At 71.1% G+C, this 54,589-nt stretch carries 54 protein-coding genes and 3 tRNA genes (2 of these 57 cut by a window edge); 31 read left to right on the forward strand and 26 right to left on the reverse strand.

Annotated features, from left to right (window positions below; genetic code table 11):
* The 4 genes from ACLBYG_RS05815 to ACLBYG_RS05830 form a co-directional block, all read left to right on the forward strand.
* Window positions 1-126 carry the end of an acetyl-CoA C-acetyltransferase gene (locus ACLBYG_RS05815; protein WP_447680858.1) on the forward strand. Its footprint begins 1,059 nt before the window's first position, so 126 of the gene's 1,185 nt are visible here — the last part of the coding sequence; its start codon lies off the left edge, out of view; the stop codon is at window positions 124-126.
* Between the two features lie 114 nt (window positions 127-240).
* The gene (phbB, locus tag ACLBYG_RS05820; protein WP_020090774.1) at window positions 241-969 is read left to right on the forward strand and encodes an acetoacetyl-CoA reductase; all 729 of its coding nucleotides are present in this window, start codon (window positions 241-243) and stop codon (window positions 967-969) included.
* Window positions 970-1,475: 506 nt separating this feature from the next.
* Window positions 1,476-1,874: a hypothetical protein gene (locus ACLBYG_RS05825; protein WP_447680859.1), complete on the forward strand. Its 399-nt coding sequence runs from the start codon at window positions 1,476-1,478 to the stop codon at window positions 1,872-1,874.
* 21 nt (window positions 1,875-1,895) lie between these two features.
* Complete coding sequence (locus ACLBYG_RS05830) at window positions 1,896-2,135, forward strand: hypothetical protein (RefSeq protein WP_447680860.1); 240 nt, start codon at window positions 1,896-1,898, stop codon at window positions 2,133-2,135.
* Window positions 2,136-2,355: 220 nt separating this feature from the next.
* Here the strand turns inward: ACLBYG_RS05830 and ACLBYG_RS05835 are convergent, their stop codons facing one another.
* The gene (locus ACLBYG_RS05835) at window positions 2,356-3,582 is read right to left on the reverse strand and encodes a glycerophosphodiester phosphodiesterase family protein (RefSeq protein ID WP_447680861.1); all 1,227 of its coding nucleotides are present in this window, start codon (window positions 3,580-3,582) and stop codon (window positions 2,356-2,358) included.
* A gap of 95 nt (window positions 3,583-3,677) precedes the next feature.
* The gene (locus tag ACLBYG_RS05840; protein ID WP_056531529.1) at window positions 3,678-4,106 is read right to left on the reverse strand and encodes a cupin domain-containing protein; all 429 of its coding nucleotides are present in this window, start codon (window positions 4,104-4,106) and stop codon (window positions 3,678-3,680) included.
* A gap of 99 nt (window positions 4,107-4,205) precedes the next feature.
* On the opposite strand from ACLBYG_RS05840, the gene ACLBYG_RS05845 reads away from it, so the two are divergent.
* Window positions 4,206-4,829: a ribonuclease D gene (locus ACLBYG_RS05845; RefSeq protein WP_447680862.1), complete on the forward strand. Its 624-nt coding sequence runs from the start codon at window positions 4,206-4,208 to the stop codon at window positions 4,827-4,829.
* 164 nt (window positions 4,830-4,993) lie between these two features.
* Here ACLBYG_RS05845 and ACLBYG_RS05850 read toward each other — a convergent pair whose 3' ends face one another.
* Together ACLBYG_RS05850 and glnA are read right to left on the reverse strand one after the other, a co-directional pair.
* The gene (locus ACLBYG_RS05850) at window positions 4,994-5,632 is read right to left on the reverse strand and encodes a VOC family protein (RefSeq protein ID WP_132368130.1); all 639 of its coding nucleotides are present in this window, start codon (window positions 5,630-5,632) and stop codon (window positions 4,994-4,996) included.
* A gap of 218 nt (window positions 5,633-5,850) precedes the next feature.
* Entirely contained in the window at window positions 5,851-7,260 is a 1,410-nt protein-coding gene (glnA, locus tag ACLBYG_RS05855) for a type I glutamate--ammonia ligase (protein WP_012322030.1), read from the reverse strand.
* Between the two features lie 334 nt (window positions 7,261-7,594).
* Between glnA and ACLBYG_RS05860 the strand changes: the two genes are divergently transcribed.
* A complete protein-coding gene (locus tag ACLBYG_RS05860) occupies window positions 7,595-8,629 on the forward strand; it encodes a glutamine synthetase beta-grasp domain-containing protein (RefSeq protein WP_012322031.1) in 1,035 nt (344 codons plus the stop codon).
* Between the two features lie 267 nt (window positions 8,630-8,896).
* On the opposite strand, the gene ACLBYG_RS05865 is transcribed toward ACLBYG_RS05860, so the two are convergent.
* Window positions 8,897-9,076 (reverse strand): DUF2735 domain-containing protein, encoded by a 180-nt coding sequence (locus ACLBYG_RS05865; RefSeq protein ID WP_091926542.1) that lies wholly within the window; start codon window positions 9,074-9,076, stop codon window positions 8,897-8,899.
* Window positions 9,077-9,260: 184 nt separating this feature from the next.
* Window positions 9,261-9,599: a P-II family nitrogen regulator gene (locus tag ACLBYG_RS05870; RefSeq protein ID WP_003600526.1), complete on the reverse strand. Its 339-nt coding sequence runs from the start codon at window positions 9,597-9,599 to the stop codon at window positions 9,261-9,263.
* Window positions 9,600-9,793: 194 nt separating this feature from the next.
* Between ACLBYG_RS05870 and ACLBYG_RS05875 the strand changes: the two genes are divergently transcribed.
* Window positions 9,794-11,296, forward strand: coding sequence for an NAD(P)H-hydrate dehydratase (locus ACLBYG_RS05875; RefSeq protein ID WP_447680863.1), 1,503 nt, complete (start codon window positions 9,794-9,796; stop codon window positions 11,294-11,296).
* 16 nt (window positions 11,297-11,312) lie between these two features.
* On the opposite strand, the gene ACLBYG_RS05880 is transcribed toward ACLBYG_RS05875, so the two are convergent.
* The gene (locus ACLBYG_RS05880) at window positions 11,313-12,821 is read right to left on the reverse strand and encodes a multicopper oxidase family protein (RefSeq protein WP_447680864.1); all 1,509 of its coding nucleotides are present in this window, start codon (window positions 12,819-12,821) and stop codon (window positions 11,313-11,315) included.
* Between the two features lie 148 nt (window positions 12,822-12,969).
* Between ACLBYG_RS05880 and ACLBYG_RS05885 the strand changes: the two genes are divergently transcribed.
* From ACLBYG_RS05885 to ACLBYG_RS05915, 7 genes are all read left to right on the forward strand, one after another.
* Window positions 12,970-13,054, forward strand: a tRNA-Leu gene (locus tag ACLBYG_RS05885).
* A gap of 131 nt (window positions 13,055-13,185) precedes the next feature.
* Window positions 13,186-14,619, forward strand: coding sequence for a trigger factor (gene tig, locus ACLBYG_RS05890; RefSeq protein ID WP_447680865.1), 1,434 nt, complete (start codon window positions 13,186-13,188; stop codon window positions 14,617-14,619).
* Between the two features lie 126 nt (window positions 14,620-14,745).
* Window positions 14,746-15,372, forward strand: coding sequence for an ATP-dependent Clp protease proteolytic subunit (locus ACLBYG_RS05895; protein ID WP_012322036.1), 627 nt, complete (start codon window positions 14,746-14,748; stop codon window positions 15,370-15,372).
* A gap of 184 nt (window positions 15,373-15,556) precedes the next feature.
* The gene (gene clpX / locus ACLBYG_RS05900) at window positions 15,557-16,828 is read left to right on the forward strand and encodes an ATP-dependent Clp protease ATP-binding subunit ClpX (RefSeq protein WP_020090762.1); all 1,272 of its coding nucleotides are present in this window, start codon (window positions 15,557-15,559) and stop codon (window positions 16,826-16,828) included.
* Between the two features lie 246 nt (window positions 16,829-17,074).
* Window positions 17,075-19,501: an endopeptidase La gene (gene lon / locus ACLBYG_RS05905; protein ID WP_447680866.1), complete on the forward strand. Its 2,427-nt coding sequence runs from the start codon at window positions 17,075-17,077 to the stop codon at window positions 19,499-19,501.
* Between the two features lie 83 nt (window positions 19,502-19,584).
* Window positions 19,585-20,304: an aspartate/glutamate racemase family protein gene (locus ACLBYG_RS05910; protein WP_447680867.1), complete on the forward strand. Its 720-nt coding sequence runs from the start codon at window positions 19,585-19,587 to the stop codon at window positions 20,302-20,304.
* Between the two features lie 61 nt (window positions 20,305-20,365).
* Window positions 20,366-20,441: transfer RNA gene (locus ACLBYG_RS05915), tRNA-Val, on the forward strand.
* A 77-nt stretch (window positions 20,442-20,518) separates the two neighbouring features.
* Here ACLBYG_RS05915 and ACLBYG_RS05920 read toward each other — a convergent pair.
* Window positions 20,519-20,644, reverse strand: coding sequence for a hypothetical protein (locus ACLBYG_RS05920; protein WP_447680868.1), 126 nt, complete (start codon window positions 20,642-20,644; stop codon window positions 20,519-20,521).
* A 159-nt stretch (window positions 20,645-20,803) separates the two neighbouring features.
* Here ACLBYG_RS05920 and ACLBYG_RS05925 point away from each other — a divergent pair, with 159 nt between their 5' ends.
* The 4 genes from ACLBYG_RS05925 to ACLBYG_RS05940 all read left to right on the forward strand — a co-directional run bounded on the left by ACLBYG_RS05925 (window position 20,804) and on the right by ACLBYG_RS05940 (window position 22,030).
* On the forward strand, window positions 20,804-21,025 hold the full coding sequence (locus tag ACLBYG_RS05925) for a hypothetical protein (RefSeq protein ID WP_331299404.1): 222 nt from the start codon (window positions 20,804-20,806) through the stop codon (window positions 21,023-21,025).
* Window positions 21,026-21,102: 77 nt separating this feature from the next.
* Entirely contained in the window at window positions 21,103-21,411 is a 309-nt protein-coding gene (locus tag ACLBYG_RS05930; RefSeq protein WP_447680869.1) for a hypothetical protein, read from the forward strand.
* 148 nt (window positions 21,412-21,559) lie between these two features.
* Window positions 21,560-21,805, forward strand: a complete 246-nt coding sequence (locus ACLBYG_RS05935; protein ID WP_157862057.1) for a hypothetical protein — start codon at window positions 21,560-21,562, stop codon at window positions 21,803-21,805.
* A gap of 96 nt (window positions 21,806-21,901) precedes the next feature.
* Window positions 21,902-22,030 carry a hypothetical protein gene (locus tag ACLBYG_RS05940; protein WP_447680870.1) on the forward strand — a complete coding sequence of 43 codons (129 nt, stop codon included), beginning with the start codon at window positions 21,902-21,904 and terminating at the stop codon, window positions 22,028-22,030.
* Between the two features lie 222 nt (window positions 22,031-22,252).
* Here the strand turns inward: ACLBYG_RS05940 and ACLBYG_RS05945 are convergent, their stop codons facing one another.
* A complete protein-coding gene (locus ACLBYG_RS05945; RefSeq protein ID WP_170855074.1) occupies window positions 22,253-22,570 on the reverse strand; it encodes a GCG_CRPN prefix-to-repeats domain-containing protein in 318 nt (105 codons plus the stop codon).
* 364 nt (window positions 22,571-22,934) lie between these two features.
* Between ACLBYG_RS05945 and ACLBYG_RS05950 the strand changes: the two genes are divergently transcribed.
* Window positions 22,935-23,897, forward strand: a complete 963-nt coding sequence (locus tag ACLBYG_RS05950) for a phytanoyl-CoA dioxygenase family protein (protein WP_447680871.1) — start codon at window positions 22,935-22,937, stop codon at window positions 23,895-23,897.
* Between the two features lie 36 nt (window positions 23,898-23,933).
* Here ACLBYG_RS05950 and ACLBYG_RS05955 read toward each other — a convergent pair whose 3' ends face one another.
* The 3 genes from ACLBYG_RS05955 to ACLBYG_RS05965 all read right to left on the reverse strand — a co-directional run bounded on the left by ACLBYG_RS05955 (window position 23,934) and on the right by ACLBYG_RS05965 (window position 27,427).
* Complete coding sequence (locus tag ACLBYG_RS05955; protein WP_447680872.1) at window positions 23,934-24,857, reverse strand: alpha/beta fold hydrolase; 924 nt, start codon at window positions 24,855-24,857, stop codon at window positions 23,934-23,936.
* Window positions 24,858-25,871 (reverse strand): SDR family oxidoreductase, encoded by a 1,014-nt coding sequence (locus ACLBYG_RS05960; protein WP_447680873.1) that lies wholly within the window; start codon window positions 25,869-25,871, stop codon window positions 24,858-24,860.
* A gap of 125 nt (window positions 25,872-25,996) precedes the next feature.
* Window positions 25,997-27,427, reverse strand: coding sequence for a mannose-1-phosphate guanylyltransferase/mannose-6-phosphate isomerase (locus tag ACLBYG_RS05965; RefSeq protein ID WP_026604556.1), 1,431 nt, complete (start codon window positions 27,425-27,427; stop codon window positions 25,997-25,999).
* A gap of 190 nt (window positions 27,428-27,617) precedes the next feature.
* On the opposite strand from ACLBYG_RS05965, the gene selA reads away from it, so the two are divergent.
* Entirely contained in the window at window positions 27,618-29,072 is a 1,455-nt protein-coding gene (gene selA / locus ACLBYG_RS05970) for an L-seryl-tRNA(Sec) selenium transferase (protein ID WP_447680874.1), read from the forward strand.
* A 123-nt stretch (window positions 29,073-29,195) separates the two neighbouring features.
* Complete coding sequence (locus tag ACLBYG_RS05975; RefSeq protein WP_020090750.1) at window positions 29,196-29,666, forward strand: MarR family winged helix-turn-helix transcriptional regulator; 471 nt, start codon at window positions 29,196-29,198, stop codon at window positions 29,664-29,666.
* A 21-nt stretch (window positions 29,667-29,687) separates the two neighbouring features.
* Here the strand turns inward: ACLBYG_RS05975 and ACLBYG_RS05980 are convergent, their stop codons facing one another.
* Window positions 29,688-31,058, reverse strand: a complete 1,371-nt coding sequence (locus tag ACLBYG_RS05980) for a pentapeptide repeat-containing protein (RefSeq protein ID WP_447680875.1) — start codon at window positions 31,056-31,058, stop codon at window positions 29,688-29,690.
* Window positions 31,059-31,103: 45 nt separating this feature from the next.
* The gene (locus tag ACLBYG_RS05985; protein ID WP_447680876.1) at window positions 31,104-33,422 is read right to left on the reverse strand and encodes an FdhF/YdeP family oxidoreductase; all 2,319 of its coding nucleotides are present in this window, start codon (window positions 33,420-33,422) and stop codon (window positions 31,104-31,106) included.
* A gap of 156 nt (window positions 33,423-33,578) precedes the next feature.
* Here ACLBYG_RS05985 and ACLBYG_RS05990 point away from each other — a divergent pair, with 156 nt between their 5' ends.
* Window positions 33,579-33,752 carry a metallothionein gene (locus ACLBYG_RS05990; protein WP_020090747.1) on the forward strand — a complete coding sequence of 58 codons (174 nt, stop codon included), beginning with the start codon at window positions 33,579-33,581 and terminating at the stop codon, window positions 33,750-33,752.
* A 153-nt stretch (window positions 33,753-33,905) separates the two neighbouring features.
* Here the strand turns inward: ACLBYG_RS05990 and ACLBYG_RS05995 are convergent, their stop codons facing one another.
* Entirely contained in the window at window positions 33,906-34,193 is a 288-nt protein-coding gene (locus ACLBYG_RS05995) for an MTH1187 family thiamine-binding protein (protein WP_020090746.1), read from the reverse strand.
* 110 nt (window positions 34,194-34,303) lie between these two features.
* Window positions 34,304-35,206, reverse strand: coding sequence for a LysR family transcriptional regulator (locus ACLBYG_RS06000; RefSeq protein ID WP_091926555.1), 903 nt, complete (start codon window positions 35,204-35,206; stop codon window positions 34,304-34,306).
* A gap of 107 nt (window positions 35,207-35,313) precedes the next feature.
* Between ACLBYG_RS06000 and kdgD the strand changes: the two genes are divergently transcribed.
* From kdgD to gudD, 3 genes are all read left to right on the forward strand, one after another.
* A complete protein-coding gene (gene kdgD, locus ACLBYG_RS06005; protein ID WP_447680877.1) occupies window positions 35,314-36,228 on the forward strand; it encodes a 5-dehydro-4-deoxyglucarate dehydratase in 915 nt (304 codons plus the stop codon).
* Between the two features lie 98 nt (window positions 36,229-36,326).
* Window positions 36,327-37,682 (forward strand): MFS transporter, encoded by a 1,356-nt coding sequence (locus ACLBYG_RS06010; protein WP_091926556.1) that lies wholly within the window; start codon window positions 36,327-36,329, stop codon window positions 37,680-37,682.
* Between the two features lie 94 nt (window positions 37,683-37,776).
* Window positions 37,777-39,126: a glucarate dehydratase gene (gene gudD, locus ACLBYG_RS06015; protein WP_447680878.1), complete on the forward strand. Its 1,350-nt coding sequence runs from the start codon at window positions 37,777-37,779 to the stop codon at window positions 39,124-39,126.
* Window positions 39,127-39,148: 22 nt separating this feature from the next.
* Here gudD and ACLBYG_RS06020 read toward each other — a convergent pair whose 3' ends face one another.
* The 7 genes from ACLBYG_RS06020 to ACLBYG_RS06050 form a co-directional block, all read right to left on the reverse strand.
* On the reverse strand, window positions 39,149-40,690 hold the full coding sequence (locus ACLBYG_RS06020) for an amidohydrolase family protein (protein WP_447680879.1): 1,542 nt from the start codon (window positions 40,688-40,690) through the stop codon (window positions 39,149-39,151).
* 26 nt (window positions 40,691-40,716) lie between these two features.
* Window positions 40,717-41,523, reverse strand: a complete 807-nt coding sequence (locus ACLBYG_RS06025) for an ABC transporter ATP-binding protein (RefSeq protein WP_447680880.1) — start codon at window positions 41,521-41,523, stop codon at window positions 40,717-40,719.
* On the reverse strand, window positions 41,513-42,439 hold the full coding sequence (locus ACLBYG_RS06030) for an ABC transporter permease (RefSeq protein WP_447680881.1): 927 nt from the start codon (window positions 42,437-42,439) through the stop codon (window positions 41,513-41,515). The genes ACLBYG_RS06025 and ACLBYG_RS06030 overlap by 11 nt, the downstream gene beginning before the upstream one ends.
* 4 nt (window positions 42,440-42,443) lie before the next feature.
* Window positions 42,444-43,496, reverse strand: a complete 1,053-nt coding sequence (locus tag ACLBYG_RS06035; protein ID WP_234081987.1) for an ABC transporter substrate-binding protein — start codon at window positions 43,494-43,496, stop codon at window positions 42,444-42,446.
* A gap of 538 nt (window positions 43,497-44,034) precedes the next feature.
* Complete coding sequence (locus ACLBYG_RS06040) at window positions 44,035-44,928, reverse strand: NAD(+)/NADH kinase (RefSeq protein ID WP_043386741.1); 894 nt, start codon at window positions 44,926-44,928, stop codon at window positions 44,035-44,037.
* Window positions 44,929-44,939: 11 nt separating this feature from the next.
* Complete coding sequence (locus ACLBYG_RS06045) at window positions 44,940-45,926, reverse strand: SPFH domain-containing protein (RefSeq protein WP_447680882.1); 987 nt, start codon at window positions 45,924-45,926, stop codon at window positions 44,940-44,942.
* A 73-nt stretch (window positions 45,927-45,999) separates the two neighbouring features.
* A complete protein-coding gene (locus tag ACLBYG_RS06050; protein WP_447680883.1) occupies window positions 46,000-46,731 on the reverse strand; it encodes an NUDIX hydrolase in 732 nt (243 codons plus the stop codon).
* A 250-nt stretch (window positions 46,732-46,981) separates the two neighbouring features.
* Between ACLBYG_RS06050 and ACLBYG_RS06055 the strand changes: the two genes are divergently transcribed.
* From ACLBYG_RS06055 to ACLBYG_RS06065, 3 genes are all read left to right on the forward strand, one after another.
* Window positions 46,982-49,171, forward strand: coding sequence for a marine proteobacterial sortase target protein (locus tag ACLBYG_RS06055; protein ID WP_447680884.1), 2,190 nt, complete (start codon window positions 46,982-46,984; stop codon window positions 49,169-49,171).
* Window positions 49,168-49,758: a class GN sortase gene (locus tag ACLBYG_RS06060; protein WP_447680885.1), complete on the forward strand. Its 591-nt coding sequence runs from the start codon at window positions 49,168-49,170 to the stop codon at window positions 49,756-49,758. The genes ACLBYG_RS06055 and ACLBYG_RS06060 overlap by 4 nt, the downstream gene beginning before the upstream one ends.
* A gap of 92 nt (window positions 49,759-49,850) precedes the next feature.
* The gene (locus ACLBYG_RS06065) at window positions 49,851-50,603 is read left to right on the forward strand and encodes a helix-turn-helix domain-containing protein (RefSeq protein WP_091679297.1); all 753 of its coding nucleotides are present in this window, start codon (window positions 49,851-49,853) and stop codon (window positions 50,601-50,603) included.
* A 44-nt stretch (window positions 50,604-50,647) separates the two neighbouring features.
* On the opposite strand, the gene ACLBYG_RS06070 is transcribed toward ACLBYG_RS06065, so the two are convergent.
* The 3 genes from ACLBYG_RS06070 to ACLBYG_RS06080 all read right to left on the reverse strand — a co-directional run bounded on the left by ACLBYG_RS06070 (window position 50,648) and on the right by ACLBYG_RS06080 (window position 52,233).
* Window positions 50,648-50,721, reverse strand: a tRNA-Gly gene (locus ACLBYG_RS06070).
* 98 nt (window positions 50,722-50,819) lie between these two features.
* Complete coding sequence (locus ACLBYG_RS06075; RefSeq protein ID WP_447680886.1) at window positions 50,820-51,341, reverse strand: hypothetical protein; 522 nt, start codon at window positions 51,339-51,341, stop codon at window positions 50,820-50,822.
* 49 nt (window positions 51,342-51,390) lie between these two features.
* Window positions 51,391-52,233: a BKACE family enzyme gene (locus ACLBYG_RS06080; RefSeq protein WP_331299386.1), complete on the reverse strand. Its 843-nt coding sequence runs from the start codon at window positions 52,231-52,233 to the stop codon at window positions 51,391-51,393.
* Between the two features lie 175 nt (window positions 52,234-52,408).
* On the opposite strand from ACLBYG_RS06080, the gene aroQ reads away from it, so the two are divergent.
* From aroQ to pyrC, 3 genes are all read left to right on the forward strand, one after another.
* Complete coding sequence (aroQ, locus tag ACLBYG_RS06085) at window positions 52,409-52,858, forward strand: type II 3-dehydroquinate dehydratase (RefSeq protein WP_447680887.1); 450 nt, start codon at window positions 52,409-52,411, stop codon at window positions 52,856-52,858.
* 143 nt (window positions 52,859-53,001) lie between these two features.
* On the forward strand, window positions 53,002-53,703 hold the full coding sequence (locus tag ACLBYG_RS06090; protein WP_447680888.1) for an orotate phosphoribosyltransferase: 702 nt from the start codon (window positions 53,002-53,004) through the stop codon (window positions 53,701-53,703).
* Between the two features lie 13 nt (window positions 53,704-53,716).
* Window positions 53,717-54,589 carry the 5' portion of a dihydroorotase gene (gene pyrC, locus ACLBYG_RS06095; protein WP_447680889.1) on the forward strand. Its footprint extends 207 nt past the window's final position, so the window shows 873 of its 1,080 coding nt (coding positions 1-873); it begins with the start codon at window positions 53,717-53,719; its stop codon lies beyond the right edge, outside the window.

The following is a 54,589-nucleotide window of genomic DNA, read 5'->3' on the forward strand; positions in this document are numbered from 1 at the left end:
GCCTCGGGCGCCCGCGTCCTCGTCACCCTGCTCCACGAGATGAAGCGCCGCGACGCCAAGAAGGGCCTCGCTACGCTCTGCATCGGCGGCGGGATGGGCGTGGCGATGTGCGTCGAGCGGACCTGATCGGTCTGTCACGACAGTATCGGCCCACAACATAGACTTAAGGCCGAAGTCAGAAAAAATCGCGTGCGGACGCCATCCGCACGCGGCATCAAGTGATGCGAACAGGAGGAAACAATGGCTCAAGGACGCGTCGCCCTCGTGACGGGCGGCACCCGCGGCATCGGCGCGGCGATCTCGAAGCGGCTCAAGGACAAGGGCTACAAGGTCGCCGCCAACTACGCCGGCAACGACGAGGCGGCCAACGCCTTCAAGGCCGAGACCGGAATCCCCGTCTTCAAGTTCGACGTGGGCGATCTCGCGAGCTGCGAGGCCGGCATCAAGGCGATCGAGGCCGAACTCGGCCCGGTGGACATCCTGGTGAACAACGCCGGCATCACCCGGGACGGTGCCTTCCACAAGATGACGTTCGAGAAGTGGCAGGCGGTCATCAAGACCAACCTCGACTCGATGTTCACCTGCACCCGTCCGCTGATCGAGGGCATGCGCAGCCGCAACTTCGGCCGCATCATCATCATCTCGTCGATCAACGGCCAGAAGGGCCAGGCCGGGCAGACCAACTACTCGGCCGCCAAGGCCGGCGTGATCGGCTTCGCCAAGGCGCTGGCCCAGGAGAGCGCGTCGAAGGGCATCACGGTGAACGTGGTGGCGCCGGGCTACATCGCCACCGAGATGGTGATGGCGGTGGCGGAGGATATCCGCAACAAGATCATCTCCACGATCCCGACCGGCCGCCTCGGCGAGGCCGACGAGATCGCCCACGCGGTCGAGTATCTGGCGAGCGACGAGGCCGGCTTCGTGAACGGCTCGACGCTGACCATCAACGGCGGCCAGCACTTCGTCTGATCGCCGCGGGCGCGCCGGATCGACCCGGCGCGCCCGCCCTGTGGGCGAGCCGCCCCACCGCGCCGGACGCGCAACTCTCCGTCCGGTGAGCGTTCCTTCCGACACTCCGCGCGGCCGAGCCCGACGACGGCGCTCCCCGCGCCGGCCCCACCTGCCGGCGACCGTCCCGGGCAGCACCGGTTCGGCCCACGCGCCGCGCGCGCCGCCGGCCGTTGTCGCGAGCCCGGACCATCCGACCCATCAAGCGTGACGAAAGTCCTTCCCCGCGTGCGGAATCGCGCGTCGGGCGGGATAACGGGCATTGCGGGCAGCGATCGAGCCGCCGGCCCGCGTGTTCTGAGACACGAACAATTCGAACGGCCTCGTATAGACCTCCTTCCATCGGCTCACGGATGGTCCTGCCGATAGAAATCGAGGTCCTGAGGATCATGAACAACTGGTTTCACGGTAAATTCGGCGTTCAGTTTATCGGCGCGAGCCAGAATTGTTCTTCCCGCACGACCGCGATGCGTGACGACCGCTCCGGGCTGCCCGCAATCGCGAAGCTCGGGCTCGCGGCGGCCTGTGCCCTGGGGCTGGCGGCCTGCGTCACCCCGCAGGAGCGCCACGCGCTGGATCAGAACCAGTGCTACGCTTTCGGCTTCGAGCCCGGCACCGACGGCTTCGCCGAGTGCATGATGGGGCTCCACCAGCAGCGCGCCGTCGCCCAGTCCAACAGCAACCTGTACTGGCAGGCGCAGCTCGCCGAGCAGAACCGCCGCCGCGAGGCCCAGCAGGACCTCTACAAGGTCATGAGCCTGCAGCGCACCGGCGACACGCGGTTCCCCGTCTGCGGCGCCTCCTCGGACGGCGGCATGGATCGCCGGACCATGACTTGGTACGGCCCGAACTGCCGCGCCCGCTGATCCGGATCGAGGGAGGTCCCCATGTCCGACATGACGACGCGCGGCCCGCGCAACCCGAGCCGGATCATCTTCGTGACGGTGGCCCTGTTCGGCAGCGCCGTCGGGTTCGCGACCGCCAGCCTCGCTTGGTTCACGCTGGCCGTTCTCGGCTCCGCCGCGCTGACCTGCGCGGGGTACGGCCTGATCCGGCGGCGGCTCGGCTGGAAGCCGCTGAACGGCGAGTACCTGTCCAACCTCCTCTACGTGCTGAGCCCGTACTAGGCGGACACCACGCATGCCCCCGCGGACGCGCCGCGGGGCTCATCGGCGGGCGGCGCAGGTCCACGAAGACTTGGCCGCGCCGCGCCCCCATCCCCCAGACCGCTCCGCCTCCGAGGCCACCATGACGCTCGCCCTCATCATCACCGGCTTCCTGATCGTGAACTTCGTGATGGCCGGCCTCTTCTCCCTCGTGGCCTTCTGGGCCGACTGAGCGGCGGCGCTAAGGAGCGCCGACGCAGTTGGCGTAGAAGGTCGTGGTCGCGGGCCAGTCGGAGAAGACCCCCAGCACGCCCACCTGACCGTGCAGGACGTCGAGCAGCCGCAGGATGTCGCCGTCGCCGGTGACCACCGGCTTGATCGACTGGTAATAGTACCCGCCGCCGCCCTTCAGGGGGCCCGAGCGCTCCAGCGACCACGCGATCAGCCCCAGTCCGGCCGCCTTGGCCTCCCGGGCGTAGGTCGAGGGCTCGATCGTCCCGTCCGGGCCCGGCCGGACCAGCATCCACAGCGGCGGCGCCAGGATCTTCACGCCCTTCCGGGCGAGCTCGGCCATGCCGGGCTGCCACGTGGCGGGCTTCTCCGGATCGAAGCCCTTCGCGGTCTCGTCCCGGTCGTCGAGGAAGATCGCCTGGCGGCCGAATTCCGGATCCTTCTCCAACCAGTAGAGGATGTCGCGGAGCTGGAAGCTCTGCGGGTAGACGTCGGAGGCCGGGATCCCGGCCTCCCGGTACTCGTCGACCAGCTGCTGGGCGTACATGTCCTGCGTGTAGCTGCCCTGGAACGGCATCGGCACCTGGGGCGCCTTCAGCTCGGGGGTGAATTTCCGCCCCATCCCCTTCACCAGCGCGATGTACTCCTTATGCGACATCAGCGTGCCGGTGCCGGCGTAGAGGTCGGTGCGCCAGCGCGGCGTCGCGTTCATGTAGGCCGCCACCGTGGTGGCGTCCGGGTCGGACGCGTCCATCTTCCCGTTCAGCGACTTGAATTCGTCCAGCGTCAGGTCGCTTGTGCAGCACTTGGCCGAGGCCTTCCGCCCGGTGGCCGGGTCGGCCGGCGTGAAGCCCTGCGTGCACTTCGCCGCGAGCTCGGGCCGGGCGAGGATGTCGGTGGTCGTGTGCAGGTCGCACTGGCTGTGGCGGCAGACGAGCTGGCGGTCCTTGGTGAAGGCCACGTCGCACTCGATGATCCCGGCGCCCATCCGGTACGCGGCGAGCAGGCCCTCCCGGGTGTGTTCGGGGAACATCAGCGGCGCGCCGCGGTGCGAGATCGAGAAGGTCCGGGGCGTGTAGGTCCGGTCGACGCCGCAGGCGGCGAGCCTGTCCTTGAGCGGGCCGGGCTTCAGCTGGTCGACGAGATAGAAGGGCCGGGGACCGAGCTGGGCGGCCTCGCCGGCGAGCGCGGGGCCCGCTCCCAGAAGCAGCCCCAGCCCCAACATGATCGCACGCATCGCGAACCTCCCGTTTCAGGCCGCCGGTAGAGGGGGACGGCGACAGGGGCGTGACCCCGCACGCCCCGGCGCGCCGCCGCCATGATAGCGGCGGATCATCCGCGCGGCGTCGGCCGCCAGTCGGGCGGCGCCATCTCGAAGCCGGCGAAGTCGAAGCCCGGCGAGACCGTGCAGCCGACGAGCGTCCAGGCGCCCAGGCTGGTGGCGGTCTGCCAGTGGCCGGCCGGCACGACGCATTGCGGGCGCTGCCCGGCGCCGAGGTCCGGCCCGAGATGCCGGGCCTCGGCGTCGTGCCCGTTGGGGCTCGTGGTGATCACCAGCGGCGCGCCGGCGTGCCAGTGCCAGATCTCGGTGGCGTCGACCCGGTGCCACGCCGAGACCTCGCCGAGGTCGAGCAGGAAGTAGATCGCGGTGCCGACCGAACGGCCGTCGACGGTCCGTGGATCGCGGAACGTCTCGCGGTAATGGCCGCCCTCCGGATGGGGCTTCAACCCCAGGGTCGCGATCACCTCGGCTGCCGTCATGTCCAGCTCCCTGTCGATCCCGGCCGCGCGGATCGTCCGCGGCTTGCCGGCACTTGGCACCGATGCTACCGGCCGAAAACCCCGCAAGGTCCGAGAACGATGCCGAGCCCGACCGTACGTCTCCACCGCGGCGACCTGCCCGCCACCTACGACGCGGGGCGGGCGGTGGCCATCGACACCGAGACGCTCGGTCTCAACCCGCATCGGGACCGCCTCTGCGTTGTGCAGCTCTCCACCGGCGACGGCACGGCCGACGTGGTGCAGATCCCGCAGGACGGGCCGGAGCCGGTCGTGCTCAAGCGGGTCCTAGCCGATCCCGGCATCCTGAAGATCTTCCACTTCGCGCGGTTCGACGTGGCGGTCCTGTACAGGGCCCTCGGCGTGATGCCGAGCCCGGTCTACTGCACCAAGATCGCCTCGAAGCTCGCGCGCACCTACACGGATCGCCACGGGCTGAAGGACGTGGTCCGCGAGCTGGTCGGCGTCGACCTGTCGAAGCAGCAGCAATCCTCGGACTGGGGCGCCGAGACCCTGTCGCAGGCCCAGCTCGACTACGCGGCCTCGGACGTCCTCCACCTCCACGCGGCCCGGGAGCGGCTCGACGCGATGCTGGCCCGGGAGGGTCGCACCGACCTCGCGGCCGCCTGCTTCGGCTTCCTGCCGACGCGGGCGCGCCTCGACCTCGACGGCTGGCCCGAGACCGACATCTTCGCGCACACCTGATCGTCAGGCGGGGCCTGCACACTTCCTGTGCGGAGTGAGACTTTCCTGTCACCGCACCGCGATAAGTCGCTGGTAGGTTGTGGCTGCCTGGGCTTCCGAGTCCCGGCCAGGCCCTCCTCGCCGGTCGCCCACCCGATCAGGCCGGCGAGGAGGGTCCGTCGCCCTCAGGTCAGGGTCCGCGGGCCCGACGGCGTGCTGATCCGGGCGGTCCAGCGCGGGCCCCGGCCGGCCACAACCTGCGGTGGAGCGACGAGGCCCAGCGCCGCGTGAAGCCCCGCGACGGCGGCGGGATCCGGATCCGTTAGGACGAGCGCCTCCAGACCGGCGCCGAGATCCGGCATCGTCGCGGCGGGATTGCCGCGCGGTCCCCACGCCATCGCGCAGGGCGCGGCACCGTCCGCCGGCCACGCCCCGCCCGGGGGCACCGCGAAGCGCCAGGACAGGTCGCCCCGGGTCATCGTCGCCGCCGCGCCGAGGAGCGCGCCGTGCGCGGCGAGGAGGCCGTCGAGATCGTCCGCGCGGGCGACGAAGCCGCGCAGCCGCCGGCCCGAATCCCAGTCGGCCCGCACCCGCGCCGCGTCGCCGAGGCCGAACCAGCGGGCGCCCGACGGCGGCGGCGCCTCCGGATCGACGGCGATCACCTCCAGGAACAGGGCGTCGCCGAGGCGCAGCAGGTGGTTGCGCGTGCCCATCTCGCGGTGGCGACCGCCCTCGGGCATGGCGAGGCCGAGGCAGTCCCGCACATGGGCCACGCCCTCCGCGAGGTCGGGCGCGACGACGACGAGGTGGTCGAGGGTGAGCATCGTTCGGGCTCCGTGCGCGCGGGCACCTATGCAGCCGGCCGCCGGGCAGGCCCGGGACCGCACCGGTCCCGACCCGGTCTCGGCGCTCACGGGCTGCCTCGGGTGAGGCGGCGAGGGGTAACGTCTGAGCGTCCCCAAGAAAAAGGCCGGGGCCCCGCGAGAGGCCCCGGCCCGGGAGTGCGTGCCGGGCCGGGCCTCGTGCCCGGCCGGCTCTCACATCACAGCGAGTAGTACTGCACGAACTCGATCGGGTGCGGGGTCATCTCGTAGCGCAGCACCTCGGTCATCTTCAGCTCGATGAACGAGTCGATCTGGTCGTCCGAGAACACGCCGCCCTCCTTGAGGAAGGCCCGGTCCTTGTCGAGGCTGTTCAGGGCCTCCCGGAGCGAGCCGCACACGGTCGGGATCTTCTTCAGCTCCCGCGGCGGCAGTTCGTACAGGTCCTTGTCCATGGCCGGACCCGGGTCGATCTTGTTGCGGATGCCGTCGAGGCCGGCCATCAGCAGCGCCGAGAAGGCGAGGTAGGGGTTCGCCATCGGGTCGGGGAAGCGGACCTCGACGCGCTTGGCCTTCGGGCTCTTGGTCCACGGGATGCGGCAGGAGGCCGAGCGGTTGCGCGCCGAGTAGGCGAGCAGCACCGGCGCCTCGTAGCCCGGCACCAGGCGCTTGTACGAGTTGGTCGACGGGTTGGTGAAGGCGTTCAGCGCCTTGGCGTGCTTGATGATGCCGCCGATGTACCAGAGGCACTCCTGGGACAGGCCGGCATACTTGTCGCCCGCGAAGACCGGCTTGCCGTCCTTCCAGATCGACTGGTGGACGTGCATCCCTGAGCCGTTGTCGCCGTAGACGGGCTTGGGCATGAAGGTCGCGGACTTGCCGTAGCTCTGCGCGACGTTGTGGATGCAGTACTTGTAGATCTGCATGTGGTCGGCGAGCAGGGTCAGCGTGTCGAACTTCATGCCGAGCTCGTGCTGGGCCGAGGCCACCTCGTGGTGGTGCTTCTCGACCTTCACGCCCATGGACTGCATGGCCGCGAGCATCTCGCCGCGCATGTCCTGCGCCGAGTCCTGCGGCGGCACCGGGAAGTAGCCGCCCTTGGTCTGGACCCGGTGGCCGAGGTTGCCGCCCTCGTAATCGGTGAAGCCGTTGGTCGGCAATTCGGTGGAGTCGAGCTCGAAGCCCGTGCGGTACGGGTCGGCGCCGAACTTCACGTCGTCGAACACGAAGAACTCGGCCTCGGGGCCGACGTAGATCGTGTCGCCGATGCCGGTCTGCTGCAGGTAGGCCTCGGCGCGCTTGGCGGTGCCGCGCGGGTCACGGCCGTAGGGCTCGCCGGTGGCCGGCTCCAGCACGTCGCAGACGATCGACATGGTCGCGGCCGAGAAGAACGGGTCCAGCGTGGCGGTGACGGGATCCGGCATCAGCAGCATGTCGGACTCGTTGATCGCCTTCCAGCCGGCGATCGAGGAGCCGTCGAACATGGTGCCCTCGTCGAAGATCTCCTCGTCGATGAGCGACACGTCGAACGTGACGTGCTGCCACTTGCCGCGCGGGTCGGTGAACCGGAAGTCCACGTAACGCACGTCGTTGTCCCGGATCGTCTTCAGCACCTCGGCCGCAGTCGTCATCGTGGGCATCCTCCAGGGATCTCTGAATCGGCTCTCGTGGCGCACCCGCACGCGGTCGCGCGCACCGGCAAGCGGCGCTTGATATCCGGCGCGGGCGTACCTTGCCACCCGCCGGGCAGCGGAATCGGCCGACGGATGAAACGATCGGCCCGTTCACGCACCCGATCTCGTAACCGTGATCGGCAGCTCCGTTTCTAGGGCACCGTTGTTCTCCGGCAATGGCCTTCCTGGCACGATCCATGCAATTGCGGCCGCAGCCGTCGACGAGGCGGCAAGCCGTTCGCGTCTTCCCGGGTTGCCCAGGTCGCGCATCGATACGGACGAGAGAACCGGAATGACCAAATACAAGCTCGAGTACATATGGCTCGACGGGTACACGCCGACCCCGAACCTCCGCGGTAAGACGCAGATCAAGGAATTCGACAGCTTCCCGACCCTCGAGCAGCTCCCGATGTGGGGCTTCGACGGCTCGTCCACCAAGCAGGCCGAGGGCGGCAGCTCCGACTGCATGCTGAAGCCCGTGCGCCACTTCCCCGACCCGGCCCGCAAGAACGGCGTGCTGGTGATGTGCGAAGTGATGATGCCGGACGGCGTGACCCCGCACGAGTCCAACAAGCGCGCCACCATCCTGGACGATGCCGGCGCCTGGTTCGGCTTCGAGCAGGAGTACTTCCTGTACAAGGACGGCCGCCCGCTCGGCTTCCCGGCCTCCGGCTACCCGGCGCCGCAGGGCCCGTACTACACCGGCGTCGGCTATTCGAACGTCGGCGACGTCGCCCGCAAGATCGTCGAGGAGCACCTCGACCTCTGCCTCGATGCCGGCATCAACCACGAGGGCATCAACGCCGAGGTGGCCAAGGGCCAGTGGGAGTTCCAGATCTTCGGCAAGGGCTCCAAGAAGGCCGCCGACGAGATGTGGATGGCCCGCTACCTCCTGCAGCGCCTCTGCGAGAAGTACGGCATCGACGTCGAGTACCACTGCAAGCCGCTCGGCGACACCGACTGGAACGGGTCGGGCATGCACTGCAACTTCTCGACCGCGTTCATGCGCGAGCACGGCGGCAAGGCCTACTTCGAGAAGCTCATGGAGGCGTTCAAGAACGCCCGCGAGGAGCACATCGCCGTCTACGGTCCGGACAACCACATGCGCCTGACCGGCAAGCACGAGACCGCCTCGATCCACGAGTTCTCGTACGGCGTGGCCGACCGCGGCGCCTCGATCCGCGTGCCGCACTCCTTCGTGAACAACGGCTACAAGGGCTACCTGGAGGACCGCCGTCCGAACTCGCAGGGCGACCCCTACCAGATCGCCTCGCAGGTGCTGAAGACGATCGCTTCCGTGCCGACCGAGGCCGCTGCAGCCGCGTAAGACGCGGAGCTTCGACAGACGATGCGAAGCCGGGCCCTCGGGTCCGGCTTCGCCGTTTCCGGGGTAACGGGCTTCCGATCTACCCCGTCCTCGGGGTTGGAGCGCGGCGCAGGCCTCGACGGAGGTCTCCGGGGATCGCGCGGACCGCCGGGCGCCCTCTCGAGGCCGGCTGGCGCGGGCACGTCAGGATCAGTGGGTCGGGTGAGGGAGCCCGTCCGGCCTGCTCGACGGCCGCAGGGGCGCCACCGCTCCCGAATTACCTCCGCCTCAGGACCGCCGCGGGCGCTCGTCCTCGCGGATGGCGGCCTCGTGGTACCACGCGCCCCCGCCGAAGCTCGGCACGGGCGCGGGCTTCGCCTCCGGAGCCGCCCGGGCGGTCTCGCGCGCGCGTCGGAACGCGGACAGATCGTAGATCTTGGCGGTCTCGCGCGGGTCCGTGGCGGCCATCGCACTTCCTCCTGCACCGGTTCGAGCGGCCGATCGGGCCGGCCGTTCCCGATGATGTGGGGTGCGGGAAGCGGCGCTCCAGGGCCGGAGGCGCCGATGCCGGACATTCGCGCAGTGCGAAATCTTAGGCAGGTGTCGCGCGGTGCGCGGCCGCCGGCGGTCCTGGACCGCGGGCGGGCTCGGGTCAGATCGCGTCCGTGCCGGTCTCGCCGGTGCGGATGCGGATCGCCTCCTCGATCGTCGAGACGAAGATCTTGCCGTCACCGATGCGCCCGGTCTGGGCCGACTTGCGGATCGCCTCCACGGCGCCCTCGACTAGGGCGTCGGACAGGACGATCTCGAGCTTCACCTTGGGCAGGAAGTCGACCACGTACTCGGCGCCCCGGTAGAGCTCCGTGTGGCCCTTCTGACGGCCGAAACCCTTCGCCTCGATGACGGTGATGCCCTGGAGGCCGACCTCCTGGAGCGCCTCCTTCACCTCGTCGAGCTTGAAAGGCTTGATGATCGCTTCGATCTTCTTCATGCCGCTCGGGCCTGCGCTGCGGTGCCTGGCATTTCTAACATCCTCGTGACGCCTTCGCCACGCCGTTTTCGCGGCGCGTCCGACCATAGTGCCTATTTGCTGTGCGATGCACGCACATCCTTAGAGCGCTTCACCGGAATCTGGCGCGATTTTAGTCAGGGCTGATCGGTGCACGGGCAGAGGCGGAGACGGATATGCGGTTGCTGACGGTCGCGGCGATGAGGCGGGTCGATGCCGCGGCAATCGAGGGCGGCGTGCCGGGCCTGACGCTGATGGAGGCGGCCGGGGCCGCCGTGGCCGGGCGCGCCCGGGCCCGGCTCCCGGCGGGTGGCCGCGTCGTCGTCCTGTGCGGGCCGGGCAACAACGGCGGCGACGGCTTCGTGGCCGCGCGCCTGCTGGCCGAAGCCGGCTACGCGGTCGAGCTCCTCTGCCTCGGCGCGGTGTCGGCGCTGACGGGGGACGCCGCGCTCGCGGCCGCGGCCTGGACGGGGCCGGTGCGCCCGGCCGCGGGCGGCGCGCTGCCGTCCGGCGACCTCGTGATCGACGCCCTGTTCGGGGCCGGCCTGTCGCGCGACCTCGACGGCGCCGCCCGCGCGCTCGTGGAGGCGGTGAACGAGGCCGGGATGCCGGTGCTCGCCGTCGACGTGCCGAGCGGGGTCGACGGCGATAGCGGGGCGGTGCGCGGCGCCGCCATCCGAGCGGTCGAGACCGTGACCTTCGTGACCCTCAAGCCCGGGCACCTGCTCCAGCCCGGGCGGGGCCTGTGCGGCCAGCTCAGCCTCGCCGATATCGGGACCGGCCCGGCGGCGCTGGAGGCGGGCCTGGCCGCCGGCGCGCCCCTCGACCGAAACGGGCCCGACCTGTGGGGCCGGGACTTCCCGCACCTCACCGGCGCGAGCCACAAGTACACCCGCGGCCACGCCCTGGTCCTGTCCGGGCCGGCCACCAAGACCGGCGCCGCCCGGCTCGCCGCCCGCGGCGCCCTGCGGGTCGGGGCCGGGCTCGTCACCGTCGCGTCCCCGACCGCCGCGCTGCCCGAGAACGCCGCCCACCTCACGGCGATCATGCTGCGGCCCTGCGAGAGCGCCGACGATCTCGACGACCTGCTCACCGACGAGCGGCTGAACGTGATCCTGGCCGGACCCGGGCTCGGCACCGGCGAGCCGACCCGGGAGCGCGTGGCCGTGGCGGCCGCGGCCGGGCGCGGCCTCGTCCTCGACGCCGACGCGCTGACGAGCTTCGCCGGCAAGGCGCCGCTGCTCGCCGCCCATCTCGCCGACGGGGACGCGCGGGCCGTGCTGACCCCGCATGCCGGCGAGTTCGCGCGGCTCTTCGACGGGACGGACGCGATGGCCGAGGGCGCCGACAAGGTCGCCCGGGCCCGCGCGGCGGCCGCGCTCACCGGCGCCGTGGTGGTCTTCAAGGGGGCCGACACGGTGATCGCGGCCCCCGACGGCCGTGCGGCCATCAACGACCACGGCAGTCCCTATCTCGGGACGGCCGGGTCCGGGGACGTGCTCGGCGGCCTGATCGCCGGCCTGCTCGCGCAGGGCATGGAGCCCTTCGCGGCCGCCGCGGCCGGCGTCTGGCTCCACGGGGATGCGGGCCTGCGCCACGGGCCGGGCCTGATCGCCGAGGACATCCCCGAGCTGATGCCGGCGGTCCTGCGCGACCTCGTCGCGTCGACCGGGGGCTGACCCGGCGGCTGACCGCTCAGGTGACCTCGAACATCGTCCAGAGGCCGGTGTCGAACCGCTCCAGCACCGTGGCGCTGATCAGCCAGCGCCCCGGATTGTCCGCCAGGAAGCCGATCCGGGCCGTCCGCCCCTCCAGGAGCTGGAACGTGTCGAGCCAGTAGGGCTCCCAGCCGTCGTCCAGGGGGTGGAGCAGGCGGAAGCAGTGGCCGTGCAGGTGCAGGGCCTGCGGGAAGGCGGTCTCGTTGCGCAGGGCCAGCACCACCACCTGCCCGCGCTTCACCGAGAAGATCGGCGCGAGGCCGGCGGTGCCGCTCGCGCCGTTCACCGACCAGATCTTCTGCGGGTCGCCCGTGTAGACCGGATCGGGCGCGGGGCCGTCCTTGGCGGCGTCCTTCACTCCGTCCTTCACACCGTCCTTGCCCTTCGGCACGAAGGCGCCGCCGGTGATCACCACGTCGCGGCGCAGGGCGTTCTGGAGCTTGATCTCGGCCGGCAGGCGCTTGTTCTCGCCGATCGGCCCGATCGGGGGCCGCTTCTCGGTGATCCGGGCGCCCTTGGTGACGACGCTCGCCAGGACCAGGCCCTTGCCGATCAGCGCGTGGATCTCGCAGGTGGCGCCTTCCTCCTCCGGCAGGTCGACGAGCAGGTCGTAGCGGGTGCCCGGCGGGAAGGGCAGGGTCGCCCGCAGGGGCTCGAACGTGTCGGTGGGCTGGCCGTCGACCGCCGCCACGTAGACCTTCACGCCCTCGAACTTGATGCGCGTTGCCCGGGCGTTGCAGGCATTGCCGAGGCGCAGGCGGATTCGGGAGCCGGGCCTCGCCTCGAAGGCGCCCGGCACCGGCTTGCCGTTGACGGTCACGAGGTTGCCGAGGCGCCCGTGCGCGGCCGCGAGTGCCGTCTGCCCGAACGGCATGAGGGTGCCGTCGTCCTGGAGCCGCCAGTCCTGCAGCACGACGCTCACGTCGGCGTCGACCGCGGGCGGGTTCGTCTCCTCGACGACCAGCATGCCCGCGAGGCCCCGGCCTGACGGCTCGCTCGCCCCGCCGACGACCAGGGGCCGGATCAGGTAGGAGCCGGCATCCGGCGGCGTGAAAGTGTAGAGGAAGTCGCCGCCCGGCGGGATCGGCGCCTGGGTCACGCCGCCGACGCCGTCCATGGCGTTGACGTTGCGCACCCCGTGCCAGTGGAGCGACAGCGGCTTGTCGGTCCGGTTCTCGACCTTGAGGCGCAACGCCTGCCCGAGCTTCACCCGGACCACGGGCGGCAGGGCCTTGCCGTCGAAGCACCAGACCGCCGTCTCGGGTGCGGGGTCCGGCCTGAACCGGGCCTTGCCGGGCGCCGCCGGCAGGGCCGCCGGCGCGGGCTCCGGCTGGACGGGCGCGGATGTCCCAGGCGCGGCGGCCGGCGCCTGGGCCCGCGCGGCCTCCGGCGCGAGCCCGAAGGCCGCCGCGGCGGCGAGCAGGGTTCGTCGCGACGGCGTGCCGGCGCGCGAATCGGTCGGCGGCACGGTGCGGGATGGCGGCATGGGATCTCGGCTGCGGCTCGCGACGGACCCGCTCCTTAGCGGCGCGCGGGCTCCCGCGCCACAGGGGCAAGTTTTTTGCTGCGGGCCCGCCGGCCCATGCTATAGGGCGCGCTTCCGGCGGCCGGCGATGCGCCGGATGTCGGCGCGCGCGGGCGTGGCGGAACTGGTAGACGCGCTGGATTTAGGTTCCAGTGTCGCAAGACGTGGGGGTTCGAGCCCCTCCGCCCGCACCAGGACCTCTGCTGAGGTTGCGGTCCCCTCGGGCCCCTCCGCCCCGTACCCGACATCTCGGCATCCCGGTCCGCGCGAGCACGACGCCGGCCCGGCCGGCGAACCCAGGTTTCTTTGAAGAGCGACGACGACGATGCAGGTGACCGAGATCAACGCCCAGGGGCTGAAGCGCGAGTTTCAGGTTCTGCTGGCCGCCCAGGAACTCGAGGAGCGCCTGACCAACGAGCTGTCCGGCATGAAGGACAAGGTGCAGCTCAAGGGCTTCCGTCCCGGCAAGGTGCCGGTCGCGCACCTGCGCAAGGTCTACGGCCGCTCCGTGATGGCCGAGGTGGTGCAGAACGCCGTCAACGAGGCGAACCGCCAGATCGTCACCGATAACGGCCTCAAGCTCGCCCTGGAGCCGCAGGTCGAGTTCCCGACCGATCAGGCGGAGGTCGAGAAGGCGCTCGACGCCAAGGGCGACCTCGCCTTCAAGGTCGCCCTCGAGGTGATGCCGAGCTTCGAGCTCGCCGACCTCTCCGACGTCAGCCTGACCAAGCTCGTCGCCAAGCCCGCCGACGCCGAGGTCGACGAGGCCCTGGAGCGCATGGCCGGCCAGAGCCGTCCGTTCACCGAGCGCGAGGAAGGCGCCGAGGCCCAGAGCGGCGACCGCGTCACCATCGACTTCGTCGGCCGCATCGACGGCGAGGAGTTCCAGGGCGGCAAGGGCGAGGGCATCGACCTGGAGCTCGGCTCCGGCTCGTTCATCCCGGGCTTCGAGGAGCAGCTCGTCGGCGCCAAGGTCGGCGACAAGCGCCTCGTGAAGGTCACCTTCCCGGCCGAGTACGGGGCCGAGCACCTCGCCGGCAAGGACGCCGAGTTCGACGTGACCGTCACGAAGATCCAGGCGGCGGGCGAGGCCAAGATCGACGACGAGCTCGCCAAGTCTATGGGCATGGAGTCGCTGGAGAAGCTCCGCGAGGCCGTGTCCGAGGCGATCGGCCGGGATTTCGAAGCCGCCTCGCGCCGCCGGCTCAAGAAGGAGCTCCTCGACGCGCTGGACGGCAAGTACGCCTTCGAGCTGCCCCCGTCGCTGGTGGCCCAGGAATTCGCCGCCGTCTGGGCCCAGGTCGAGCAGGACCTCAAGACCCGCGGCAAGACCTTCGAGGACGAGGACACCACCGAGGAGAAGGCCCAGGCCGAGTACCGGAAGATCGCGGAACGGCGCGTCCGTCTCGGTCTCGTGCTTGCGCAGGTCGGCGAGAGCGCCGATATCAAGGTCTCGGACGAGGAGGTGAACCAGGCCCTCATCGCCCGGGTCCGGCAGTTCCCGGGCCAGGAGCAGCAGGTCTGGGACTTCTACCGGAAGAATGCGCAGGCGCTCGCGGAACTCCGCGCGCCCCTGTTCGAGGAGAAGGTCGTCGACCACGTCCTCGGGCAGGTCAAGCTCGTCGAGGAGCCCGTCTCGAAAGAGGCGCTTTTCGCGGACGAAGATGACGACGACACGACCGGCGGCAAGCCGGCAGACAAGGCCGAGGCCAAGGGCGAGTCCAAGACCGACGCCAAGTCCGAAGCCAAGGCCGACTGAGTCCCGCTCTGTCCCAGGACGGCGGGCAAGGGTTAGGCGATGGTTAAGCATCGCCGGTGTTCGCTGACATGCCCGGGGCTGCCCTGATTCGCGGCAGCCCCGGGCCTCACTCCGGGGCAGGATGAGATGAGAGATCCGATCGACGTCTACAACAACGCGCTCGTGCCGATGGTCGTCGAGCAGTCGAGCCGCGGCGAGCGCGCCTTCGACATCTACTCCCGCCTGCTCCGCGAGCGCATCATCTTCCTCACCGGCCCCGTGGAGGATTACGGCGCGTCGCTGATCGTGGCGCAGCTGCTCTTCCTCGAGGCGGAGAACCCGAAGAAGGAAATCTCCTTCTACATCAACTCCCCCGGCGGCGTGGTCACCTCGGGCCTGTCGATCTACGACACGATGCAGTTCATCCGCTGCCCGGTGACGACCCTCTGCGTCGGCCAGGCCGCCTCGATGGGCTCCCTGCTGCTCACCGCCGGCGAGCCGGGCCACCGCTTCGCCCTGCCGAACGCCCGGATCATGGTCCACCAGCCGTCCGGCGGCTTCCAGGGGCAGGCGACCGACATCCTGATCCACGCCCGCGAGATCGAGGCGCTGAAGCGGCGCCTGAACGAGATCTACGTGAAGCACACCGGCCGCGACTACGACACGATCCACACGGCGCTGGAGCGCGACAACTTCATGACCGCCGACGCGGCCAAGGAGTTCGGGCTCATCGACGAGGTGATCGAGAAGCGTCCCGAGCCGGCGGCCGCCTGACCGGCCCGCGTCGCCTGACCGCCGCGGCGCGGCCTTGATCCCGCCGCGGCAGCGTGTTTGCATCGAGGTTCGGGCCCTTCGGTCAAAGGCGCGCAGCACACTGTTTCTTTAAACGGGCCCCCTACATTCATGCGATGCGCGTCCGCCCCTTGCCGGCGGCGGACGCGAGGAATCGGAGACCGATATGAGCAAGACTGGCGGCAACGACTCGAAGAGCACGCTGTATTGCTCGTTCTGCGGCAAGAGCCAGCACGAGGTCCGCAAGCTGATCGCCGGCCCCACGGTGTTCATCTGCGACGAGTGCGTCGAGCTGTGCATGGACATCATCCGCGAGGAGTCGAAATCCTCGCTGGTGAAGAGCCGCGACGGCGTGCCGACGCCCAAGGAGATCCGCCGCGTCCTCGACGACTACGTCATCGGCCAGGACTTCGCCAAGAAGGTCCTCTCGGTCGCGGTGCACAACCACTACAAGCGGCTCGCCCACGCGACGAAGCACAACGACGTCGAGCTGGCCAAGTCCAACATCATGCTGATCGGGCCGACCGGCTCGGGCAAGACCCTGCTCGCGCAGACGCTGGCCCGGATCCTCGACGTGCCGTTCACCATGGCGGACGCCACGACGCTGACCGAGGCCGGCTACGTCGGTGAGGACGTCGAGAACATCATCCTCAAGCTGCTCCAGGCCTCGGACTACAACGTCGAGCGGGCCCAGCGCGGCATCGTCTACATCGACGAGATCGACAAGATCTCCCGGAAGTCCGACAACCCGTCGATCACCCGTGACGTGTCGGGCGAGGGCGTGCAGCAGGCGCTCCTGAAGATCATGGAGGGCACGGTCGCCTCCGTCCCGCCCCAGGGCGGAAGGAAGCACCCGCAGCAGGAATTCCTGCAGGTCGACACCACCAACATCCTGTTCATCTGCGGCGGCGCCTTCGCGGGGCTGGAGCGGATCATCTCCCAGCGCGGCAAGGGCACCTCGATCGGCTTCGGCGCGACCGTGCAGGCCCCGGACGACCGCCGCACCGGCGAGATCTTCCGCTCGGTCGAGCCGGAGGACCTGCTGAAGTTCGGCCTCATCCCCGAGTTCGTCGGCCGTCTGCCGGTCCTGGCGACGCTGGAGGACCTCGACGAGGCCGCGCTGAAGAAGATCCTGCAGGAGCCGAAGAACGCCCTGGTCAAGCAGTACCAGCGGCTGTTCGAGATGGAGAACGTCGACCTGACGTTCCAGGACGAGGCGCTGTCGCTCGTCGCCCGCAAGGCGATCGAGCGCAAGACCGGCGCCCGCGGCCTGCGCTCCATCTTGGAGACGATCCTGCTCGACACGATGTACGACTTGCCGGGCCTCGAGTCCGTGGAGCAGGTGGTCATCGGTCCGGAGGTGGTGGAGGGCAAGTCGCGCCCCCTCTACATCCACGGCGACCGCAACAAGGACACGCCCGCGAGCGTCAGCGCGTAGGCACTCGGCAGGGTTGCATCAGGCGCCCGGCCCAGGCCGGGCGCGCTGCGAGGATCGCCTTGAAAACGCGCTTCCTCGCAGCCACCTCAGGCTCAGCGCGGTGGCCGCACGCTCCTTCGAGGTCCGGTCCGCGTCGCCAGCCGCAAAGTTAGCGAAATCCGACCCTCGCGGCCCGGTCGGCACCCGGCTGTAGGCGCGCTCCGTGCATGGGGGCGTCGAACCTGGGCGTCCCTGAGAGGAAGTCACATGTCACAGTCGAAATCGCGCCAGCCGGTGGTCCCGGGTTCGACGGGCACCTATGCCGTCCTCCCCCTGCGCGACATCGTCGTCTTCCCGCACATGATCGTGCCCCTGTTCGTGGGCCGCGAGAAGTCGATCCGCGCCCTCGAGGAGGCCGTCCGCACCGACCGCCACATCCTGCTCGCCACCCAGATCAACGCGGGCGACGACGACCCGGCGACCGACGCCATCTACAAGATCGGCACGCTCGCCTCGGTGCTCCAGTTGCTGAAGCTGCCCGACGGCACCGTGAAGGTGCTGGTCGAGGGTGTCGGCCGCGCCAAGGTCGTCGACTTCACCCGCTCGGATGAGTTCTACGAGGCGACCGCCGAGGCGCTCCACGACGAGCTCGGCGACCGCGTCGAGGCCGAGGCGCTCGCGCGCTCCGTGCTCTCGGAGTTCGAGAACTACGTCAAGCTGAACAAGAAGATCTCTCCCGAGGTCGTCTCCGCCGTGACCCAGATCGACGAGCCGTCGAAGCTCGCCGACACGATCGGCTCGCACCTGCTCGTCAAGATCTCCGACAAGCAGGGCATCCTGGAGACCCCCACGGTGGCGCAGCGCCTCGAGCGCGTGCTGTCGCTGATGGAGAGCGAGATCTCCGTGCTCCAGGTGGAGAAGCGCATCCGGACCCGCGTCAAGCGGCAGATGGAGAAGACCCAGCGCGAGTACTACCTGAACGAGCAGATGAAGGCGATCCAGAAGGAGCTGGGCGACTCCGAGGATGGCCGCGACGAGCTGGCCGAGCTGGAAGAGAAGATCGAGAAGACCAAGCTCTCCAAGGAGGCCCGCGACAAGGCGACGGCCGAGCTGAAGAAGCTGCGCCAGATGTCGCCGATGTCGGCCGAGGCGACCGTCGTGCGCAACTACCTCGACTGGATGCTCGGCATCCCGTGGGGCAAGCGCTCGAAGATCAAGAAGGACCTGCTCGGCGCCCAGGCGCTGCTCGACGAGGATCATTTCGGCCTCGACAAGGTCAAGGAGCGGATCGTCGAGTACCTCGCGGTGCAGCAGCGCGCGAACAAGCTCACCGGCCCGATCCTGTGCCTCGTCGGTCCTCCCGGCGTCGGCAAGACCTCGCTCGGCAAGTCCATCGCCAAGGCGACGGGTCGCGAGTTCGTCCGGATGTCGCTCGGCGGCGTGCGCGACGAGGCCGAGATCCGCGGTCACCGCCGGACCTATATCGGCTCGATGCCCGGCAAGATCGTGCAGTCGATGCGCAAGGCCAAGACCTCGAACCCGCTCATCCTGCTCGACGAGATCGACAAGATGGGCATGGACTTCCGCGGCGATCCGTCGGCGGCGCTCCTCGAGGTTCTCGACCCTGAGCAGAACAGCACCTTCAACGACCACTACCTGGAGGTGGATTACGACCTCTCGAACGTGATGTTCGTGACCACGGCCAACACCCTCAACATCCCGGGCCCGCTCATGGACCGGATGGAGGTGATCCGCATCGCCGGGTACACCGAGGAGGAGAAGGTCGAGATCGCGCGCAAGCACCTGATCCCGAACGCCCTGAAGAAGCACGGCCTCGGCACGCACGAGTGGTCGATCGACGACGATGGCTTGATGATGCTGGTCCGCCGCTACACGCGGGAGGCCGGCGTCCGCAACCTGGAGCGCGAGCTGTCCAACCTGATCCGCAAGGCGGTGAAGGAGATCCTGATCACCAAGACCAAGTCGGTCGCGGTGACCCCGGACACCCTTCCGGTCTTCCTCGGCCCGCCGAAGTTCCGCTACGGCGAGATCGACGCGGACGATCAGGTCGGCGTGGTGACGGGTCTGGCCTGGACCGAAGTCGGCGGCGAGTTGCTGACGATCGAGGGCGTCATGATGCCCGGCAAGGGCAAGATGACGGTCACCGGCAACCTGAAGGACGTGATGAAGGAGTCGATCTCGGCGGCGGCGAGCTACGTCCGCTCCCGGGCAATCGACTTCGGGATCGAGCCGCCGCTGTTCGACCGCCGCGACATCCACGTCCACGTTCCGGAGGGGGCGACCCCGAAGGACGGTCCGTCGGCCGGCATCGCCATGGCCACCGCGATCATCTCGACGCTCACCGGGATCCCGGTCCGTCGCGACGTCGCGATGACCGGCGAGGTGACGCTCCGCGGCCGCGTCCTGCCGATTGGCGGCCTGAAGGAGAAGCTGCTCGCCGCGCTGCGCGGCGGCATCAAGACGGTGCTGATCCCCGAGGAGAACGCCAAGGACATCGCCGAGGTACCCGACAGCGTGAAGAGCGGGCTGGAGATCGTGCCCGTGTCGCGGATGGATCAGGTGCTGGAGAAGGCGCTGGTCCGTCAGCCCGAGGCGATCGAGTGGGAGGAGCCGCTCCCGGTGGCTAAGCCCGCCCGGACCGAAGAGGACGGCGCCGCCTTCGTGGCGCACTGAGCCGCCCGATCGATTGAGATTAGCCCCCGGTGCCCCGAGCCCCGGGGGCTTTTTCATGCGCGGGCGCGAGCGCGGAGGCCCGGATGCGCATCCTGCTGATCAACCCGAACACGAGTGCGCACGTCACCGATCTCGTCGCCGGCCATGTCCGCACTCAGCTCGGCGGCCGTGCGGAGCTGCGCGCCGTCACCGGCCGGTTCGGAGCCCGCTACATCGCGAGCCGGGCGGCGGGGGCGATCGCCGGCCACGCGGCCCTCGACGCTCTCGCGGAGCACGGCGCCGGCTGCGATGCGGTCTACCTGGCCTGCTTCGGTGATCCCGGCCTCCTCGCCCTGCGTGAGCTGTCGCGGGTACCGGTCATCGGCATGGCGGAGGCGGCCTGCCGCGAGGCCGCTGCGTCCGGTCGCTTCGGGATCGTCACCGGGGGCGCGGCCTGGGAGCCGATGCTGCGGGAGTTCGTGGCGGCCCTCAACCTCGCCGACGCCCTCGCGGCCCTCCGCACGGTGGCTCCGAGCGGCGGCAACATCGCCCGTGACCCGGACGCGGCCCTGGAGATCCTCGCCGAAGCCTGCCGCGCCTGCGCGGGGGCCGGCGCCGAGTCGGTCATCCTGGGCGGTGCCGGTCTGGCCGGGCTCGCCGCGCGGATCGCCCCGCAGGTTCCCGTTCCGGTGATCTGCTCGGTCGAGGCGGGGACCCGCGCGGTTTTGGCGGCGGGCGCATTCGGGCAGGCCCCGTCGAGGCCCGACCCTGTCGAGAGCATCGGCCTGACACCCGCGCTGGCGACGCGGCTCATCGACCCCTGATAAGGATCCGGGGTGCGGACCCTTGCACCGGACCGGGACCATGCCGTAACGGTCGCCAGCCGGGCGGTTAGCTCAGTTGGTAGAGCGTCTCCTTTACACGGAGAGGGTCGGGGGTTCGAGTCCCTCACCGCCCACCAAGATTGTTTCTCGTTTTCCGTTGTTTGCTGATGTGAGGCCGGCAAATTCCGGCCTCAACAGCCGTTCTGACGGCACCTTACGGCACCGTGGTTCCGGCTAGGCCGCGGCCCACAGGAGAGGACGTGAAGCCGCCGCCGGCGGTCGACGCCTCGAGCGCCTCGGTCATCTTCTGGCCGTCGCGCTTGCGCTGCTGCGCCTCCACGGCCCGGTCCTAGGACACGCCGAGCCGAACCGAGCTGGTGCGCCTCAAGGGCGAGATGAAGGCGCTGGAAAAGGTCCCCGTCCAGAAGACATGCGGGATCCAGTTCGAGCGGCAGGCTGCCCGCTGACCGGCTTGGCGGAGCGTGCTAACCTAAGCCGCATGCCCCGCTGGCTTCAATTCGCCCTCGGCCTCGTCACGCTGATCGCGCTCGCCGCGGGCATCGTGCGTACGCTCGTGCGTCACATGCCGGACGCGGTCGCATCGTGGCTCGGGCCGTGGGCTTACGAGGCGTTGATCCTGCTGCTGGCCGTCAGCGTCGTGGCGATCATCGTGCGGGCCGCCCAGGGTTATCGCTCTCCTCGATCTGATAAGGTGCGGTAATGCTCCCCCGGCTCGCGATCCTCCTCCCTTTGCTCGTCTCCACGGTCGCGCACGCTGCGGGCCCCGGAGCCAGGGCGGTGGGCACCTTCGAGCACCAGGAGGACGGCTACGAGCAGGGCGTCGAGGTGAAGGCAGCGGGCGCAGCCAGCTTCACGGCCCGGTTCTCAACGGGAACCAAGGGCTGCGGCGGTGAGGTGACGATGAAAGGGCGGCCGACCGGACCCGACACGGTCGTCTTCAGCAAAACCGAAGGTGGGCAATCCTGCCGGATCACCGCCCGCTACGCTTCGGATTTCCGGTCCGTCGTCCTGGAAGAACAGGGCTGCACGATGTGGCACGGCGCCTCGTGTGAGTTCCAAGGGACGTTGAAGCGAACGGGACGCTAGCTGCCCCGCTACGATGCGGCGCGCCTGTGGAGGCACCGATAAATCTGGCGAGGGCGAATATCAGTACTAGGACACAATTAGAGAGTGAGCCTGTTGCAAAAGCAGGAGGATCTTCGGATGCTTCGCCCTGATTCGAGGGCGGGCTCGCGTGTCGATGGCGTTCAATCAGATTTTATTTTCGATTTTTGTGTATCTAGGTGCCGCTATTTGCGGGGCGGTGGTGGGTGGAATACTGGGTTTTCTCGTCGGTGCTTGGTATGTTGACATCATGAAGGTAACTCAGCGCGAAGGCACGGCCGGCTATATGGTCGTTTTGCTTTTCACGCCAATCGGGGCGTCCTTGGGAGCCGTTGCTGCCCTCGTCGCGCTGGTCATTCGTCGTCACTATTATTAATGAGTTCAATCAGACATTGGCGGGCGCCAACTCGACCTGGCTGAACTGCCGCGCGCACTGCGCCACACCTTCGCGACGGGGGGCATGAGGGCGGGCGTGCCGTTCGGCAAGGTTGCTCGAGCGCTCGGCACCAACGAGCAGGTCGTGGAGCAGGTTTATGGCCACCACCTCTCGGAGCATCTGCGCGGCGTTGTGGAGACCGTGTCGCGCGACGCTCGGTTGTAAGGCACGGGAGGTATCCGACGAACCGGCCCGGAACAGGTCTCCGGATATCCTTCGGAGACGGAGGTCCGACAGGGCCTCGCGAGGCCCGCTTCGTCTTTCCCCTGTGCCGTCGCTCTACGGCCTGGGAACGCCAATCCTTCCACGGAGAGGGTCAGGAGTTCGAGTCCCTCACCGCCCGCCGGCGCTCCGGCGCCGGCCTCCGTCGACGGTGAGGGCGGGCGGCTACCGGTAGCCGCCGTTCGGCAGCCGTCCGTGATACGGCGTGTTGCGGCAATGGCCCCACGGTCCGCGCCAGTAGCCGGGCGGGCAGCCGTTCCCCGCTCGCACCTGATACCAGCCGCCGGGCAGCGGACCGACATAGGGCGTGCTGCGGCAGTGGCCCCAGGGGCCGCGCCAGGCGCCAGGCCCACATCCCCCCGCCACGAGCGTGATCGGCGCCGCGAGGCCCGGATCGGCCACGACCGGCATCGCCTGCGCGGCCGAGACCGGCAGCGCCGCCAGGGCTACGGCCGCGGCAGCTTTCGTTAAGATATTCATCATCACTCTCCGGGAAATCGGTCCGTATTGATCGCCCCGATCTTTCACAGAACTCATCAATACCCCCCGCAGATGCATTAAATATCGGCCATGAAAGAAAATGGTTCCGGAAATGCGAGCAATCCGATGCATTGGCGCGGCGCTTCCGCGCCGGCATCGCCCGTCAGCGGGAGCGCCGCTGGCGGCCGGCAGCCGCGTCCGGCCCCGGAAAGAGCTGCAACCGGAAATCTCAACCGGAGGTGGTTCATGATGAAGCTGAAGGCAAATGCCTGAGGCTGTGACGCTCAGTCATACCTAAGAATCGGTACTGTAAGCCTCGGAATAGACGTGGGCATCCTCGCGGAATCACTTCGAAGCGGAGGGTGCGATGCCAGTCACGATTCCGGATCGCCTGGGGCTCGGCGTCGCCGATGCCGGGAACGGCCTCTCCGCCCGCGCGGCCGAGGCACGGTCGCGGCTCGTCCGCTGGATCGTGGGTAATCGTGCGCAGGCGCGCGTCCCGACGCGGATCTTGACCGACGACGAGATCGCCGCGTTCCGGCGCGACGGGTTCGTCACCGTCCCGGCGATCACCACCGCCGAGGAGCTCGACACCCTGCGCGGCGCCTATGACCGTCTGTTCGAGGAGGCGCGGGGCTGGAAGGACGGGAGCCTATTCGACCTCGTCGACGTCGACCGCGGCGCCAGCGAGGCGCGCTCGCCCCAGCTCCTCAACCCGTCCCGCTTCGAGCCGCTCCTCCGGGACATCCTGTTCCGGGCCAACGCCCTGGCCATGTCGCGCCAGCTCCTGGGGAATCGCGCGGCGCTCGTCTTCGAGCACGCGATCCGCAAGCCGCCGAAGATCGGCGCCGCCACCGCGTGGCACCAGGACGAGGCGTTCTACGCCGCCTACACGAATTACCGGGCGATCACGGTCTGGATGCCCCTGCAGGACGTCTCGCCGGAGAACGGCTGCATGCTCTACGTCCCGGGCAGCCACCGGGAGCCGCTCCTCCCCCATCGCAGCATCGGCGGCGACCCGCGGATCCACGGGCTCGAGGCCCTCGGCGTTCCGGTGGAGCGCGCGGTCCCGTGTCCGCTCCCGGCGGGCGGCGCCACCTTCCACGATTGCCGGACCCTGCACTGCGCCGGGCCGAATCTCAGCGCCGGACCGCGGCGCGCCTACGCCCTCGGCTTCGGGGTCCGCGCGCCGGAGCACACGCTCCGCCACGAGCATCCCTGGAACGCCGAGAAGCGCACGCTGCGGCAGGAGCGCGAGCGGCAGGCTCGCGGCGGGCTGGCCCGGTTGAAGGCGGGCGCCAAGCAGCAGATCAAGGCGCTCATCCGCTGAGGGAGGCCCCGCCCGCGGGGCTCGTGACCGGGTCCGTCAGGCCTCCGACCGCACCGCCAGGGCCGCGCGCACGACCGCGTCGGTCTGCAGGTGGTGCAGCATGTGGCCGGCCCCCGGAAGGGACTCGAACCGCGCCCCCGGGATCAGGCCGGCCGCGCGCCGGGCGTGCAACTCGGTGTTCACCACCAGGTCGGCGCTGCCGCCCAGGATACGGGTGGGCCGGCGCAGGGACGGGTAGCCGAGGACGCTGCGCGCGAGCCCCGGCCAGAGCCAGCCCGCATCCTCGCCCTCGGCGGTGATCTGTGCCGGGCGACCCGCGAGGGCGAAGGGGAAGTCCCGCGCGAAGCGCGCCGGCATCGCCTCGGGGAAGAACATCGCGTTCCACAGGAGCGGGAGTAGCGCCCGGTCGCCGCTGGCGCCCAGGAACGCCGACAGCGCGTCGCCGCCGAAGGGCAGCGCCCGCGGCCCGAACAGCACCTGCTCCAGCCGCGGCTCGGGGAAGCAGATCGGCGCGAGGGCGACGATGCCGGCCACCTCGTCCGGATGGAGCATGCCGTAGGCGAGGGCGACGGCGCCCCCGAACGAGTGGCCCAGGATGACCGGGCGCTCCAGGCCGAGGTGTTGCACCGCCTCCCGGATGGACGCCGCCTGATCCCAGATGTCGGCGCCGCCGCCGCGCGGCCGGCGGCTGAAGCCGTGGCCCGGGCGGTCGACGGCGACCACGCGGAAATGCTCGGCCAGAGCCGGCACGGGCCCGAGCCAGACGTCCTCCAGGCACATCAGCGTGCCGTGGATCGCCACGAGGTCCGGCCCGGCGCCGGTCTCCGCGTAGGCGATCGTCCGGTCGTCGGCCAGGGACACGATCCGGCGCGGCACGATCCGGGGATCGGCCTCGGTGCCGGTCCCGGCCTCCCGCGTCGGTCGGGCGGGGCCGGGCAGGGTCTCCGTCGCGACAGCCATTTACAGGCGCCGCCGGCGCCCGGACGAGGTGCCGAGCACCGCGAAGGCCGTGGCCGCGCCGACGCCGAGGAGGCCGGCCGCCGCCGCGAGGGGGTGCAGGGTCGCGCGGGTATAGGCGCTGGTCCGCATGACCGGGACGGGCGGGTCGCCCCGCGTCTCGCCCGCCGAGACCGGCGCGTGCAGCGCGCCGTCCGGGTTGCGGGGCGCGCTCCGGCGCTTCTGGAGCGCGATGATGGCCGGGCCGAGATAGTCGTAGGCGCCGGGCGCGAATTCCTTGCCGGCCACGAAGGCCTTGCCGGCCCCGCCCACGAAGATGTCGCGCTGCGGGTGGACGGCCGCGTGCAGGATGGCGTTCGCCACCTCCTCCGGCGGATAGATCGGCGGCGGCAGGCTCGGCTCGCGGTCCATGTAGTTGCGCGCCCGCTGGGGCAGGGGGGTGTCGATCGAGGCCGGCTTGATCAGCGTCACCGAGATCGGCGCGTTCTCGTCCATCAGCTCCATGCGCAGGGCGTCGGTGAAGCCCTTCACGGCGTGTTTCGAGGCCGCGTACATGCCCTGGAACGGGAAGGCGAGGTCGGAGGCGATGCTGCCGACGTTGATGAGGGTGCCGCCGTGTTGGCGCAGGTGCTCGGTCGCCACGAGGGAGCCGTAGACGGTCCCCCAGAAATTCGTCTGGATCAGGCGCTCGTGGTCGGCGTCGCTGATCTCGCGCAACCGGCCGTAGATCGAGCCGCCGGCCACGTTCACCCAGGTGTCGAAGCCGCCGAAGGTCGCCTCGGCCCGGTCGGCGACGGCCTGCACGTCGGCCCGCCGGCCGACATCGGCGACGACGTCGATCGCCTTGCCGCCGACACCCTCGATCTCGGCGCGGACGCGCGCCAGGGCGTCGCCGCTGCGTGCCGCCAGCACCACCCGGGCGCCGCGCTCGGCCGCCATCCGCGCCGTGGCGAGGCCGATGCCCGACGAGGCGCCGGTGATCACGATGACCTGCTCGCGGAGCGGCTTGTGCTTCATGCGGTGTCCCCGACGCTGCGGCGCGGCCGCACGGGAGCGGCCACACGCTAGGCTATCGATCGGGGCGGCCGCATGTTCCGGGCGCGGCTGCGGGTGATCGGGTCGCAGGCTGCCCGGCCGGGCGCTCAGCGGCCGTAGATGTCCTCGACGCGGATGATGTCGTCCTCGCCGGTGTAGGAGCCGACCTGGACCTCGATCAACTCCAGCGGGATCTTGCCGGGGTTGGCCAGCCGGTGCATCGAGCCGATCGGCAGGTAGACCGCCTCGTTCTCGTGGACCAGCACCACCCGCTCGTCGATCGTGACCTCGGCGGTGCCGCGCACCACCACCCAGTGCTCCGCCCGATGGTAGTGCTTCTGCAGCGACAGCCGCCCGCCCGGCACCACCTGGATCCGCTTCACCTGGAAGCGCTCGCCGAGGTCGATGCGCTGATACCAGCCCCAGGGACGGTACATCCGCAGGTGCGCGTCCGCCTCCGGCGCGCCCTGCGCCCGCAGGGCGCCGACCAGCTCCTTCACCTTGCCCGAATGCGCCTTGGAGGCCACCAGCACCGCGTCGGGGGTCGAGACCACCACCACGTCCTCCAGGCCCACCACCGCGGTCAGGCCCTCGCCCTGGCTGTGCACGAGGCTGTTCTTGGTGCCGATCAGCGACACCCGGCCGCGCACGGCGTTGCCGGCCTCGTCGTGGTCCAGCACCTGCCAGACCGCGTCCCAGGTGCCGACATCCGACCACGCGAACGACACCGGCAGCACGCCGGCCCGGGCGGTCCGCTCCATCACCGCGTAGTCGATCGAGATCTTGGGCGCCTGGGCGAAGGCCGCCGCGTCGAGGCGGACGAAGTCGAGGTCGGTCACCGCCGCCTCCAGGGCCGCGCGCGCGGCCGCCAGCACCTCGGGGACGAACGCCTCCAGCTCGGCCAGCATCAGGTCGGCGCGGAACAGGAAGTAGCCCGAGTTCCACAGGGCGCCGTCGGTGATCAGCGCCTCGGCGCCGGCCCGGTCGGGCTTCTCGACGAAGCGGGCGACGCGGGCCGCGCCCGGGGCCTCGGCGATCGGCTCGCCGCGGCGGATGTAGCCGTAATCGGTGGCCGGCCGGTCGGGCTCGATGCCGAGCGTCATCGTGTAGCCGGCCTGGGCGCCGGCGGCCGCGCGCCGCACGGCGTCGACGAAGGCCGCCGTGTCGGGCACGACGTGGTCGGCGGCCATGATCAGCACCACGGCCTGCGGGTCGCTGGCGGCGGCGTGCAGCGCCGCGACCGCAACGGCGGCGGCGGAGTCGCGGCCCTGCGGCTCGAGCAGGATGTCGGCGGAGAGACCGAGCTGGTCGCGCTGCTCGGCGACGATGAAGCGGGCCTCGGCCGAGGCGATGACGGTGGGCGTGGCGAAGACCGTGGCGTCCGACACCCGCGCCAGCGTCGCCTGGAAGGTCGAGCGCTCGGCGTCGACCAGACGGGCGAACTGCTTGGGCATGCTCTCCCGCGAGGCCGGCCACAGCCGCGTCCCCGTCCCCCCGCACAGGATCATCGGGTGGATCTGGATCGAAGGTCGGGACATGGTGACGTCTCCCGAGAGGGCTCGGCGGGGTCGGCGCGGCCGAGCCCGCCCCGCGTGGGTGCGATGGACTCTCGGGCGCCGATTTCAGGATCTGCCCTTACCGTCGGGCCGGGACCGGAACAACCTGCGCGCATTATCCGCGCGTCGACGGGCTGGCTCCGTGCACCGGGATGGTTATCTCTGGCCTGCCATGAACGCGCCCGTCCCCACCCCGCAGGCCGACGACCCGGCGCCGTCCCCGCGCCGGATTCCCGCGGTGGAGCGCCTCGTCGGCGGCGCGCCGCCGGCGGAGCTCGAGACCTACGGGCGGACGGCCTTCACGGACGCGATCCGGGCGGTGCTGGCCGAGATCCGGGTCGGGGGCGGCCCCGTCCCGGACGCGGAGTCTATCCGGGCCGCGGCGTCGGCGCGGCTCGCCGCCGAGCGGCGCCCGTCGCTGCGGCCGGTCTTCAACCTGACCGGGACGGTGCTGCACACCAATCTCGGCCGCGCCCTGCTGCCCCGCTCGGCCGCGGAGGCGGTGGCCGCCGTGATGGTGCAGGCGAGCAACCTCGAGTTCGATCTCGAGACCGGCGCCCGGGGCGAGCGGGACGACCATGTCGAGGGCCTGATCTGCCGCCTGACCGGCGCCGAGGCCGCGGTGGTGGTCAACAACAACGCGGCCGCGGTCCTGCTGGTGCTGAACGCGCTCGCCATGCGCAAGGAGGTGGTGGTCTCTCGCGGCGAGCTCGTGGAGATCGGCGGCTCGTTCCGGGTGCCGGACGTGATGGTGCGGGCCGGCTGCCGCCTGCGCGAGGTCGGCACCACCAACCGCACCCACCTGCGCGACTACGCGGAGGCTCTCGGGCCCCGCACCGGCCTCGTGATGAAGGTGCACCCGAGCAACTACGCCATCGCGGGCTTCACCGCGGTGGCCGATCCCGTGGCCCTCTACGCCCTCTGCCGGGAGCGCGGCGTGCCGCTGGCGGACGATCTCGGCAGCGGCAGCCTCGTCGACCTCGCGGCCTACGGGCTGCCCCCCGAGCCCACCATCCGCGCCGCCCTGGAGCGGGCCGACGTCGTCACCTTCAGCGGCGACAAGCTGCTCGGCGCGGTCCAGTGCGGCATCGTGGCCGGCCGGAAGGACCTGATCGCCCGCGTGCGAAAGAATCCGCTGAAGCGGGCCCTGCGCGTCGACAAGATGACCTACGCGGCCCTCGAGGCCGTGCTGCGGCTCTACCTGCACCCGGAGCGGCTGCGCGCGGAGCTCCCGACCCTGCGGCTCCTCACCCGCGACCGCGACAGCATCGCCGCCCAGGCCGAGCGCCTCGCCCCCGCAGTGGCGGAGCGGCTCGCCGGCCGCGCCGCGGTCACGGTCGCCGAGTGCATCAGCCAGATCGGATCCGGCGCACTGCCGGTGGAGACGCTGCCCAGCGCCGCCCTGGTCCTGGCGCCGGCCTCGGCGGGCAGCCGCGGCGCGGGCGGCCGGTGCCGGCGGCTCGCCGAGGAGTTGCGCCGGCTCCCCGTGCCGGTGATCGGCCGGATCAGCGACGACGCCGTCCGCCTCGATCTCCGGACGCTCGAGGACGAGGCCGGCTTCCTCGACAGCCTGGCGGCGCTCCCGCCCGTCGCGGGCGGGGGACGAACACCGAGACGAACCCCATAGGGTTGTTAAGAGAACGGGCCGGACGACCGGAGCTTGCGCGCCGGTATCCCGTGTTATGGTATGGTGACGAACCCGCGGTCGCGGTCGAGAATGGCGGTGCGTGGACCGCGATGGGCAAACGATATGGCGTATATTGCCGATACGGCTGAGGCGCAGCCGGAGACGGATCCGCTGCTTCTCGATAATCAGCTCTGCTACGCGCTCTATGCTGCCGCGCATCGGATGACCAAGTCGTACCGGCCGCTGCTCGAGCGGCTCGGACTGACCTATCCGCAATATCTGGTCCTGCTGGTGCTCTGGGAACAGGACGGCGTCACGGTCTCGGAGATCGGCCGGCGCCTGCGCCTCGATTCCGGCACTCTGACACCGGTGCTCAAGCGCCTGGAGAGCGCGGGCTTCCTGCTCCGGACCCGGCGCCAGTCGGACGAGCGCGAGGTCGAGATCGCCCTGACGCCGGAGGGCGCCGCCCTGCGCGCCGACGCGGTCTCGGTCCGCGAGAGCGTGATGTGCCAGCTCGAACTCAGCGAGCCGGAGATCCGCGCCCTGCGCAAGGATCTGAGCCTCGTCATCGAGCGGCTCAGCGTGAACGACTGAGCGGCCCGGACGCGATCGGGGTCACCGCCGCAGGCGGTTGCCGAGGACGAAGCCGTACAGCCCCATCAGGATGATGCCGACGCCGCCCTCGATGCCGACTAGCAGGTTGGTGACGCGGCCGGTGGGCTTCAGGCCGATCTCGGGCGGGTTCGCGGTCATCATGTTGAGCGCGCTGTAGCTCAGGAGATCGAGGGGATTGTAGGTCGGCCCGGCCTCCGGTCCCTCCACGATGAACAGGCCGCCCGTCAGGCCGAAGAGCCCGCCGAACAGCACGATCAGCAGCGCGAAGGCGCGGGCGATGCGCGACAGGCTCTCGCCGTAATCGCACAGCCACTCGACGAAGCGGTCGGCGGTCCAGCGATAGCCGTGCCGCAGGACGCCGGACCAGTCCCGGTCGGACCAGGAGGCGCGGGCCTGCTGCCCGGCATGGAACCGGCCCATCCGGCGGCCGCGCTTGTAGGCCCAGCTCGCCGCGTCGTGGCTGCCGATGCTCTTCCAGTTCTGCTCCAGGGCGAGGTAGCTCGCCTGGGCGGCGTCGTAGGCGCCGGCCACCTCCTCGCCGACCGCGCCGCCGAGCTGCTCCACGCTCATCCGCGTGCCGTTCAGCCACGCGCCGGCGAAGCGCGCGTGCCGCAGCCGGCAGGTCGCGAGGTTGAGCCGCACGAGGTCGGTGTCGGAGAGATCCGCCCCCGAGAGATCGGCGCCGTCGAGCTTCGCGCCGGTGAAGTGCGCGCCCCGCAGCCGCGAGCCGGCGAGGCTCGCCTTGGTCAGGCTGGCCTCGGCGAAATCCGCGTGGGTCAGGTTGGCGTCGGCGAGCTTGGCCTCGTCGAGCCGCGCCCCGCGGAAGACCGTGTCATCCGCGTCCGCCCCGGAGAAATCCGCGCCCCACAGATCGGCGCCGGCGAAGCCGGTCCCGTCGAGCAAGGCGCCGGACAGGTCGGCGAAGCGCATCGCGGCCTGGCCGAACCGGGCATCCTCCAGCATCGCCCCGGCGAACTTCACCTGCCCGGCGACGATGCCGGTGAAGTCCGCCCCCGAGAGATCGGCCTCCGACAGGTCGGCCGCCTCCAGGATCGCCCCGGTGAAGCGGGTCGAGCGCCCGACCGCGCCGGACAGGCTCGCCCCGCGCAGGTTCGCGCCGGAGAGATCGGCCTCCTCCATGCGGGCGCGGGACAGGTCCGCGCCGGCGAGCGCGAGGCCGCCGGATTCGGCGTCGGTGACGAGGCCGGCGTCCGGCACATCCGCGAGGGCGCCCGGCCCGGCGCTCAGCTGCGACAGGTCCGCGCCCGGCTCGCGCAGGGGCGCCCCGGCGGCGATCCGGCCGACGAGCGCGCGCAGCCGCGATTCCACCGGAGCGTCCGGTCGCGCGTCGGGAGGAGTCGCCTGGTCCATGGTCGTTCCTTGCCGGAAGGCGCGACCGGACGCCAGACGCTCCACTCAGGGTGCGGCGGTCGCGGCCGTCACCCGCACGGTGATCGCCTTGGCGGCGGGAGTCTTGGACTGCTCGTCGTAGTGCCAGAGCGGCAGCAGGACGTTCAACTCCGGGTAGTATCCGGCGCAGTTGCCCTCGGGGATGTCGTAGGCGATCACCCGCAGCCCGCCGACGCGCCGCGTCACCTGGTCGTCCGCCTCGGTCGCCACGTCGACGCTGATCCCGTCCCTCAGCCCCAGCCGCGCGATGTCCCGGCGGTTCATGAACAGCACGTCCCGGGTGCCCTTCACCCCTCGGAAGCGGTCGTCGTAGCCGTAGACCGTGGTGTTGAACTGGTCGTTCGAGCGCAGCGTGATGAGGTCGAGCACCTCCGGACCCCGGTCGGGCAGGTCTGGATCGGCCTCCAGGCCCTCGGGGACCGCGAAATTCGCCCTGCCGGTGTCGGTCTCCCACTTGCGGTCGCGGGCGCCCAGCGGCTTCAGCAGACCGCCCGGGTGGAACATGCGGCCGTTCAGGTCGTGGAATACGCTCGGGTAGGTCGCCTCGATCGCGTCGCGAACCCGGGCGTAGTCGGCGACCCAAGCATCCCAGTCGATGCGGGGATTGGGCGGCAGGGTCGCCTTGGCGATCTCCGCCACGATCCAGGGCTCGGAGCGCAGGTGCGGCCCGACCGGGTCGGCCACGCCCCGCGAGCCGTGGAACTGGGCGGTGGAGCTCTCCATCGACACGGCCTGCGGGCCGCTCGCCTGCCGGTCGATCTCGATCCGCCCGAGGCAGGGCAGGATGTAAGCGACGGCGCCGTTCACGAGGTGCGAGCGGTTGAGCTTGGTCGAGATCTGCACGGTGAACCGCTGCCGCCGCCAGGCCGGTTCCATCCGGGCGGTGTCGGGCACGGCCCGCAGGAAGTTGCCGCCGAGCCCGATGAACGCCTTCACACGCCCGTCGAGGACGCCCTCGCAGGTCTCGACGGTGTTGAGGCCCTTCTCCCGCGGCGGCTCGAAGCCGTAGAGTTCCCGCAGTTTGTCCAGCGGCGCCAGCTCCGGCTTCTCGGTGATGCCGACGGTGCGCTGGCCCTGCACGTTCGAGTGGCCCCGCACCGGGCAGATCCCGGCTCCGGGCTTCCCGATATTGCCGCGCAGCAGCAGCAGGTTCACGAGCATCCGGACGGTCTCGGTGCCCTTGCGGTGCTGGGTCAGGCCCATCCCGTAGATGCCGATCACCGCCTTCGCGCGGGCGTAGACTCCGGCGGCGGCCTCCAGGGCAGCCCGGGTGAGGCCGGAACGCCGCTCCAGCGCGGCCCAGTCCTGACCGTTACAGAAGGCGACGAAGGTCTCGAAGCCGTGGGTGTGCTCGGCGATGAAGGCGTGGTCGAGCACCCGCGGCCGGCCGGCGGCCTCCGCGGCCCGGTCGAGGGCGATCAGCGCCTTGCACAGCCCGGTGAGCGCCGCGAGGTCGCCGCCGGCCTTCACCTGATGGTACTGCGTCGAGATCTTCGTGGACGAGCGGGTGAGCATCTCGACCGGCGATTGCGGGTCGGTGAAGCGCTCCAGCCCGCGCTCGCGCAGCGGGTTGAAGGTGATGATCTGCGCGCCCCGGCGCCGCGCCTCCTGGAGCGGGTGCAGCATCCGCGGCGAGTTTGACCCGACGTTCTGGCCGAAGAAGAAGATCAGGTCTGTGGTCTCGAAATCCTCCAGCAGCACCGTGCCGACCGGCGCGCCGATCGACTGCGGCAGCGCCACCGAGGTCGGCTCGTGGCACATGTTGGAGGAGTCCGGCAGGTTGTTGTTGCCGTAGAGGCGCGCGAGCAGGGCCCACATGTAGCTCGTCTCGAGCGACGCCCGGCCCGAGGCGTAGAACACCACCGATCGCGGGTCCTGCGCGTGCAGGTCCTTCAACTCCCGGCCGATCTCGGCCAGAGCCTCCGCCCAGGCGACGGGCCGGTAGCGATCCGTCGCCGGGTCGTAGCGCATCGGGTGGGTCAGGCGGCCCTGCTCCTCCAGGGCGTAGTCGCTCCAGCCGAGGAGCTCCGTCACCGTGTGCGCGGCGAAGAAGTCCGGCGTCGCGCGGCGGCGCGTCTGCTCCCAGGCGGTCGCCTTGGCGCCGTTCTCGCAATACTCGAACGCCAGCGGCTTGGCGGGCTTCGCCCAGGCGCAGGAGGTGCACATGTAGCCGTCCGGCTTGTTCTGCTTGAGCAGCATCGCCGACCCGGTGACCGGTACGCCCTCGCGGGTCAGGATCTCGACGAGGGAGCGGGCCGAGCCCCAGCCGCCCGCAGGCCCGTCATAGGGCTCGATCCGGACGTCGTCGGTGTTCTGATCGGCCATGGCGCCCTCCACCCGGCGCAGCGAGCACCGGACCGGGGGAACGCGCGAGCGGGCGAATGGGATCACGGGCGCGTCACCGCGCCCGGAGAAGGGTTTCCTCTCCGCCGCAGCGGCTCTAACGTCAACATGCGGACTGTCCCGCCGGAGGAGGAAATCATGGCCAGCGTCGACGTCGAGATGGTGAAGTGCGCCTGCCAGGACTGCGTCTGCGTGATCCCGGTCGCCAAGGCCGTGTCGCGGGACGGCAAGGCCTATTGCTGCGACGACTGCGCGAACGGCCACAAGGATCACGCCGGCTGCGAGCACGCCGGCTGCGCCTGCCACGGCTAGGGCTTTTCCCGGTCGCGTCGCGACGGTCCGGAGGACGCGTCACCGGTCGAGCCAGCCGCGACGCGCCCCCTCTCCCGCACGAGCGGGGACCTGCACCTCATTCGGCGCGGGTTCGGAGAACGACCCCGGGATGACGCGCCGCGGCGGTCGCGGTCAGGAGACCGCGGCGAGCTTGTCGGCCATCGACTGGTCCTTGTCGCGGCGCGTCGAGAAGATCAGCGTGAAGAAGGTCCGCTGGACGCCGAGCTCGGCGAGCCTCGCCTCGCACCGCTCCGCCAGCGCGCAGATCTCCGACAGCTCGCCCTCGATGTTCGTGCCGTTGGGATGCATCGTGGCGGTGAGCCCGCTCGACTCGATGATCCCCTTGAGCTCGCGGACGTAGGGCGAGACCGACGGGCCGACGCCCATCGGCACGATGCAGAGGTCGGCCGAAACTCTCATGGTGCCTGCCTGATCCGGGAGGGGCGGCCCCGGCCGGCTGCGCGACCGGAAGCGGGGCGAGCGCGCAGCCTATCGCCGGCCGCACCGACTTTCCAGGCCGGCGCCGGCGGTCACGCCTCGCCGGTCTCCAGCGCCGCCGCCCGCACCGAGGGCAGGCAGGGATTGGCGTTGTCGCTGCGCCACGCGAGCCACAGCTCCGGCCCGGTCGTGGCCGGCAGGGCGATGGGCCGGAGCCGGATGTCGGCCATGCTGTTGCCCCGGGCGCTGCCCGGCACCAGCGCGACGCCGATGCCGGCGCCGACGAGGGCCAGCATCGCGTGGACCTGGTTCACCCGCTGCACGATCCGCGGCTGCACGCCCCCCGCCTCGAACAGCCGGTCGAGCAGGTCGATGAAGTAGCGCCCGCCCCGGGGTGACCACGTCACGAAGGCCTCGCCGTCGAGGTCCCGCAGGGTCGGGGCGCGCGCCGCCGCGAGGCGGTGCCCGCGCGGGACCGCGAGCAGGAGCCGCTCGCGCGCCAGCGGCGCTGTGGCGATCGCGGATTTCGGATCCTGCAGGACTGGGGCCGGCCGCAGGATCGCGAGATCGGTGCGGTTCTCGCCCAGCGCCAGGATCTGCTCGTCCGAGACCATCTCCTCCAGCACGAGGTCGACCTCGGGCAGCGTCCGGCGGACATGGGCGACGACCTGCGGCAGCGTCCGGTAGGCCGAAGCGGCGGTGAAGCTGAGGCGCAGCACCCCGCTCTCGCCCCGCGCGGCGCGGCGCGTAATGCGCGCGGCGTTCTCGGCCGCCGCCAGCACCCGGTAGGCCTCGGCCAGGAAGGTGCGGCCCGCCGGGGTCAGGCGCACCGCCCGGGTGGTCCGCTCCAGCAGCGTCACGCCCAGCGTCTGCTCCAGCATCTGGATCTGCCGCGACAGGGGCGACTGGGTCAGGTGCAGCCGGGCCGCGGCCCGGCCGAAATGCATCTCCTCGGCGACGGCGACGAAGCTGCGGGCATGGCCGAGATCGAACATTGATGCAGGATCCGGGATAATCCAGCCAAAATCAACGTTGGACGCATTTAACGCCGGCGCCTAACCCCGGACGCGACACCGAACGGTGCGTTCCAGGGAGAGAATCGATGGCGAGCATGACCCCGGCCGAGATGGCGCGCGTGCTGGGCTCCGGCCTGCTGTCCTTCCCGGTCACGCATTTCCGCGACGATCTCAGCTTCGACGAGACCGCCTACCGGGACAATCTCGGGCGGCTGGCCGACTACAGGGTGTCGGGCCTGTTCGCCGCCGGCGGCACCGGCGAGTTCTTCTCGCTGACGCCCGCCGAGATCGACCGCGTCCTGCGCGCCGCCGTCGAGGAGACCCACGGCCGGACCCCGGTCATCGCCCCCGCCGGCCAGGGTACCGCCCTGGCGGTCGAGATGGCCCGGGCCGCCGAGGCCGCCGGCGCGGACGGGATCCTGCTGCTGCCGCCCTACCTCGTCGGCTCCGAGCAGGCCGGTCTCGCCGCCCATATCGAGGCGGTCTGCCGGGCGACCTCCCTCGGGGTCATCGTCTACAATCGCGCCAACGCCCAGCTCAACGAGCAGACGCTCGCCGGCCTGTGCGAGCGCTGCCCGAATCTCGTCGGCTTCAAGGACGGCGTCGGCGACGTCGAGCTGATGACCCGGGTCTACGCCGCTCTGGGCGACCGCCTGACCTATGTCGGCGGCCTGCCCACCGCCGAGACCTTCGCGCTGCCGTACCTGGAGATGGGCGTCACCACCTACTCCTCGGCGATCTTCAACTTCCTGCCCGAATGGGCGCTGTCCTTTTATGACAGCGTCCGCCGCCGGGACCGCGACGCGGTCTACCGGGAGCTGCGCGACTTCGTCCTCCCCTACATCGCGATCCGCAACCGCAAGCGCGGCTACGCGGTCTCGATCGTCAAGGCGGGCATGAGCGCCGTCGGCCGCCACGCCGGCCCGGTCCGGCCGCCGCTGACCGAACTCGACGCGGCCGAGCGCGCCGAGCTGACGGCCCTGATCGGCGACCGCCGCTGAGCCCCCGCCTCGACACCCAAGACAGACCCGCCGAGCCAACGGCGGCCACGACCCGCTTCCTGGATCAACCGGGCGGCAGAGAGCCAGGGAGAACGTCCATGAGTGCCAGTTCGACCGGCGCGCCGAGCACCCTGCTCGCCGCCGCCGACGCGGGTCGCCGCACCCGCGTCCGCCTGCTGATCGTCGCGATGCTGTTCGCCGCGACCACCATCAACTACGCCGACCGCGCGACCATCTCGATTGCCGGCCCCGACATGGCCAAGGAACTCGGCCTCTCGCCGGTCCAGATGGGCTACGTCTTCTCGGCCTTCGCGTGGTCCTACGTCCTCGCCCAGATCCCGGGCGGCTGGCTCCTCGACCGCTACAGTGTCAAGTGGGTCTACGCTGCCGCCGTCGCCCTCTGGTCGGCCTTCACGCTGGTCCAGGGCGCCGTCGGCTTCTTCACCGGCCTGACCGCCGTGGTGCTGCTCTTCGCCCTGCGGCTCGCCGTCGGCCTCACCGAGGCGCCGGTCTTCCCCGCCAACGCCCGGATCGTCGCCGCGTGGTTCCCGACCCGCGAGCGCGGCATGGCCTCGGCGTTCTTCAACTCGGCGCAGTACTTCGCCACGGTGCTGTTCACGCCGCTGATGGCGTGGATCGTCCACAATTTCGGCTGGCACCACGTCTTCACCAGCATGGGCCTGCTCGGCATCGCTTTCGCGGTCCTCTGGCTGCGCGTGGTCGACAGCCCGAAGAACCACCCGTCGATGAACCAGGCGGAGCGGGACTACATCGAGGCCGGCGGCGCCCTGCTCGACATGGACGGCCAGAGCCGGAGCAAGCAGGGCGATGCCGGCCGGACGCTGCGCCAGCTGCTCGCCAACCGGATGCTGCTCGGCATCTATATCGGCCAGTACTGCATCACCGTGCTGACCTACTTCTTCCTGACGTGGTTCCCGGTCTACCTCGTCAAGGAGCGCGGCCTGTCGATCCTGCAGGCCGGCTTCGCGGCGGTGCTGCCGGCGCTCTGCGGTTTCATCGGCGGCATCCTCGGGGGCGTGATCTCCGACATGCTCCTGCGCCGCGGCTTCTCGCTGACGGCGGCCCGCAAGATCCCGATCGTCGGCGGCATGCTGCTGTCGATGAGCATCATCGGCTGCAACTACGTCCAGGCGGACGCCCTGGTGGTCGGCCTGATGGCGCTCGCCTTCTTCGGCAAGGGCATCGGCGCGCTCGGCTGGGCGGTCGTCGCCGACACCTCGCCCCGGGAGAGCGGCGGCCTCTCGGGCGGCCTGTTCAACACCTTCGGCAACACCGCCGGCATCACCACGCCGATCGCGATCGGCTACATCGTCCAGAGCACGGGATCGTTCAACGGCGCCCTGGTCTTCGTCGGCCTGAACGCCCTCGTCGCCTGCTTCTGCTACCTCGTGGTGGTCGGCGAGATCCGCCGCGTCGAGCTCAAGGCCCACTGACCCGCACGCCGGACCGGCCCCGGCCGGTCCGGCCCCGCAACGATCCCGCCTCGCGCCCGGCGCAGACCGGCCGGGGGCCCCCGAGGAGGACGCCATGCTGAACGACAGTCGCCACGCCGCCTGCCACACGCCGACCGTGACCGCCATGAAGGTCGTGCCGGTGGCCGGCCACGACAGCATGCTGCTCAACCTCTCGGGCGCGCACGGCCCGTACTTCACCCGCAACCTCGTGATCCTGACCGACTCCACCGGCGCCACCGGCCTCGGCGAGGTCCCCGGCGGCGAGGGCATCCGCAAGACCCTGGAGGATGCCCGGGACCTCGTCGTCGGGCAGCCGCTCGGCGCCTGGAACGCGGTGCTCAACGCCATGCGCACGCGCTTCGCCGACCGCGACGTCGGCGGGCGCGGCCTGCAGACCTTCGACCTGCGCATCACCATCCACGCGGTCACGGCCGTCGAATCCGCCTTCCTCGACCTGCTCGGCCAGTACCTCGACGTGCCGGTGGCCGCGCTCCTGGGCGAGGGCCAGCAGCGCGACGCCGTCGAGATGCTCGGCTACCTGTTCTACGTCGGCGACCGCACCCGCACGGATCTCGGCTACCGGGCGCCGACGGCCCGCGACGGCTGGTTCCGCCTGCGCGACGAGGAGGCGCTGACCCCCGAGGCCGTGGCCCGGCTCGCCGAGGGCGCCTACGACCAGTACGGCTTCAACGACTTCAAGCTGAAGGGCGGCGTCCTGCGCGGCGAGGAGGAGATCGCCGCCGTCACCGCGATCCACGAGCGCTTCCCCAAGGCCCGCGTGACGCTCGACCCGAACGGCGCGTGGTCCCTCGCGGAGGCGATCCGCCTTTGCAAGGGCCAGGGCCACGTCCTCGCCTACGCTGAGGACCCCTGCGGCGCCGAGGGCGGCTTCTCGGGCCGCGAGATCATGGCCGAGTTCCGCCGCGCCACCGGCCTGCCCACCGCCACCAACATGATCGCCACCGACTGGCGCCAGATGAACCACGCGATCCAGCTCGGCGCCGTCGACATCCCGCTGGCCGACCCGCATTTCTGGACGCTCGCCGGCTCGGTCCGGGTGGCCCAGCTGTGCCGCGACCACGGCCTGACCTGGGGCTCGCACTCGAACAACCACTTCGACGTGTCGCTCGCCATGTTCACCCACGTGGCCGCGGCGGCGCCCGGCAACGTCACGGCGATCGACACCCACTGGATCTGGCAGGACGGCGAGCGCCTGACCAGGGAGCCGCTGGCGATCCGCGGCGGCCTCGTGCGGGTGCCGGAGCGGCCGGGCCTCGGCATCGAGCTCGACATGTCGGCGGTGGAGGAGGCCCACGCCCTCTACCGCGACCACGGCCTCGGCGCCCGCGACGACGCGGCCGCCATGCAGTTCCTGATCCCCGGCTGGACCTTCGACAACAAGAAGCCCTGCCTGGTCCGCTGAGGCCCGGCCCGGGCCCGCGCCGTCAGACGCGCGAGCTCGGGCGGTAGAACGGCTCGTGCCGCGACGGGTCGATGTAGTCGGCGTAGAAGCGCCGCGCGTGGGGGAGCAGCGCCTTCGACAGCTGGCGCCGCTCGACCTCGTCATCCGAGAGCGCCCGCGACAGGTCGTCGTGGAGCGCCTTCAGGGCGGCGTCGCGGTCGACCCGGGTGAAGCGGCCGTCCGCGTAGAGCACCTCACCCTCGCACAGAACCGCGGTGACGCCGCCGGTCTTGGCCCGCTGGATCACCGCGTCGAGGAGCGGCGTCTCCGGGTCGAGATACGGGTAGGCGATCTGGTCCCAGTCGATCAGGACCATGTCGGCGCCCTTGCCGACCTCGATCGTGCCGAGGCTGTCGCCGTAGGGGGTGGTGCGGGCGCCTCCGACGGTCGCCATGCGCAGCACCTGCGCCATGCTCGGCACGTCGGCCTCGTCCATGCCGGGCACCCGGTGGGCGCGCAGCACGAGGCGCATCTCCTGCAGCATGTCGCGGTCGTCGTTGATGCCCGCCTCGTCGAGGCCGATCGCCGTGTTGATCCCCTTCGCCTCGAACCGGTTAAGCGCCGCCACGCCGGAGCGCAGCCGGAAGTTCGAGGAACAGTTGTGGCAGATGCAGGTGCCGGTCGCCGCCACCCGGTCGATGTCGGACTCGTTGAGCCAGACCCCGTGGCCGAGCGTCAGGCGGGGCCCCAGCATGCCGAACCGGTCGAGATACTCGACCGCGGTCCCGCCGCCGCGCTTCTCCGCGTAGGCCTTCTGGTAGGCGGTCTCGACGAGGTGCATGTGCATCGGCACGTCGTAGGATTCGGACAGGCCGGCCAAGCCCTCGAGGGCCGCGTCCGAGCACCAGTGCAGGTTGGCGGGCGCGAGCTGGACCTTCGCCCGCGACGCGCCCTCCTGACCGGCATGCAGGCTGCGGAAGAGCGAGAAATTGTCCTCCAGGGACATCTGGAAGCGCTCGAACCAGCGCTTCATCGGGTCCTGCAGCGGCGCCGGCAGGCTCGCCACGAAGTCCATGTCGGCCTGGTAGACGAGGCGGTTCTGGTCGCGGACCGCGAAGCAGTACGAGACCCGCATGCCGATGTCGCGATAGGCGCGCAGCACCTCGTTGGAGCGCGCCTCGACCTCCTCCAGGCTGCCGGGCATCCAGCCGTGGATGTGCTGGACCGTGGTGATCCCGGAGCCGACCATCTCGAAGGCCGAGTACAGGGTGTCGAGGTAGAGGTTCAGGTTGCGTGCCACCATGCGGGTGACGAACCACAGCTCCAGGGGCATGTCGGGGGAGCCGAGCTGCACCGGCGTCAGGCCGACATGATGGTGGCCGTTGACGAAGCCCGGCAGCAGGATCTCGCGGCCGGAGCCAATCACGGGTGCGTCGGGGTAGCGGGCGTGCAGGTCCGCGTAGGTGCCGACCGCGGCGATGACGCCGTCCTTCTGAAGAACCGCGCCGTCGGCGATCTCCTCCCAGCGATCGTGGTCGAGGGTACGGGTGATCATCCGCCGGCTGCGGATCAGCGATGTGGCCATGGTCGTGTCCGTGTTGGGGGAGGGGATCAGACGAGCGCTTCCTGCTCGGCGAAGGCCCGGTCGACCTCGTCGCGCAGGAGCTCGGTGAGGTGCCGCCGCAAGGTCTCCGCCTCGGGCGAGAACGGGTCGCGCGGGCGGGCGAGGTCGTTGCGGACGATCGTCTTGATCCGCCCGGGGCGGGCGGTGAACACCACCACCCGGTCGGCGAGCGCCACCGCCTCGTCGATGTGGTGGGTCACGAACAGCACCGAGGCGCCGCTGTCGCGCCAGACGTCGAGCAGGAAGTCCTGCATCTTCTGGCGGGTCTGGACGTCGAGCGCCGCGAAGGGCTCGTCCATCAGCAGCACCTTCGGGCGCATGGCCAGCGCCCGCGCCACCGCCACGCGCTGGCGCATGCCGCCGGACAGCTCGTCCGGCCGCTTGTCGAAGGCCTCGGCGAGGCCGACGCGCTGGAGCGCCGCCCGGGCGACGCTCCGGCGCTCGGCCTCCGGCACGCCCTTCAGCGACAGGCCGAAGCTGACGTTCTGCCAGACGCTGAGCCAGGGCAGCAGCGAGGTCTCCTGGAAGATCAGGCTGCGCTCCGGCGACGGACCGGTGACGGGTTCGCCGAAGGCCAGGAGTTCGCCCCCGGAGGCGGGTTCGAGCCCGGCGATCAGGTAGAGCAGCGTGCTCTTCCCGCAGCCCGAGGGGCCGAGGAACACCACGAACTCGCCGGGCCGCACGGTTAGGTCGATGTCGCGCAGCGCCTCGTGGGCGCGGGCGGTGCCGGCCGCCCAGACCTTGGCGACGCCGCGGCACGAGACAGCATCGTCGGAGCGGGGATCAGAGACCAAGGGAGGCCCCCGTGTCGCGCGGCAGCCAGTACAGCAGCCGCCGCTGGACCAGCCGGAACAGCAGGTCGAAGGCGAAGCCGAGCAGGCCGATCAGCGTGATGGTGAAGAACACCAGCGACGGGTTGAAGGTGTTGCGCGCCAGCATGATCACCTGCCCGAGCCCGTAGCCGACGCCCGTCGCCTCGGCGACGAGCACCACCATCCAGGCGCCGAACAGGTTGAGGCGCAGCACCGCGAGCAGGCCCGGCAGGATCGCCGGCACGATCACCCCGGCGTAGATCTGGCGCTTCGTCGCCCCCATGGTCCGGGCGACGTTGATGTAGTTCCGGTTGACCCCGTCGATCTGCTGGATGGTCGAGAGCACCATCGTGAAGAACAGGGCGATGAACACCATGAAGATCGCCGGGGCGTTGCCGATCCCGAACATGAAGATCGCTACCGGCAGCCACGCGATCGGCGAGACCGGCGCCAGGAGCGTGATGGTCGGCAGGGTCAGACGCTCGAACAGCTTGAAGTAGCGGATCCCGACGCCGACCAGGATCGACAGGGAGGCCGCCAGGGCGAGGCCCGCCAGCACGCGGCCGGTAGAGGCGAGCACCGTGATCAGCACCGCCATGGCGGGGCTCGGGCCGGTATTCATCCCGGTGCCGATCTGCCAGCGCTGCGCGGTGTTGAAGAAGCGCGCCTGCTCGGCGAGGTTGCCGAGGAAGATGTGCGGCGGCGGCAGGAGCTTGGCGTCGGCGATGCCGAGCGCCCAGAGCAGCTCCCAGAGACCGGCGAAGCAGCCGACCGAGACCAGCATCCAGCCGGTCCGCTGCAGGAGCGGGACGAGCCCGTCGGGCAGCGCGAGGCGCTGGCCGAACGGGAGGCGCGGCCGGACGTGCGGGACGGCGGCGCGGGCGAGATCGACGGCCATCCGCTCAGGCCGACTTCAGCTTGAGCTTGCCATAGAGGTCCGGGTTCTCGGCGATGACCTGCTCCAGCAGGGTCCAGTCGATCGCGTCGCGGCCGGGCTTCTTCTTGATGTAGCCCATCTCGGCCACGGAATCGGTCCGGTCGAGGATGAACTGCGTCTGGTTGCGGGCGTCCACCACCGAGGGCTGCCGGCCCATGGCGAGCTGGGCGTTGCTCATCGAGGTCTTGTAGTAGGAGCCGACGAGCTTGTTCAGGGCGGCCTGGGGGTCGCCCTCTGCCAGCGCCTGGGCCTTCATCATGCCCTTGATCAGGGCCTTCACGGCGGCCGGGTTCTTGGCGATCAGCTCGTTGCGGACCGCCAGCACGCAGTCGGTGTAGCCCTTGCCGTAGATGTCGGTCCCGTCGGAGAGCTTCACCGCGCCCTTCACGTCGGTGAGCAGGGCCGTGCCGTAGGGCTCGATCGTCGAGATGATGTCCAGCGCCCCGGCGCGGAACGCCTCCACGGCCTCCGGGGTCGAGCCCATGTAACGGACCGTGATGTCCTTGAAGGCGACGCCGTTCTTCTTCAGCCAGTCGTAGGGCAGCACCTCCAGCGTATCGAGCTGGAAGGTGCCGAGCGTCTTGCCCTTGAGCTTCTCCGGGCTGTCGAGGCCCGGCTGGGCGACCAGCACGCAGCCCTCGATGCCGCCGCCGGCCACGATCTTCACCGGGGCGCCCGCGTCGTAGAGGGCCATGAAGCTCGTGTAGGGCATCACGCCGGCATCGACCTGGCCCATGCCGAGGAAGGTGACCTGATCCGAGAAGGTCGGCGTGTTGACGAAGTCGATCGTCAGCCCGTCATCCTTGGCGAGCTGCATCGCCTCGGCCAGGAAGAAGTTGAGGTTGCAGAAGCCGGTGCCGTGGGTCGCGCGGATGCCGGTGGCCGCCGCGGCCGGGCCAGTCAGGCCCGGGCCCACCGCCAGGGTCAGCGCGGCGGCGGTCCCGCCGAGGAAGCGCCTGCGGCTGGGCTTGAACCGCGTGAGATCCGGGACGCGATAATCGCCGTGACGGTCGCACATATCGACTCTCCTCAGAGGGCGGATCGCGCGATCCGCCGGACGGCGCGTGCCGGTGCTGAAACGGAGGGATCGGAGCTCGGGACAGGCTCAAGGCAGTCGCGGAGATCCGGTCGCCCGGCACCTCACCACATCGACGGCACGCCAACCTCTAGCCGCCGCCGGGGCGACGCTGCGCTGGTGACGATGAACCAAGAAGCGTGCCAGACGCGAGAATCTGCGGTGTTGGCGGCGCGCCTCGCCCGTCGGCACTGTCGGAGACCTGTACCGTCCCGTCCTTGCGAGCGGAGCGAAGCAATCCAGCCGCGCCAGGCCTCCGGACGTCGCGCTGCCCTGGGTCACTTCGCTGCGCTCGTGATGACGGAGGTGTCGCATCGACCGGTTCGACGCCCGCGAAAGCGGCTGTCTGCCGCCGGCGTGTTCAGCCTGGCACTTCGGTCAATGCCGGTCCCACGCGGACGAAGAACGCGCGGAGCGAGGCCTCGGGCAGCATCCCGAGCCTCGCGCACAGGCGGTCGTCGGGCGCCCGGTCGGCGCCGCGCTACGCGGCCACGAGGTTGAAGGTGCGGTCGGCCGGGGCGAGGCTCACCCGCCGCCCCCAGTCGAAGGCCACGAAATCCTGCTCGATCCCGTCCGAGAACACCACGCCGCCCTCGTTCATCCGCGACACCACGGTGAGGGGCGATCCGGCGAACTTGCCGCCGCGGAGGTCGGTGCCGGTGGCGACGCTCGGGAACGGCTCGCGCACCCAGTAGCCGAAGGCCGCCTCCTCGATGCCGACCTCCACGGTGAGGTGCGTCGCCTCGCTGATCGAGCGCGCCCAGCCGGTCAGGCCGGTGCCCGACGCCACGATCAGCCCGCTCGACGAGTGGTCCTCCGCCCGCGCCCCGTCGTCGATGCGGTAGCGCGCCGATTGGTGGCTGCGATGGCCGACGAAGATCTCGTTCAGGGCGAGCAGCCGCTCGCCGCCGTCGAAGGTCGCCTGCACCATGGTGCGCCGCTGGAGGGGGGCGGCGCCGGCCGCGCTGGCGGGCAGCAGGGCGCGCAGGGCCTCGACCCGCGCCCGGGCCAGCACGCCGTCGTAGAGGTCGGGCGCCGGGTTGACGCCGACCACCGGCTGCCCGTCGAGGTACTTGGCGACGTTGGCCACGAGCCCGTCCTGCCCCACGGCCACGACCACGTCCTCGGGGGCGAACAGGAAGCGGTCGAGGTCGGGGCGCCGCACCAGGGCTTGCCGCCAGTCCAGCGGCACGGCTGACCGGGCCTCGGCGAGCACAGCCTGGAACTGCGCGTGGCGCGCCTCGACCTCGGCGAGCGTCTGGCCCCGGCTCTCCAGGAAGAACCGGACCTGGCCGCGGGTCGCGTGCCGGGCGATGAGCAACTCGTAGTCCGTGTCGCGGATGACGAAGACCACGCGGGGGGTGATGGCCGGCACGGCGGACCTCCTCAGCGCGGCGCGAGCCGCGGGGACAGCGCGCCCCGGAACTCGCCGAGGACGGCCGCCAGCAGGTCGGGCGTGACGTTGACGTGCTCGATCGTCTCCAGCTTGCCGGCGAGTTCCCGGGCCGCCAGCCCGAGCAGGACGGCGGGCGGCATGTCCCGGTAGACGGCGGCGCGGCGCTGCTCCGCCTCGGCCCGGGCGCCCTCGACGAGCCGGATCCGCTCGGCCTCCGCGGCCGCCTCCAGGCCCCGCGCCTCCGCGACGCCGGCGGCGCGGTCGCGGGCGTTCTCGGCTTCCTGCGCGATCAGCACGGTCTCGCGCCGGGCCAGCTCGGTCTTGGTCGCGAGCTCGTTCTCCGCGATGGCGCGCTCCTTCTCGACCGCGAGGGCGCGCCGGGCGAAGGTCGCCTCGTCGGCCTTCTGCTGCAGGGCCTCGAAGGTCGGCGTCTGCAGGGCGCGCTCCAGCTCGCTGGTCGGCGCGAGGTTGGTGAGCCGCACCGACACCGCCGCGACGCCGATCTCGGCCAGCGCCGGGGCGTCGGACAGCACCCGTTCCAGCACGGCGCGCAGCGGCTCCGGACCCGCGTCGAGGAGGGCGCCGATCGGGCTCGCCCCGAGATACTGGAGCGCCGCCTGGCTGGCGATGCCGCCGAGGCGCGCCTCGATCCGCTCGATCGGCTCGCCCTGCAGGCGCCCGGTTCGGAGGTCGATCGAGAAGTCGACGCGGCTCGCCAGCAGCTCCGGATCGACGACGTGCCAGCCGATCGTCCCCTGGACCACGACGGTCTGGAAGTCCCGGCTGCGGCCGCGGACGAAGAGCGTCATCTCGCGGTCGTCCACCGGCACCTCGCTGATACTGGCGGTCTCGGGCCGGAACCAGAAGACCAGACCCCGCCCGCTCTGCCGGACCCGGCCGTTGCGGAAGCGGATGATGTGGCTGCTCGCCTCGCTCCGAAGCTGGGCAATGACACCGATGTTGCGGACCGTAGCCATGATGGGCTCCTCGAAGCGCTCTCCGCCGAAGTGGATACCGGTTCGGCTCAAGAGAGCACGTTGAAACAAAGGCTTAGAACTGGCCTGACCTGTCGAAGCGGAAGAGTTCGGCGGGGCGGAACGCCGTCCCGGCCTCGCGGGCGCCCGTCGGCGCGATCCAGCCCCGGTCGCGCATGCGGCGCCGGAAGGCGGATTTGTTGAGGGGCGCGCCGCGGATCGCCGCGTGCACGTCCTGGAGCTGTCGGAGGGTGAAGTGCTCCGGGAGCAGCGCGAAGCCGACATCCGTGTAGTCGAGCTTGCCGCGCAGCCGCTTCACGGCGAGCGCGAGGATGTCGGCGTGGTCGAAGGCGAGGGCGAGGGGGGCGCCGTCCTCCGCCTCGGCCGAGACCGGGCCGCCGGCCTCGCCCGCCCAGGGCACGACCAGCGCTGCCGCGGCGAGCCCGGCACCGCCCGCCAGGGCCTCGGCGAAGGCCGCCCCCGGCAAAAGCGCCAGGTAGGCCACCGAGACGATCCGCATCCGCGGATCCCGATCAACGGCACCGAAGGTGTAGAGCTGCTCGAGCCGCGCCCGCCCGATGCCGGCCTTGTCGCGCAGGACGCGCTCCGCGGCGGCGTCGAGGGTCTCGGCGATGCCCACGAACCCGCCCGGCAGGGCCCAGAGGCCCGCCTGCGGCTGCTGGCCCCGCCGCAGCAGGAGGGCGGCGAGCCGGCCCGCCCGGATCCCCAGCAAGACGAGATCGACCGCCAGGGCGGGCCGCTCGTAGGCCGCAGGATCGTAGCCTGCCAGGAACTCGGACTCGGTCATCGGCCTGTTCTGCTCAAGTTGAGCATAACTAAGATGCAGATTGCGCATATGTCAAGCGGAGAGCGGATTCGCCGGGAAGCGCCGCGGGACGCACAGCTCCGCACCGGCTCCGCACAGATCCGCCCGGGCACGGCCGGCCGGTGCGGTCCGAGCCTGGAAAAGGGCGAAGCTTCTCGTGGCGACGGAGGGGCCGGCGCGGGAGCTTCAGCGGCGAGCCGGCATCGATCCGCCGGCGCAGGAGGTTTCCCCGATGCCGTTCTTCGCTCCACGATCCGCGGTCGAGCCCCCCCGCAACGCCGCGCTGTCACCGCTCTTCCTCGCGCTGCTGGCGCTGCTCATCATGCTGGCCTCGGCCCACGCGGCGCCGGCCCGAGACCGGGGTGGCCTCACGCTGCGCGGGCCGGCCGGCACCGCGCCGGTCGAGGCCGTCCAACTGGCGACCGACATCAGCGTCGACGTCAGCGGCCCGACCGCCCGGGCCACCGTCACCCAGGCCTTCCGCAACGTCACGGCGGACTGGGTCGAGGGCACATACCTGTACCCCCTGCCGGAGGACGCGGCCGTCGACGGGATGAAGCTCGTCGTCGGCTCCCGCGTGATCGTCGCCGACATCCGCGAGCGGGCGGCGGCCAAGCGCGCCTACGAGGCCGCGAAGGCGGCCGGGCAGTCGGCGGCGCTGACCGCGCAGGAGCGGCCCAACGTCTTCACCAACGCGGTCGCCAATATCGGCCCCGGCGAGACGGTGGTGGTCCAGATCACTTATCAGCAGACGATCCCCGTCTCGGGCGAGACGCGGACGCTGCGCCTGCCCCTGGTGGTCGCGCCCCGCTACAATCCCGCCCTCGCCCCGGTGGACGCGGTCTCCCTCGACGGCGTGGCCGGAGAGGCCCGCGACCCGGTTCCGGATCGCGCCCGGATCAGCCCGCCGGTGCTCGACCCGGCCCTGTCGTCGCCGACCAATCCGGTCGCCGTCACCGTGCGGCTGCAGGCGGGCTTCCCCGTCGGTGACGTCCGCAGCGCGACCCACGCGATCCGCGTGACCGAGACCGGCCCGGAGGCGCGAACGGTCACGCTCGCCGACGGCGTCGTCCCGGCCGACCGCGACCTCGAGCTGACCTGGGCGCCGGTCCCGAGCCGGATGCCCGGCCTCGGCCTGTTCCGCGAGACCGTGGCGGGCCGGACCTACCTGCTGGCCGCCGTGAGCCCGCCGGCGATCGAGACCGACGCGGCCGCCCGGCCGGCGCGCGACGTCACCTTCGTCATCGACAATTCCGGCTCGATGTCGGGCGCCTCGATGCGGCAGGCCAAGGCCGGGCTGCTCGCCGGTCTCGCCCGCCTGACCCCGTCGGACCGCTTCAACGTCATCCGCTTCGACGACACCTGGGACGCGCTGCATCCCGCGCCCGTCCCGGCGACGCCGGAGGCCCTGGCGCAGGCCCAGGCCTTCGTCGCCGCTCTGGAAGCCCGCGGCGGCACCGAGATGCTGGCGCCGCTCAAGGCGGCCCTCGCCGACCCGCACCCCGAGGACGGGCGCGTCCGGCAGGTCGTGTTCCTCACCGACGGCGCCGTCGGCGACGAGGAGCGGATCTTCGCGGCGATCCACGCCAATCTCGGGCGCACGCGCCTGTTCATGGTCGGCATCGGCTCGGCGCCCAACGGCCACCTGATGCGCCACGCCGCCGAGATCGGACGCGGCAGCTTCACCGAGATCCGCGACCTCGCGCAGGTCGGCGAGCGGACCCGCGCGCTCTACGAGAAGCTGGAATCCCCCGCCGTCACCGACCTGACCGCGACCTTCTCGGTCCCGGGCGTCGAGGTCACGCCGGGTGCGCTGCCCGACCTGTATCGCGGCGAGCCGCTGGTCTTCGCCGCGCTTCTGCCGGGAGCGGCCGAGGAAGCGGCCCGCGGGACCGTGACCGTCTCGGGCCGGGTGGGCGGCCGGACATGGACCCGGACGCTCCCCCTCGCCGAGGCGGGTGCGGGCGCCGGCATCTCCAAGGTCTGGGCGCGGTCCCGGATCGGCGAGACCGAGACGGCGCGCATCACGGGGCGCCTCGGTGCGGACGCGGCCGACGCCGCCATCCTGGCGCTGGCCCTGGAGCACGGCCTGACGACGCGGCTGACCAGCCTCGTGGCCGTCGACGCCACGCCGCGCCGCGCGCCCGGCACGCCCCTCGTCGCCGCCGACCTGCCGCTGAACCTGCCGGCGGGCTGGGACTTCGCCAAGGTGTTCAGCACGGACCGGCCGGGCGCCACGCCCGCCGACGACGGGGCAGCGCGGATCGTGCCGATCCGGGCCGAGGGCGCGGCGGTCGACCTGCCGCGGACCGGGGCCGGCATCGTGGCGCAACTCGGCCTGGGCCTGCTCCTCGCCCTGCTGGGTCTCCTGCTCGGCACCGGCCTGACGATCGGCGGCCGGCGGACCGGGGACGCGCGATGAGCCGGCGCACGGTGACCGGACTGGGGAGGGCCCTCGCGGCCCTCCTCACCCTCGCGGGGCTCGGGCTCGCGGCGCAGGCCGCCTGGATCCCCGCCAAGGCCGCCCTGGCCCAGCTGCTGCTGGAGCGCGCCTTCGCCCGCACCCTGGCCGAGGGTCGGCCCGCCCGGCCCTGGCCCTGGGCCGACACCGAGCCGGTCGCTCGGCTCACCGTCGCGGGCCGCAGCTTCGTGGTGCTGCGGGGCGGGAGCGGCCAGGCCCTGGCCTTCGGCCCCGGCCACCTGGACGGCACCCCGGAGGCCGGCGCGCCCGGCACCGCGGTCATCGCCGCCCACCGCGACACGCAGTTCGCGGTGCTGGGACAGCTCGGGCCCGGCGATCCCGTCACGGTGACCGGCCGCGACGGCCGGACCCTGCGCTTCCGCGTCACCGGCACGCGGGTGGCCCGCTGGGACGCCTCGGGCATCGACCCGCAGGCCCCGGGGCGGCATCTCGACCTCGTCACCTGCTGGCCCCTGGAGGCGCTGCAGGCCGGTCCGCTCAGGCTTATCATCGAGACCGAGCTGGCCCCGGAGCCGGAGCGTTCCTGACGGCTCGGCGTGGACGGACAGCTTGGCCGCGCTTGCGCGAATGTGCGGTTTCGTGCGGATCTGTGCGGGTCAAGCCCGTGCGAGCCGTGCCTGTGAGCGAGATCGAACTGTCCGAGGCGCAGAGCCGCGCCATTGCCCAGACCGTGCGCGAGGCGCTGGCCCGCCGGCGCATCTCGCGGCAGACGCTGGCCGAGGAGGCCCGGATCAGCATCTCGACCCTGGAGAAGGCGCTCGCCGGCCGCAGGCCCTTCACCCTGGCGACGACGATCCGCCTGGAGGAAGCCTTGGGCCAGTCCCTGCGCCAGGAGACGGCGCGCCCGGCCCCGGAGGCGGCCCGTCACGCGCCCGACGAGCTCGGCTCCTACTCGCGGGAGAGCGTCGCCTGGATCGAGGGACGCTACCTCACCCTGCGGCCCTCGTTCGGGTCGGCGGGCGCGATCTTCGCCTACCGCACCGAGATCGCCTGGGACGCGGACGCGGCCCGCCTCGTGTTCCGCGAGGCCGAGCGGCTCGACGCCCCCTTCGCGCAGTCCGGCAGCGTCGCCGTGCCGAGCCAGTCGGGCATGATCTACCTCGTGACCAACTGGCACGGACAGCACCGCCTCGCGGTGCTGTGCCGCCCCAACATCCAGGGCGAGATGTACGGGGTCCTGACGACGCTCCACGCCGGGCGCGGCACGCAGCTGACTCCGGCCGCGGCGCCCCTGGCGCTGCTGCCCGAGCAGGCGGGCGCGCACGGGTACGGGCGGATCGGGCCGGAGGAGCCGGGCTACGCGCCGTACCGGGCCTATCTCGCCCGGGTGAACGACGACGGCTACGCCACCTTCTTCACGGGCGTCGCCTGACGGGATCTGACGGATGAGCCCGAAGGCGCGGCGCGCGGCGGGCTTGGAGCGGGTACCGGGAATCGAACCCGGGTATTCAGCTTGGAAGGCTGCTGCTCTACCATTGAGCTACACCCGCGCGGGCGGATCGTTAGCACGCCGGGATGGCCGTGAGAAGGTGGGGCGGGATCGCTGCCGCGCGGGCGCCGTCCCGCATTCCCGGCAGCGACGGTCGGCTCACAGACACGGATTCATGACCGGCTCGCGCGGGATCGAGAGCAGGTCGTCGACCTGGGCGCGCAGGCCCGCGGCGCCGCCGGTCCGCAGGGCCTCGTACATGGCCTCCGCGTCGCGGCCGCAGACCGCGCCGGGCCGCTGCTCCGGTTCCGCCGTCCCGTCGCGCGACGGGACGGCCCTGTCCGGGGCGTTGTCGGCGATGAACCGATCGATGCGCGCGAGCGCGGCGCGCAATTCCTGCTGGAAGTCCGGGTCGGCGCCGTCGTGGCACGCCTGTCCGACGGCGCGCATCGCCTGCAGGATGCCCCGCATGCACAGCACCGCACCCTTGCCGGTCCGGTCGACCTTCGTGACGGTGTCGCCGCGCCGAATGGTCTGGATCCCGTTCACGAGCGCCTCCGCCGATCCCGGTCCGGCCTGACCGGGAGCCTCCGAGGACACGACCAGGAACGCGCAGGCCGCGGCGGCGCAGCCGACGATCAGGGATCGCGGTCGGGACGGCGTGCGTGTCGTGAGGCGCATGGATCCGGTGCCGTCTCCACCGCGCGACCGCGGCAACATCCGCGCGCGCTCAACCCAGGCCCAGGGCGGCGCGGGCCTCCGCGGGCGTGGCGACGCGGCGGCCGTGGCGCGCCACCGCCTCGGCGGCGAGGCCGACGAGCTCGGCGTTGCTCGCCGCCAAGCGGTCCTTCGTCACCCGGATGTTGTCCTCCAGGCCGGTGCGGACCGCGTCCGCCCCGCGGGCGAGCGCCCAGTCCATCACGATCGCTTGGTTGCGCCCGATCCCGGCCGCCGTCCAGGTCGCCTCCGGCAGGATCCGCCGGGTCTCGGCGAGCAGGATGTCGAGGAGGTGCTCCTCGGCCGGCATCGCGTTCTGGACGCCCATGACGAACTGCACGTGCGGGCGCGCGTCGATCAGGCCCGCCTCCACCAGCCGCTTGGCGCCGTGCAGGTGCGAGAGGTCGAAGATCTCGATCTCGGGACGGACGCCGTACTGCTTCATCTGGCCGGCGAGGTCGGTCACGAGGCTCGCGGAATTCTCGTAGACGATCGTCGGGAAGTTCACCGAGCCGGTGGACAGGGAAGCCATGTCGGGCCGGTGCTTGAGCGAGAGGCCGCGGGCGGCCGGGTCGCGCCCGCGCCCGCCCGTCGAGAACTGCACGATCATCCCCGGGCAGTGCCGGCGCAGCCCCTCCTGCACGGCGGCGAACCTGTCCGGATCGGAGGAGGGCGACTCGTCGTCGTTGCGCACGTGGATGTGGCAGAGCGTGGCGCCGGCCTCGAAGGCCTGCTGCGTCGACTCGATCTGCTCGGGCACGGTGACCGGAACGGCCGGGTTGTCGGTCTTGCGCGGCACCGAGCCGGTGATCGCCACCGCGATCACCACGGGCGCGTCGCTCCGGGATCCTGCCATTCGCCTGTCCTCCCTGCCGCATCGGGCTTCCGCGACCGGGATAGCGCCGCGGGATCCGGATCTGAACCGCCCGGCGCGGGCGGCAGCTCCGTGTGCGGGACATCTCCGACCGGATGACAGCCCGGACTTGAGTCTTGCGGGCGCTTGCCGCACCTCTCGACCCGCGAGGCACACGATGAACGACACCGTCCTGGTCCTGAACGGGCCGAACCTGAACCTGCTCGGCAAGCGCCAGCCGGAGATCTACGGCCGCGAGACGCTGGCCGACGTCGAGGCCCTGTGCCGCGAGACGGCCGCCGGCCTCGGCCTCGCGGTCGATTTCCGCCAGAGCAACGCCGAGCACGTGCTGATCGACGCGATCCACGAGTACCGCGTCGGCTCGGCCGGCATCGTCATCAACGCGGGCGCCTACACCCACACCTCGGTCGCCATCCACGACGCGCTGAACACCTGCGAGGTGCCGGTGATCGAGTGCCACATCTCGAACGTTCACCGCCGCGAGGCCTTCCGCCACCATTCCTACATCTCGCTCGCGGCCACGGCCGTGCTGGCGGGATTCGGCACGCACGGCTACGCGCTGGCGATCCGGCACCTCGCGCATCTGCGGGCCGGCAGACCTGCGTGAGGCGCGGATAGCGCCGCGATCAGGGTTGACGCTGGCGGAGACAGGGCGGAGGAGGGCGGTCAGGCCCTTATTCAACGCGTTCTCCCGGCCGGACCGGTCATCCGGACCGGCGGAGGACGCCCCGAGCGGAGCGCGCACGCCGCATGACCAGCCCCTTCCTGCCCCTCGACCGGAAAGTGATCGCCCGCGAGGCGGCCAAGATGTTCCTCGAGATCGAGGCGGTGCTCTTCTACAAGGACGAGCCGTTCAAGTTCACCTCGGGCTGGGCGAGCCCGGTCTACACCGACAGCCGGAAGATCATCTCGTTCCCGCGCCTGCGCTCGACGCTGATGGATTTCGCCACCGCCACCATCGTCCGCGAGATCGGCTACGAGAAGCTGACCCACATCGCCGGCGGCGAGACCGCCGGCATCCCGTTCGCGGCCTGGATCGCCGACCGGATGATGCTGCCGATGCAGTACATCCGGAAGAAGCCCAAGGGGTTCGGCCGCAACGCCCAGATCGAGGGTGAGATCGTCGAGGGCGCCCGGACGCTGCTCGTCGAGGACCTCGCCACCGACGGGCGCAGCAAGGTCAATTTCTGCAAGGCCCTGCGCGATTCGGGCGCCCAGGTCGATCACTGCTTCGTGCTGTTCTACTACAACATCTTCCCCGACAGCGCCGCGCTGATGGAGGAGATCGGTATCAAGCTCCACTATCTCACCACGTGGTGGGACGTGCTGGCGGTGGCCAAGGAGATGGGCACCTTCGACCCGAAGACGCTGGCCGAGGTCGAGCGCTTCCTCAACGCGCCGGCGGAATGGTCGGCGGCCCACGGCGGCATCTCCGCCTTCGGCCAGGCCTGAGGGGCATCCCGCGATGAGCGTCGCCGACCTGTTCCCCGCCGAGCGCCAGGACGCGAAGACCGTCGACCGGATCACGATCCGGCGGCCGGACGACTGGCACATCCACCTGCGCGACGGCGCGATGCTGAAGGCGGTGCTGCCCTACACGGCGGCGCAGTTCGCCCGGGGCATCATCATGCCGAACCTCGTGCCGCCGGTGACCACGGTGGCGGCCGCCAGCGCCTATCGCGAGCGCATCCTGGCAGCCCTGCCCGCCGGCATGGACTTCACCCCGCTGATGACCTGCTACCTGCGGGACGACACCGACCCGGACGAGATCGAGCGCGGATTTCGGGAGAAGGTCTGGGTCGCTGCGAAGCTCTACCCGGCCGGCGCGACCACGAACTCGCACGCGGGCGTCACGGACCTCGTCGGGATCACCCCCGTCCTGGAGCGCATGGAGCGGATCGGCATGCCGCTCCTGATCCACGGCGAGGCGACCGACCCGGAGATCGACATCTTCGACCGCGAGGCCGCCTTCATGGAGGGCAGCCTGATCCCGCTGCTCGCTCGCCACCAGGGGCTGAAGGTCACCGTGGAGCACGCCACCACGGCGGAGATCCTCGACGTGGTCCGGGAGCACCGCGGCCGGTGCGCGGCGACGATCACGCCGCACCACCTCGTGATCAACCGGACGCACATCTTCCAGGGGGGGCTGCGCCCGCACCTGTATTGCCTGCCGGTGGCCAAGCGCGAGCGTCACCGTTTGGCCCTGCGCGAGGCCGCGACCTCGGGCGAGGCCTGCTTCTACCTCGGCACTGACACGGCCCCGCATGTCCGCGGCGCCAAGGAGGCGTCTTGCGGCTGCGCCGGCGTGTTCTGCGGGCCTTCCGCGCTCCAGACCTAC

The sequence above is a fragment of the Methylobacterium sp. D53M genome (assembly GCF_053345625.1).

What these genes read in the sequence shown, in the direction of transcription:
- ACLBYG_RS05965 (WP_026604556.1), bottom strand. Translation starts at nt 27,427, where the DNA reads ATGTCCCGACCTTCGATCCAGATCCACCCGATGATCCTGTGCGGGGGG.
- ACLBYG_RS05945 (WP_170855074.1), bottom strand. Translation starts at nt 22,570, where the DNA reads ATGATGAATATCTTAACGAAAGCTGCCGCGGCCGTAGCCCTGGCGGCG.
- ACLBYG_RS05845 (WP_447680862.1), top strand. Translation starts at nt 4,206, where the DNA reads ATGCCGAGCCCGACCGTACGTCTCCACCGCGGCGACCTGCCCGCCACC.
- ACLBYG_RS05925 (WP_331299404.1), top strand. Translation starts at nt 20,804, where the DNA reads ATGCCCCGCTGGCTTCAATTCGCCCTCGGCCTCGTCACGCTGATCGCG.
- ACLBYG_RS06045 (WP_447680882.1), bottom strand. Translation starts at nt 45,926, where the DNA reads ATGGCTACGGTCCGCAACATCGGTGTCATTGCCCAGCTTCGGAGCGAG.
- ACLBYG_RS05840 (WP_056531529.1), bottom strand. Translation starts at nt 4,106, where the DNA reads ATGACGGCAGCCGAGGTGATCGCGACCCTGGGGTTGAAGCCCCATCCG.
- phbB (WP_020090774.1), top strand. Translation starts at nt 241, where the DNA reads ATGGCTCAAGGACGCGTCGCCCTCGTGACGGGCGGCACCCGCGGCATC.
- ACLBYG_RS06030 (WP_447680881.1), bottom strand. Translation starts at nt 42,439, where the DNA reads ATGGCCGTCGATCTCGCCCGCGCCGCCGTCCCGCACGTCCGGCCGCGC.
- tig (WP_447680865.1), top strand. Translation starts at nt 13,186, where the DNA reads ATGCAGGTGACCGAGATCAACGCCCAGGGGCTGAAGCGCGAGTTTCAG.
- ACLBYG_RS06010 (WP_091926556.1), top strand. Translation starts at nt 36,327, where the DNA reads ATGAGTGCCAGTTCGACCGGCGCGCCGAGCACCCTGCTCGCCGCCGCC.
- ACLBYG_RS05975 (WP_020090750.1), top strand. Translation starts at nt 29,196, where the DNA reads ATGGCGTATATTGCCGATACGGCTGAGGCGCAGCCGGAGACGGATCCG.
- ACLBYG_RS05960 (WP_447680873.1), bottom strand. Translation starts at nt 25,871, where the DNA reads ATGAAGCACAAGCCGCTCCGCGAGCAGGTCATCGTGATCACCGGCGCC.
- ACLBYG_RS06075 (WP_447680886.1), bottom strand. Translation starts at nt 51,341, where the DNA reads ATGCGCCTCACGACACGCACGCCGTCCCGACCGCGATCCCTGATCGTC.
- ACLBYG_RS05850 (WP_132368130.1), bottom strand. Translation starts at nt 5,632, where the DNA reads ATGCTCACCCTCGACCACCTCGTCGTCGTCGCGCCCGACCTCGCGGAG.
- selA (WP_447680874.1), top strand. Translation starts at nt 27,618, where the DNA reads ATGAACGCGCCCGTCCCCACCCCGCAGGCCGACGACCCGGCGCCGTCC.
- ACLBYG_RS05980 (WP_447680875.1), bottom strand. Translation starts at nt 31,058, where the DNA reads ATGGACCAGGCGACTCCTCCCGACGCGCGACCGGACGCTCCGGTGGAA.
- ACLBYG_RS05835 (WP_447680861.1), bottom strand. Translation starts at nt 3,582, where the DNA reads ATGCGTGCGATCATGTTGGGGCTGGGGCTGCTTCTGGGAGCGGGCCCC.
- ACLBYG_RS05950 (WP_447680871.1), top strand. Translation starts at nt 22,935, where the DNA reads ATGCCAGTCACGATTCCGGATCGCCTGGGGCTCGGCGTCGCCGATGCC.
- ACLBYG_RS05860 (WP_012322031.1), top strand. Translation starts at nt 7,595, where the DNA reads ATGACCAAATACAAGCTCGAGTACATATGGCTCGACGGGTACACGCCG.
- ACLBYG_RS06090 (WP_447680888.1), top strand. Translation starts at nt 53,002, where the DNA reads ATGACCAGCCCCTTCCTGCCCCTCGACCGGAAAGTGATCGCCCGCGAG.
- ACLBYG_RS06055 (WP_447680884.1), top strand. Translation starts at nt 46,982, where the DNA reads ATGCCGTTCTTCGCTCCACGATCCGCGGTCGAGCCCCCCCGCAACGCC.
- ACLBYG_RS05895 (WP_012322036.1), top strand. Translation starts at nt 14,746, where the DNA reads ATGAGAGATCCGATCGACGTCTACAACAACGCGCTCGTGCCGATGGTC.
- lon (WP_447680866.1), top strand. Translation starts at nt 17,075, where the DNA reads ATGTCACAGTCGAAATCGCGCCAGCCGGTGGTCCCGGGTTCGACGGGC.
- ACLBYG_RS05910 (WP_447680867.1), top strand. Translation starts at nt 19,585, where the DNA reads ATGCGCATCCTGCTGATCAACCCGAACACGAGTGCGCACGTCACCGAT.
- ACLBYG_RS05870 (WP_003600526.1), bottom strand. Translation starts at nt 9,599, where the DNA reads ATGAAGAAGATCGAAGCGATCATCAAGCCTTTCAAGCTCGACGAGGTG.
- gudD (WP_447680878.1), top strand. Translation starts at nt 37,777, where the DNA reads ATGCTGAACGACAGTCGCCACGCCGCCTGCCACACGCCGACCGTGACC.
- ACLBYG_RS06060 (WP_447680885.1), top strand. Translation starts at nt 49,168, where the DNA reads ATGAGCCGGCGCACGGTGACCGGACTGGGGAGGGCCCTCGCGGCCCTC.
- ACLBYG_RS06080 (WP_331299386.1), bottom strand. Translation starts at nt 52,233, where the DNA reads ATGGCAGGATCCCGGAGCGACGCGCCCGTGGTGATCGCGGTGGCGATC.
- ACLBYG_RS05830 (WP_447680860.1), top strand. Translation starts at nt 1,896, where the DNA reads ATGTCCGACATGACGACGCGCGGCCCGCGCAACCCGAGCCGGATCATC.
- ACLBYG_RS05990 (WP_020090747.1), top strand. Translation starts at nt 33,579, where the DNA reads ATGGCCAGCGTCGACGTCGAGATGGTGAAGTGCGCCTGCCAGGACTGC.
- aroQ (WP_447680887.1), top strand. Translation starts at nt 52,409, where the DNA reads ATGAACGACACCGTCCTGGTCCTGAACGGGCCGAACCTGAACCTGCTC.
- ACLBYG_RS06050 (WP_447680883.1), bottom strand. Translation starts at nt 46,731, where the DNA reads ATGACCGAGTCCGAGTTCCTGGCAGGCTACGATCCTGCGGCCTACGAG.
- glnA (WP_012322030.1), bottom strand. Translation starts at nt 7,260, where the DNA reads ATGACGACTGCGGCCGAGGTGCTGAAGACGATCCGGGACAACGACGTG.
- ACLBYG_RS05955 (WP_447680872.1), bottom strand. Translation starts at nt 24,857, where the DNA reads ATGGCTGTCGCGACGGAGACCCTGCCCGGCCCCGCCCGACCGACGCGG.
- clpX (WP_020090762.1), top strand. Translation starts at nt 15,557, where the DNA reads ATGAGCAAGACTGGCGGCAACGACTCGAAGAGCACGCTGTATTGCTCG.
- ACLBYG_RS05880 (WP_447680864.1), bottom strand. Translation starts at nt 12,821, where the DNA reads ATGCCGCCATCCCGCACCGTGCCGCCGACCGATTCGCGCGCCGGCACG.
- ACLBYG_RS06035 (WP_234081987.1), bottom strand. Translation starts at nt 43,496, where the DNA reads ATGTGCGACCGTCACGGCGATTATCGCGTCCCGGATCTCACGCGGTTC.
- ACLBYG_RS05875 (WP_447680863.1), top strand. Translation starts at nt 9,794, where the DNA reads ATGCGGTTGCTGACGGTCGCGGCGATGAGGCGGGTCGATGCCGCGGCA.
- ACLBYG_RS05825 (WP_447680859.1), top strand. Translation starts at nt 1,476, where the DNA reads ATGCGTGACGACCGCTCCGGGCTGCCCGCAATCGCGAAGCTCGGGCTC.
- ACLBYG_RS06000 (WP_091926555.1), bottom strand. Translation starts at nt 35,206, where the DNA reads ATGTTCGATCTCGGCCATGCCCGCAGCTTCGTCGCCGTCGCCGAGGAG.
- ACLBYG_RS05865 (WP_091926542.1), bottom strand. Translation starts at nt 9,076, where the DNA reads ATGGCCGCCACGGACCCGCGCGAGACCGCCAAGATCTACGATCTGTCC.
- kdgD (WP_447680877.1), top strand. Translation starts at nt 35,314, where the DNA reads ATGGCGAGCATGACCCCGGCCGAGATGGCGCGCGTGCTGGGCTCCGGC.
- ACLBYG_RS06020 (WP_447680879.1), bottom strand. Translation starts at nt 40,690, where the DNA reads ATGGCCACATCGCTGATCCGCAGCCGGCGGATGATCACCCGTACCCTC.
- ACLBYG_RS05995 (WP_020090746.1), bottom strand. Translation starts at nt 34,193, where the DNA reads ATGAGAGTTTCGGCCGACCTCTGCATCGTGCCGATGGGCGTCGGCCCG.
- ACLBYG_RS05985 (WP_447680876.1), bottom strand. Translation starts at nt 33,422, where the DNA reads ATGGCCGATCAGAACACCGACGACGTCCGGATCGAGCCCTATGACGGG.